The organism is Acinetobacter sp. AR_0276 (genome assembly GCF_003000705.1).
In the GTDB taxonomy this organism is placed as follows: Bacteria; Pseudomonadota; Gammaproteobacteria; order Pseudomonadales; family Moraxellaceae; genus Acinetobacter; species Acinetobacter nosocomialis.
On the sequence record NZ_PSQO01000004.1, the window covers coordinates 3,340,900 to 3,398,570 of the forward strand.

Annotated in this window: 57 protein-coding genes (2 of these 57 only partly in view); 33 read left to right on the plus strand and 24 right to left on the minus strand. The window is 39.8% G+C overall.

Annotation, left to right across the window (positions count from 1 at the left end; all coding sequences use genetic code 11):
• The 13 genes from paaA to CSB87_RS17000 form a co-directional block, all read left to right on the plus strand.
• Nucleotides 1–566: the 3' portion of a 1,2-phenylacetyl-CoA epoxidase subunit PaaA gene (gene paaA / locus CSB87_RS16940; protein ID WP_004887791.1), read on the plus strand. The gene continues 373 nt to the left of window position 1, outside the view; 566 of the gene's 939 nt are visible here — the last part of the coding sequence; its start codon lies off the left edge, out of view; it ends in the stop codon at nucleotides 564–566.
• A 32-nt stretch (nucleotides 567–598) separates the two neighbouring features.
• On the plus strand, nucleotides 599–889 hold the full coding sequence (paaB, locus tag CSB87_RS16945) for a 1,2-phenylacetyl-CoA epoxidase subunit PaaB (protein WP_000389648.1): 291 nt from the start codon (nucleotides 599–601) through the stop codon (nucleotides 887–889).
• Nucleotides 890–901: 12 nt separating this feature from the next.
• Nucleotides 902–1,657, plus strand: coding sequence for a 1,2-phenylacetyl-CoA epoxidase subunit PaaC (paaC, locus tag CSB87_RS16950; RefSeq protein WP_004709493.1), 756 nt, complete (start codon nucleotides 902–904; stop codon nucleotides 1,655–1,657).
• Nucleotides 1,658–1,673: 16 nt separating this feature from the next.
• Nucleotides 1,674–2,174 carry a 1,2-phenylacetyl-CoA epoxidase subunit PaaD gene (gene paaD, locus CSB87_RS16955; protein ID WP_001177938.1) on the plus strand — a complete coding sequence of 167 codons (501 nt, stop codon included), beginning with the start codon at nucleotides 1,674–1,676 and terminating at the stop codon, nucleotides 2,172–2,174.
• Between the two features lie 23 nt (nucleotides 2,175–2,197).
• Complete coding sequence (gene paaE / locus CSB87_RS16960; RefSeq protein WP_004887788.1) at nucleotides 2,198–3,259, plus strand: 1,2-phenylacetyl-CoA epoxidase subunit PaaE; 1,062 nt, start codon at nucleotides 2,198–2,200, stop codon at nucleotides 3,257–3,259.
• A gap of 8 nt (nucleotides 3,260–3,267) precedes the next feature.
• Complete coding sequence (locus tag CSB87_RS16965; RefSeq protein ID WP_004887787.1) at nucleotides 3,268–4,041, plus strand: enoyl-CoA hydratase-related protein; 774 nt, start codon at nucleotides 3,268–3,270, stop codon at nucleotides 4,039–4,041.
• Complete coding sequence (gene paaG, locus CSB87_RS16970; RefSeq protein WP_004887785.1) at nucleotides 4,041–4,832, plus strand: 2-(1,2-epoxy-1,2-dihydrophenyl)acetyl-CoA isomerase PaaG; 792 nt, start codon at nucleotides 4,041–4,043, stop codon at nucleotides 4,830–4,832. Before CSB87_RS16965 ends, paaG begins: the two co-directional genes overlap by 1 nt.
• A gap of 2 nt (nucleotides 4,833–4,834) precedes the next feature.
• Complete coding sequence (locus tag CSB87_RS16975) at nucleotides 4,835–6,373, plus strand: 3-hydroxyacyl-CoA dehydrogenase (protein WP_004887782.1); 1,539 nt, start codon at nucleotides 4,835–4,837, stop codon at nucleotides 6,371–6,373.
• A gap of 12 nt (nucleotides 6,374–6,385) precedes the next feature.
• Nucleotides 6,386–7,594, plus strand: a complete 1,209-nt coding sequence (gene pcaF, locus CSB87_RS16980; RefSeq protein ID WP_004887781.1) for a 3-oxoadipyl-CoA thiolase — start codon at nucleotides 6,386–6,388, stop codon at nucleotides 7,592–7,594.
• 40 nt (nucleotides 7,595–7,634) lie between these two features.
• Nucleotides 7,635–8,924 carry a phenylacetate--CoA ligase PaaK gene (gene paaK / locus CSB87_RS16985; protein WP_000377865.1) on the plus strand — a complete coding sequence of 430 codons (1,290 nt, stop codon included), beginning with the start codon at nucleotides 7,635–7,637 and terminating at the stop codon, nucleotides 8,922–8,924.
• A 53-nt stretch (nucleotides 8,925–8,977) separates the two neighbouring features.
• On the plus strand, nucleotides 8,978–9,943 hold the full coding sequence (locus CSB87_RS16990) for a PaaX family transcriptional regulator C-terminal domain-containing protein (RefSeq protein ID WP_004887779.1): 966 nt from the start codon (nucleotides 8,978–8,980) through the stop codon (nucleotides 9,941–9,943).
• On the plus strand, nucleotides 9,930–10,535 hold the full coding sequence (locus CSB87_RS16995; protein ID WP_004887777.1) for a DapH/DapD/GlmU-related protein: 606 nt from the start codon (nucleotides 9,930–9,932) through the stop codon (nucleotides 10,533–10,535). Before CSB87_RS16990 ends, CSB87_RS16995 begins: the two co-directional genes overlap by 14 nt.
• Nucleotides 10,536–10,612: 77 nt before the next feature.
• Nucleotides 10,613–10,996: a PaaI family thioesterase gene (locus CSB87_RS17000; RefSeq protein WP_004887775.1), complete on the plus strand. Its 384-nt coding sequence runs from the start codon at nucleotides 10,613–10,615 to the stop codon at nucleotides 10,994–10,996.
• Nucleotides 10,997–11,023: 27 nt separating this feature from the next.
• Here CSB87_RS17000 and CSB87_RS20200 read toward each other — a convergent pair whose 3' ends face one another.
• Nucleotides 11,024–11,446 carry a hypothetical protein gene (locus tag CSB87_RS20200; protein WP_004887773.1) on the minus strand — a complete coding sequence of 141 codons (423 nt, stop codon included), beginning with the start codon at nucleotides 11,444–11,446 and terminating at the stop codon, nucleotides 11,024–11,026.
• A 63-nt stretch (nucleotides 11,447–11,509) separates the two neighbouring features.
• Entirely contained in the window at nucleotides 11,510–12,091 is a 582-nt protein-coding gene (locus CSB87_RS17010) for a histidine phosphatase family protein (protein ID WP_004887771.1), read from the minus strand.
• Between the two features lie 253 nt (nucleotides 12,092–12,344).
• Here CSB87_RS17010 and CSB87_RS17015 point away from each other — a divergent pair, with 253 nt between their 5' ends.
• Nucleotides 12,345–12,974, plus strand: coding sequence for a hypothetical protein (locus tag CSB87_RS17015; RefSeq protein ID WP_004887769.1), 630 nt, complete (start codon nucleotides 12,345–12,347; stop codon nucleotides 12,972–12,974).
• Nucleotides 12,975–13,113: 139 nt separating this feature from the next.
• Here the strand turns inward: CSB87_RS17015 and CSB87_RS17020 are convergent, their stop codons facing one another.
• The 4 genes from CSB87_RS17020 to CSB87_RS17035 form a co-directional block, all read right to left on the minus strand.
• Complete coding sequence (locus CSB87_RS17020; RefSeq protein ID WP_004887767.1) at nucleotides 13,114–13,560, minus strand: hypothetical protein; 447 nt, start codon at nucleotides 13,558–13,560, stop codon at nucleotides 13,114–13,116.
• A 144-nt stretch (nucleotides 13,561–13,704) separates the two neighbouring features.
• Nucleotides 13,705–14,211: a hypothetical protein gene (locus CSB87_RS19900; protein WP_004887766.1), complete on the minus strand. Its 507-nt coding sequence runs from the start codon at nucleotides 14,209–14,211 to the stop codon at nucleotides 13,705–13,707.
• A gap of 358 nt (nucleotides 14,212–14,569) precedes the next feature.
• Entirely contained in the window at nucleotides 14,570–15,412 is an 843-nt protein-coding gene (locus CSB87_RS17030) for an IS3 family transposase (RefSeq protein ID WP_125305425.1), read from the minus strand.
• A gap of 32 nt (nucleotides 15,413–15,444) precedes the next feature.
• On the minus strand, nucleotides 15,445–15,954 hold the full coding sequence (locus CSB87_RS17035; protein WP_004886316.1) for a helix-turn-helix domain-containing protein: 510 nt from the start codon (nucleotides 15,952–15,954) through the stop codon (nucleotides 15,445–15,447).
• Nucleotides 15,955–16,366: 412 nt separating this feature from the next.
• On the opposite strand from CSB87_RS17035, the gene CSB87_RS17040 reads away from it, so the two are divergent.
• Together CSB87_RS17040 and CSB87_RS17045 are read left to right on the plus strand one after the other, a co-directional pair.
• A complete protein-coding gene (locus tag CSB87_RS17040; RefSeq protein WP_004887764.1) occupies nucleotides 16,367–16,951 on the plus strand; it encodes a TetR/AcrR family transcriptional regulator in 585 nt (194 codons plus the stop codon).
• Nucleotides 16,952–17,186: 235 nt separating this feature from the next.
• Nucleotides 17,187–18,527: an aspartate aminotransferase family protein gene (locus CSB87_RS17045; protein ID WP_004887762.1), complete on the plus strand. Its 1,341-nt coding sequence runs from the start codon at nucleotides 17,187–17,189 to the stop codon at nucleotides 18,525–18,527.
• A gap of 153 nt (nucleotides 18,528–18,680) precedes the next feature.
• On the opposite strand, the gene CSB87_RS17050 is transcribed toward CSB87_RS17045, so the two are convergent.
• The 3 genes from CSB87_RS17050 to CSB87_RS17060 form a co-directional block, all read right to left on the minus strand.
• The gene (locus CSB87_RS17050; RefSeq protein ID WP_106105149.1) at nucleotides 18,681–19,715 is read right to left on the minus strand and encodes an AraC family transcriptional regulator; all 1,035 of its coding nucleotides are present in this window, start codon (nucleotides 19,713–19,715) and stop codon (nucleotides 18,681–18,683) included.
• Between the two features lie 308 nt (nucleotides 19,716–20,023).
• The gene (locus CSB87_RS17055; protein WP_004887757.1) at nucleotides 20,024–21,349 is read right to left on the minus strand and encodes a hypothetical protein; all 1,326 of its coding nucleotides are present in this window, start codon (nucleotides 21,347–21,349) and stop codon (nucleotides 20,024–20,026) included.
• Between the two features lie 74 nt (nucleotides 21,350–21,423).
• Nucleotides 21,424–22,425, minus strand: coding sequence for a phosphotransferase enzyme family protein (locus tag CSB87_RS17060; RefSeq protein ID WP_004887756.1), 1,002 nt, complete (start codon nucleotides 22,423–22,425; stop codon nucleotides 21,424–21,426).
• Between the two features lie 180 nt (nucleotides 22,426–22,605).
• Between CSB87_RS17060 and eat the strand changes: the two genes are divergently transcribed.
• Nucleotides 22,606–24,021, plus strand: a complete 1,416-nt coding sequence (gene eat, locus CSB87_RS17065) for an ethanolamine permease (protein WP_004887755.1) — start codon at nucleotides 22,606–22,608, stop codon at nucleotides 24,019–24,021.
• Between the two features lie 53 nt (nucleotides 24,022–24,074).
• On the opposite strand, the gene CSB87_RS17070 is transcribed toward eat, so the two are convergent.
• Complete coding sequence (locus CSB87_RS17070; protein WP_004887754.1) at nucleotides 24,075–24,962, minus strand: LysR family transcriptional regulator; 888 nt, start codon at nucleotides 24,960–24,962, stop codon at nucleotides 24,075–24,077.
• 106 nt (nucleotides 24,963–25,068) lie between these two features.
• Here CSB87_RS17070 and CSB87_RS17075 point away from each other — a divergent pair, with 106 nt between their 5' ends.
• Entirely contained in the window at nucleotides 25,069–25,989 is a 921-nt protein-coding gene (locus tag CSB87_RS17075) for an alpha/beta hydrolase (protein ID WP_004887753.1), read from the plus strand.
• Nucleotides 25,990–26,013: 24 nt separating this feature from the next.
• Nucleotides 26,014–26,928, plus strand: coding sequence for an alpha/beta hydrolase (locus CSB87_RS17080; protein ID WP_004887752.1), 915 nt, complete (start codon nucleotides 26,014–26,016; stop codon nucleotides 26,926–26,928).
• 268 nt (nucleotides 26,929–27,196) lie between these two features.
• Here the strand turns inward: CSB87_RS17080 and CSB87_RS17085 are convergent, their stop codons facing one another.
• The 3 genes from CSB87_RS17085 to CSB87_RS17095 all read right to left on the minus strand — a co-directional run bounded on the left by CSB87_RS17085 (nucleotide 27,197) and on the right by CSB87_RS17095 (nucleotide 29,025).
• A complete protein-coding gene (locus CSB87_RS17085) occupies nucleotides 27,197–27,511 on the minus strand; it encodes a hypothetical protein (protein ID WP_228155270.1) in 315 nt (104 codons plus the stop codon).
• Between the two features lie 35 nt (nucleotides 27,512–27,546).
• Nucleotides 27,547–27,897, minus strand: coding sequence for a hypothetical protein (locus CSB87_RS17090; protein ID WP_004887750.1), 351 nt, complete (start codon nucleotides 27,895–27,897; stop codon nucleotides 27,547–27,549).
• A gap of 216 nt (nucleotides 27,898–28,113) precedes the next feature.
• A complete protein-coding gene (locus tag CSB87_RS17095) occupies nucleotides 28,114–29,025 on the minus strand; it encodes a LysR substrate-binding domain-containing protein (RefSeq protein WP_004887749.1) in 912 nt (303 codons plus the stop codon).
• Between the two features lie 98 nt (nucleotides 29,026–29,123).
• Here CSB87_RS17095 and CSB87_RS17100 point away from each other — a divergent pair, with 98 nt between their 5' ends.
• Complete coding sequence (locus tag CSB87_RS17100; protein ID WP_004887748.1) at nucleotides 29,124–29,720, plus strand: NAD(P)H-dependent oxidoreductase; 597 nt, start codon at nucleotides 29,124–29,126, stop codon at nucleotides 29,718–29,720.
• A gap of 56 nt (nucleotides 29,721–29,776) precedes the next feature.
• Here the strand turns inward: CSB87_RS17100 and pobR are convergent, their stop codons facing one another.
• Entirely contained in the window at nucleotides 29,777–30,592 is an 816-nt protein-coding gene (gene pobR, locus CSB87_RS17105) for an IclR family transcriptional regulator PobR (protein ID WP_004887747.1), read from the minus strand.
• A gap of 141 nt (nucleotides 30,593–30,733) precedes the next feature.
• Between pobR and pobA the strand changes: the two genes are divergently transcribed.
• The 8 genes from pobA (at nucleotide 30,734) to phnX (ending at nucleotide 40,223) form a co-directional block, all read left to right on the plus strand.
• Entirely contained in the window at nucleotides 30,734–31,948 is a 1,215-nt protein-coding gene (pobA, locus tag CSB87_RS17110; protein WP_004887745.1) for a 4-hydroxybenzoate 3-monooxygenase, read from the plus strand.
• A 175-nt stretch (nucleotides 31,949–32,123) separates the two neighbouring features.
• The gene (locus CSB87_RS17115) at nucleotides 32,124–32,846 is read left to right on the plus strand and encodes a UTRA domain-containing protein (RefSeq protein ID WP_006581454.1); all 723 of its coding nucleotides are present in this window, start codon (nucleotides 32,124–32,126) and stop codon (nucleotides 32,844–32,846) included.
• A 91-nt stretch (nucleotides 32,847–32,937) separates the two neighbouring features.
• Nucleotides 32,938–33,975 carry a putative 2-aminoethylphosphonate ABC transporter substrate-binding protein gene (locus CSB87_RS17120; RefSeq protein WP_004887740.1) on the plus strand — a complete coding sequence of 346 codons (1,038 nt, stop codon included), beginning with the start codon at nucleotides 32,938–32,940 and terminating at the stop codon, nucleotides 33,973–33,975.
• Nucleotides 33,976–33,997: 22 nt separating this feature from the next.
• A complete protein-coding gene (locus CSB87_RS17125; protein ID WP_004887738.1) occupies nucleotides 33,998–35,200 on the plus strand; it encodes an ABC transporter ATP-binding protein in 1,203 nt (400 codons plus the stop codon).
• Nucleotides 35,194–36,903, plus strand: a complete 1,710-nt coding sequence (locus CSB87_RS17130) for a putative 2-aminoethylphosphonate ABC transporter permease subunit (RefSeq protein WP_004887735.1) — start codon at nucleotides 35,194–35,196, stop codon at nucleotides 36,901–36,903. Before CSB87_RS17125 ends, CSB87_RS17130 begins: the two co-directional genes overlap by 7 nt.
• A 101-nt stretch (nucleotides 36,904–37,004) precedes the next feature.
• Nucleotides 37,005–38,159 carry a TIGR03364 family FAD-dependent oxidoreductase gene (locus CSB87_RS17135; protein WP_004887733.1) on the plus strand — a complete coding sequence of 385 codons (1,155 nt, stop codon included), beginning with the start codon at nucleotides 37,005–37,007 and terminating at the stop codon, nucleotides 38,157–38,159.
• A 26-nt stretch (nucleotides 38,160–38,185) separates the two neighbouring features.
• Nucleotides 38,186–39,373, plus strand: coding sequence for a 2-aminoethylphosphonate--pyruvate transaminase (phnW, locus tag CSB87_RS17140; protein WP_004887731.1), 1,188 nt, complete (start codon nucleotides 38,186–38,188; stop codon nucleotides 39,371–39,373).
• Between the two features lie 34 nt (nucleotides 39,374–39,407).
• On the plus strand, nucleotides 39,408–40,223 hold the full coding sequence (gene phnX / locus CSB87_RS17145) for a phosphonoacetaldehyde hydrolase (protein ID WP_106105119.1): 816 nt from the start codon (nucleotides 39,408–39,410) through the stop codon (nucleotides 40,221–40,223).
• 222 nt (nucleotides 40,224–40,445) lie between these two features.
• On the opposite strand, the gene CSB87_RS17150 is transcribed toward phnX, so the two are convergent.
• Entirely contained in the window at nucleotides 40,446–41,696 is a 1,251-nt protein-coding gene (locus CSB87_RS17150; RefSeq protein ID WP_006581456.1) for an MFS transporter, read from the minus strand.
• 61 nt (nucleotides 41,697–41,757) lie between these two features.
• Nucleotides 41,758–42,909, minus strand: a complete 1,152-nt coding sequence (locus tag CSB87_RS17155) for an acyl-CoA dehydrogenase family protein (RefSeq protein ID WP_004887725.1) — start codon at nucleotides 42,907–42,909, stop codon at nucleotides 41,758–41,760.
• A 331-nt stretch (nucleotides 42,910–43,240) separates the two neighbouring features.
• Here CSB87_RS17155 and CSB87_RS17160 point away from each other — a divergent pair, with 331 nt between their 5' ends.
• Together CSB87_RS17160 and CSB87_RS17165 are read left to right on the plus strand one after the other, a co-directional pair.
• On the plus strand, nucleotides 43,241–44,458 hold the full coding sequence (locus tag CSB87_RS17160; protein WP_106105120.1) for a CaiB/BaiF CoA transferase family protein: 1,218 nt from the start codon (nucleotides 43,241–43,243) through the stop codon (nucleotides 44,456–44,458).
• A 186-nt stretch (nucleotides 44,459–44,644) separates the two neighbouring features.
• Nucleotides 44,645–45,490 carry an IclR family transcriptional regulator gene (locus tag CSB87_RS17165; RefSeq protein WP_000996083.1) on the plus strand — a complete coding sequence of 282 codons (846 nt, stop codon included), beginning with the start codon at nucleotides 44,645–44,647 and terminating at the stop codon, nucleotides 45,488–45,490.
• A gap of 65 nt (nucleotides 45,491–45,555) precedes the next feature.
• On the opposite strand, the gene CSB87_RS17170 is transcribed toward CSB87_RS17165, so the two are convergent.
• A complete protein-coding gene (locus tag CSB87_RS17170; RefSeq protein ID WP_004887722.1) occupies nucleotides 45,556–46,365 on the minus strand; it encodes an enoyl-CoA hydratase in 810 nt (269 codons plus the stop codon).
• Between the two features lie 284 nt (nucleotides 46,366–46,649).
• On the opposite strand from CSB87_RS17170, the gene CSB87_RS17175 reads away from it, so the two are divergent.
• Nucleotides 46,650–47,621 carry an NAD(P)H-dependent flavin oxidoreductase gene (locus tag CSB87_RS17175; RefSeq protein WP_004887720.1) on the plus strand — a complete coding sequence of 324 codons (972 nt, stop codon included), beginning with the start codon at nucleotides 46,650–46,652 and terminating at the stop codon, nucleotides 47,619–47,621.
• Between the two features lie 122 nt (nucleotides 47,622–47,743).
• Here the strand turns inward: CSB87_RS17175 and CSB87_RS17180 are convergent, their stop codons facing one another.
• The 7 genes from CSB87_RS17180 to CSB87_RS17210 all read right to left on the minus strand — a co-directional run bounded on the left by CSB87_RS17180 (nucleotide 47,744) and on the right by CSB87_RS17210 (nucleotide 55,147).
• On the minus strand, nucleotides 47,744–48,337 hold the full coding sequence (locus CSB87_RS17180) for an RDD family protein (protein ID WP_004887718.1): 594 nt from the start codon (nucleotides 48,335–48,337) through the stop codon (nucleotides 47,744–47,746).
• A gap of 236 nt (nucleotides 48,338–48,573) precedes the next feature.
• Nucleotides 48,574–49,746, minus strand: coding sequence for an MFS transporter (locus tag CSB87_RS17185; RefSeq protein WP_009501077.1), 1,173 nt, complete (start codon nucleotides 49,744–49,746; stop codon nucleotides 48,574–48,576).
• A 64-nt stretch (nucleotides 49,747–49,810) separates the two neighbouring features.
• Nucleotides 49,811–50,653 (minus strand): IclR family transcriptional regulator, encoded by an 843-nt coding sequence (locus CSB87_RS17190; protein WP_000081482.1) that lies wholly within the window; start codon nucleotides 50,651–50,653, stop codon nucleotides 49,811–49,813.
• 109 nt (nucleotides 50,654–50,762) lie between these two features.
• Nucleotides 50,763–51,968, minus strand: coding sequence for a 3-oxoadipyl-CoA thiolase (locus CSB87_RS17195; protein WP_000930801.1), 1,206 nt, complete (start codon nucleotides 51,966–51,968; stop codon nucleotides 50,763–50,765).
• 14 nt (nucleotides 51,969–51,982) lie between these two features.
• Nucleotides 51,983–53,506, minus strand: a complete 1,524-nt coding sequence (locus CSB87_RS17200) for a 3-hydroxyacyl-CoA dehydrogenase (RefSeq protein WP_004887715.1) — start codon at nucleotides 53,504–53,506, stop codon at nucleotides 51,983–51,985.
• Nucleotides 53,507–53,567: 61 nt separating this feature from the next.
• Nucleotides 53,568–54,329 (minus strand): SDR family oxidoreductase, encoded by a 762-nt coding sequence (locus CSB87_RS17205; RefSeq protein ID WP_002048283.1) that lies wholly within the window; start codon nucleotides 54,327–54,329, stop codon nucleotides 53,568–53,570.
• Nucleotides 54,330–54,358: 29 nt separating this feature from the next.
• Entirely contained in the window at nucleotides 54,359–55,147 is a 789-nt protein-coding gene (locus CSB87_RS17210) for an enoyl-CoA hydratase (protein ID WP_004887713.1), read from the minus strand.
• Between the two features lie 312 nt (nucleotides 55,148–55,459).
• On the opposite strand from CSB87_RS17210, the gene CSB87_RS17215 reads away from it, so the two are divergent.
• Complete coding sequence (locus CSB87_RS17215; RefSeq protein WP_000617392.1) at nucleotides 55,460–56,614, plus strand: acyl-CoA dehydrogenase family protein; 1,155 nt, start codon at nucleotides 55,460–55,462, stop codon at nucleotides 56,612–56,614.
• Between the two features lie 58 nt (nucleotides 56,615–56,672).
• On the plus strand, nucleotides 56,673–57,671 hold the 5' portion of the coding sequence (locus tag CSB87_RS17220; protein WP_009501086.1) for an MFS transporter. The gene runs 285 nt beyond the window's last position; the window shows 999 of its 1,284 coding nt (coding positions 1–999); it begins with the start codon at nucleotides 56,673–56,675; the stop codon falls past the right edge of the window.

The window sequence follows — 57,671 nt, forward strand, 5'->3', positions numbered from 1 at the left end:
TTGTCGATGGGGCAGCCATTGTGAACCAGGTTGCGCTTTGCCGTACTTCGTATGGGCCATATGCACGTGCGATGGTACGTATTTGTAAAGAAGAAAGTTTCCACCAACGCCAAGGTTTTGAAGCCATGATGGCTTTGGCAAACGGTACACCGGAACAAAAACAGATGGCACAAGATGCGGTAAATCGTTATTGGTGGCCAGCACTCATGATGTTTGGTCCAAGTGATGAACACTCTCCAAACAGCGCACAAAGCATGGCGTGGAAAATCAAACGTTTTAGTAACGATGAGTTACGTCAAAAGTTTGTCGATAACACCGTACCACAAGTGTTGCAACTTGGCTTGGAAGTACCAGACCCAGATTTAAAGTTCAATGAAGAAACTGGTCACTACGAGTTTGGCGAGATTGACTGGCATGAATTTAATGAAGTGATTGCCGGACGTGGACCATGTAATCACGAGCGTATCGAAGCACGCCGTAAAGCATGGGAAAACGGCAAATGGGTTCGTGATGCAGCAGTGGTCTATGCGAAAAAACAGCAGCTTGAAGCGAACAAAGTGGCTTAACAAGATTTATGGAAAAATTTGAGGAAATAAAAATGGAAGATAAAAACAACTGGTCGCTCTACGAAGTATTTGTACGTAGTAAACAAGGCTTAAGCCACCGTCATGTAGGCAGCTTAAGAGCACCTGATGATGAAATCGCACTACAGCATGCCCGTGATGTTTACACGCGCCGTAATGAAGGAATTAGCATTTGGGTGGTTCGTTCAGAACTGATTAAGTCATCACAGCCAGATGAAAAAGCTGAATTTTTCGATCCTTCTTTAGACAAGGTTTATCGTCATCCGACTTTTTACCATATCCCAGACGGCATTGAGCACATGTAAGGGGAATGGCAAATGAATCATTCAGTTTTATCTAAATTCTTATTACATATTGGTGATAGTCAACTGGTTTTATCTCAGCGTTTGGCTGAATGGTGCGGGCATGCACCTGAGCTAGAAATTGATATTGCCTTAGCAAATATCGGCTTGGACTTATTGGGTCAGGCAAGAAACTTTCTGACTTTGGCTGGTCAATACGATGAAGCTAAACGTGATGAAGACCAACTTGCGTATTTCCGTACTGAACGTGAGTTTTTAAACCTATTGTTGTGTGAACAACCGAATGGCGATTTTGCTCAAACGATTGTGCGCCAGTGGTTGATGGACCATTACCATTTTCATTTATTTACGGCTTTAGCGCAAAGCTCACTTCCTGAATTAAGTGCGCTTGCTGTGAAATCTTTAAAAGAAGTGAAGTATCACATCCGTTTTTCGACAAGCTGGATGGAACGTTTAAGTTTAAGCACAGATGAAGCACATCAACGTGTGCAAGACGGATTAAATAATTTATGGCGTTTTACCGCTGAATTATTTGAACTGAGTGCAGACGAACAAGCATTGGTTGCAGAAGGCGTGATTCCAGATTTTTCAAATGAAAAAGAACAATGGAACCAAACCATTGCAGATGAGCTTAAGCGCTTTGAATTAAATGTTGCTGTAAACGGTGCTTATCGCCGTGGTGCGAAACAAGGATTGCATACCGAGCATTTAGGTTATTTGTTGGCTGAAATGCAATGTATTCAAAGAACTTATCCGGGCATGACCTGGTAAGACAAGGAGGTGAGCCATGCAAATGATTCGTCATTGCATCGACCAATGTTGGGATGTTCTACAAACGGTAAGTGACCCTGAAATTCCGGTTTTATCGGTTGTCGATTTAGGCATGATCCGCGGTGTAGAGATTAACGATCAACAAGAAATTATTGTTCGTCTAACTCCGACATATAGCGGATGCCCAGCAACAGATATGCTTAAAGCACAAATTGTTGAGGCATTTACCGCAGAAGCTTTGACACCGGTCAAAGTCATGGTCGATTTATCAGAAGCATGGACCACGGACTGGATGTCTGAAGCAGGGAAAAAGAAACTGCAAGTTTATGGCATTGCACCACCTGAAGGGTTGGCGCATCAGTGTGGAACTCACGTTCATTTAAATGATGGTGTTGAGTGCCCACGTTGTAAAAGCCGACATACCCGACTGTTAACAGAGTTTAGTTCCACCGCCTGTAAAGCACTTTATAAATGTCAGGACTGTCTTGAGCCTTTTGATTACTTCAAATGTATTTAAGTCTTTAGATAAGGAAATCAGCCATGAGCCAATTTGTACCATTAAAAGTAAAAAGTATTACGCCGCAAACCGATCAGGCAATTTGTATTGCATTTGACGTTGTACCTGAACAACAAGAACAATTTCATTTTCAACCGGGGCAACATCTAACCATTCGCCATTTAACCGAAGCGGGTGAAATCCGCCGTTGTTATTCAATTTGTAGCTATGCGGGCAAAGAAGACATCAGTATTGCGGTTAAAAAGATTGATCAGGGTCAATTTTCAAACTGGGCAAATGACCATTTAAAAGTGGGCGATGTGCTTGAAGTGATGCCACCACAAGGCGTGTTTTTTCAAAAAGCAGCCAAGATGGGCGGACAAAACTATTTAGGCGTTGCTGCGGGTAGTGGTATCACGCCAATTTTATCAATTATTAAACAAGTTTTATTTGAACAACCTGAAGCTAATTTTACCTTGCTCTATGGCAATCGTTCATGGAAACAAACCATGTTTGCCGAGCAAATTATGGATTTGAAGGATCAGTTTAAAGAACGCTTTCAACTCATCAATATTTTTTCTCGTGAGTTCAACGATAGTGAGCTAATGAACGGTCGTATTGATGCAGAAAAGCTTAAACAGCTTTTTGATTTTGAAGTGCTTGAAACAAACTTTGACCATGTGTTTGCCTGCGGCCCAGACGAAATGATGAATGCCGTAGAAAATACTTTACCAAAATTTGGTATTGCCAAAGAGCGCATTCACACCGAACGTTTCCATACAGGACAAGCGCGTAAACGTAGTGTTGAAGCGGATGCAAACCGTAAAGAAGAAAAAGTAAACATCATTTTAGATGGCCGTGAACTGATTGTTTCTGTGGCTCAAGATGATGAAAGTATTCTTGATGCGGCTTTACGTGCAGGTGCCGACTTACCGTATGCATGTAAAGGGGGGGTGTGCGCGACCTGTCGCTGTAAGGTACTTTCAGGCGAAGTCGACATGTTCCTTAACTATAGTCTTGAAGAAGATGAAGTTGAAAAGGGCTATGTGCTGAGCTGCCAGACCTTACCAAAAGGCTCAAATGTTCGCTTGAGTTTTGATGAATAGAGGCTGTCATGCAAGAGTTGATCAAAGCCAGTACAGCTGCTGACGGTGTTTTGTTATTAACCTTAAACCGTCCGGAAAAAAGAAATGCTTTAAACAATGCAACATTGCAGTGTTTGTGCGAGTTGCTTGAAGAAGCTGAACATAATGCTCAAGTCAAAGCAGTGGTTTTAACGGGTAAGGCTCAGTGTTTTGCGGCTGGAGCAGATCTTAGTGAGCTAGCTGCAATGGACGCGGTGTCTTTGCAACTCGATATTCGCCCGAAGCTTTGGCAGAAAATTGATGCGTTTAGTAAGCCACTGATTAGTGCAGTCAATGGCTATGCCTTAGGCGCTGGGTTCGAGTTGGTTTTGCATTCAGATATGGTCGTTTGCGGTGAAAATGCTCGTTTTGCTTTACCTGAAATTACCTTAGGGATGTTGCCGGGTGCCGGCGGAACACAGCGTTTAGCTCGCTTGGTTGGACAACAACTCACCATGCGCTGGGCTATGACAGGGGAAATGATTTCGGCAAAACAGGCAGAGCAACATGGCATTTGCAGTCAAGTGGTGCCGACTGAATTAACCGTTGAATATGCGGTTCAACTGGCAGCCAAAATTGCCAAACAAGCGCCTTTAGCGATTCGTGTGATTAAACAATCAATTAAAAGTATTCATGAAACAACGTTAAGTCAGGGACTCAAGTTTGAACGTCAAAACTTTGTCTGGCTGGCGGCTACAAAAGATCGAAACGAAGGGATTAATGCTTTCTTTGAGAAAAGAAAGCCAGTGTTTAGAGGTGAGTGATGGACTATCAAAATATTATTGCTGAAGAAAAAAATGGTGTTGGCTACCTAACATTTAACCGCCCAAAAGCACTGAATAGCTTTAATGTTGATATGCACCGTGAAGTGGCTGAGGTTTTAAACCAATGGACCAAAAATCCGGATGTTCGCTGTGTGGTGATTAGTGGCGAAGGTCGCGGCTTTTGTGCAGGGCAAGATTTAGGTGATCGCGTAGTTGACCCAAACGCTGAAGCTCCAGATTTAGGATATTCCATTGAAACTTACTATAACCCGCTCATTAAAATGATTGTAAATATGCCAAAGCCTGTGATTTGCGCCGTAAATGGCGTGGCAGCAGGTGCAGGGGCAAATATTGCACTGGCGTGTGACTTGGTGATTGCAGCTAAATCGGCAAACTTCGTACAAGCATTTTGTCGCTTAGGTTTGGTTCCAGACTCTGCGGGTACATGGTTTTTACCACGTGCTGTAGGCCATGCACGTGCGATGGGATTGGCTTTGTTAGGTGACAAGCTCCCAGCAGAAACTGCAAAAGAATGGGGCATGATTTGGGATGTGGTTGAAGACGCTGAGCTTAAAGCAAAAGTGACTGAACTGGCGGAGCGTTTAGCGAAACAGCCTACTTTTGGTCTATCTCTCATTAAAAAAGCGATTCATCAATCAAGCAATAACACCTTTGATGAGCAAATGCTGTTAGAGCGAGATTTACAACGTATTGCGGGTCGTTCCGAAGATTATCGTGAAGGGGTACAAGCCTTTATGAATAAACGTGAACCAAATTTTAAAGGGCGCTAAGCATGACAGATTTAGACTTATCTCGTGCCCGAATTGCCGTCATTGGTTCTGGCACCATGGGCATCGGCATTGCCCAGTTAGCCATCGTTAATGGGCACTCGACCGTTTTATATGATCTGGACGCTCAAAAAGCGCAACAAGCCGTTCACGGCTTAGGGCAGACATTTAAAAAGCTGGTTGAAAAGAGCAAGCTCACACAACAGCAAGCGGATGAAGCTTTAGCGCGTTTAACGGTGGTCAATCAAATTGAAGCTTTAAGTGAGGCTGACTTAGTCATTGAAGCAGTGGTTGAGAAAAAAGAAGTTAAACAGTCTTTATTTAAGCAACTCGCTGAGATTTGTAGTGCGCAAACCATTTTTGCAAGCAATACATCTTCAATTTCGGTGACTGCAATTTCGGCGGGCATTGCTCACCCTGAGCGCATAGTGGGTTTACACTTTTTTAACCCTGCACCAGTTATGAAACTGGTTGAAATTGTACAAGGCTTAAAAACCCCAAACAGCTTATGTTTGGCTTTAAAAAACTTGATGTTGAATTGGAAAAAAATTCCGGTACTCACCAAGTCGACCCCTGGGTTTATTGTTAACCGAATTGCACGTCCGTTTTATGCAGAAGGCTTTAGAGCACTGCAAGAACAAGTCACTAGCTACGACCAGCTAGATTATGCTTTGAAGCAATGCGGCGGTTTTGCGATGGGGCCGTGTGAACTTACCGACCTCATTGGGCAAGATGTTAACTTTTCGGTGACGCAAAGCGTTTACCAAGAGTTTTTTTACGAGCCACGCTACCGTCCAAGCCTCATTCAAAAAGAATTAGTCGATGCAGGTGCTTGGGGCCGTAAATCAAAACAGGGCTTTTATACCTATAACGAAAAAAATCAGTACGAGACATTTCAGCCTCAAGCTGTGGTTGCCAAACCAATTGATGCCCATGTAGAGCTAAAAGGGACTTGGTCTCAGCTACCTGCTTTTTTAACGCGTTTAGGTTTAAAAAGCGGATCTGCGAGTGACGACAATATCCTTCAAATTGATGATATCGACTTGCGTTTAAGCCAAGGTGAGTCAGCCAATATTCATTACCTAAGCCGTAAAGTGGTTTTAATGGACTGGCATCATGATTTTGAGCACGCAGAGGCTTTAGTACTCAGTCATAACGAGCTTTGTGAAGCAAGTGATCTGGCTAAAGTTGAGGCTTACTTTGCACAGTTTGGTATGAGTGTGATGTGGATTAAAGACCATCCGGCACTGTTAACTTTACGCACCATCGCTTTACTCATTAATGAAGCCTGCGAAGCAAGTTTACATGGTGTTGCGAGTCTGGAAGATATTGATAATGCCATGAAATATGGAGTGAATTATCCTAAGGGTCCTTACCAGTGGTTGACACAAATGGGCGGTGCTTATGTGCTCCAAACCTTAAATAACTTATATGCACTGTATGGAGAGGAAAAATATCGCGCGAGTATCTACCTCAAGCAATATGTAGCAAAAACTCAAAACATTGCTACTCAATATTCACGTGATATGACCGAATTTGCATAATCAGGAGTCAACATGGAAGACGTTTTAATTTGTGATTTTATTCGTACCCCAATTGGACGATATGCAGGTGCCCTAAGTGCAGTACGTGCAGATGATTTAGCTGCATTGCCCATCAAATATTTAAAAGATAAACACCCGAACCTACCGTGGAATACGGTAGACGAAGTATTTTTAGGATGTGCTAACCAAGCAGGTGAAGACAACCGTAACGTTGCACGTATGGCAACACTGTTAGCAGGCTTACCTGATACAGTGCCAGCGATGACAGTCAATCGCCTGTGCGCCTCTGGCTTAGATGCAGTAGGCCTTGCAGCACGCTCAATTAAGGCAGGTGAAGCACAGTTTGTGTTGGCGGGTGGCGTTGAGTCAATGAGTCGTGCGCCATTTGTACAAGCTAAACCAACAGAAGCGTTTAGCCGTACACCTGAAATTTATGACACCACCATTGGCTGGCGCTTTGTAAATAAGCAACTCAAAGCGCAATACGGCACAGACAGCATGCCTGAAACTGCCGAAAATGTAGCTGAAAAATATCAAATTAGTCGTGAAGACCAAGATGCGTTTGCATTGCGTAGCCAACAAAAAACGGCTGCTGCCCAACAAAACGGTTTCTTTAACGACGAGATTTTGCCTGTCGAGATTGTAGACCGTAAGAAAAACGTGAACGTTGTTAATCGCGATGAACATCCGCGTGAAACGACACTTGAAGCACTCGCAAAACTAAAAGCGCCGTTTAAAAAAGAAGGTGGCTCGGTGACTGCCGGAAATGCCTCTGGTGTAAATGACGGAGCAGCCTGTGTGTTAATTGCCAACCGTGAATTTGCAAATGCACATGGTTTAAAACCTTTAGCGCGCGTGATTGGCATTGCAAGTTCGGGGGTTGAACCCAAATATATGGGTATAGGTCCTGTTCCGGCTGTGCAGAAAATTTTAAAGCAAACAGGTTTAACGCTAGATCAGATGGATGTGATTGAACTGAATGAAGCATTCGCAGCCCAATCTTTGGCTTGTATGCGTGAACTCGGTCTAAAAGATGATGATGAACGCGTTAACCCAAATGGTGGTGCGATTGCATTAGGGCATCCGCTAGGTATGAGCGGTACACGCTTAGTGATTACGGCAACACGTGAGCTAAAAAAACGAGGTGGACGCTATGCACTTTGCACGATGTGTGTGGGTGTGGGACAAGGCGTTGCACTGATTTTGGAAAATTTAAATTAATTTAGACGGTTTTAAAAATTACATAATGAGGAGATAGGCGATGGACAGCCTTACAACGGATAATGTTGAACAATTAACACTTGCAGAGCTTAGAGAACTGCAAACTAAACGGTTAAAACAAACCCTGACTTTTGTATATGAAAATAGTCCGGTCTATAAGAAAAAGTTCGATGAAGCAGGTGTACATCCTGATGACTTCGTCACTTTAGACGATCTGGCGAAGTTTCCATTTACCACCAAACAGGATTTAAGAGACAACTATCCGTTTGGGATGTTTGCCGTACCACAAGAGCAAATTGTACGTTTACATGCATCATCGGGTACAACGGGTAAACCGACCGTGGTGGGTTATACCCAAAAAGATATTAATACGTGGTCGGACATTGTTGCGCGTTGCTTACGCATGGCAGGTTTAACCGCGAAAGATATGGTTCAGGTGGCTTATGGCTATGGACTATTTACAGGTGGTTTAGGTGCACATTATGGTGCCGAGCGTTTAGGTGCAACAGTTATTCCAATGTCTGGCGGGCAAACTGAAAAGCAAGTTCAGCTTATTCAAGACTTTAAACCGACTGCAATTATGGTTACGCCATCGTATTGCGTGAGTATTATTGAAAAGCTTGAACAGCAATTTGGAACTGCACGTAATACGTCTTTAAAAGTGGGTATTTTTGGTGCCGAGCCGTGGACCAACGAACTGCGCCGTGAAATTGAAGAACGCTTAAATATTAAAGCACTCGATATTTATGGTTTGTCTGAGGTGATGGGTCCGGGCGTTGCAATGCAGTGTTTAGGTGAGGGCGAGGGACTAACCATTTGGGAAGATCATTTCTACCCAGAAATTATTAACCCTGAAACGGGTGAAGTCTGTAAAGATGGCGAACTTGGCGAGCTAGTCTTTACCACCATTACCAAAGAAGGCTTACCGATTATTCGTTACCGTACCCGTGATTTGACCCGCTTGCTACCGGGTGAAAATCTAGCGATGCGCAAAATGGATAAAATTGTGGGTCGTAGTGACGACATGCTGATTATTCGCGGCGTGAACGTTTTCCCGACTCAGATTGAAGAGCAAATTTTGCAAGTTCCACATTTAGTTCCAAATTATGAAATTTTGGTGACTAAAAAAGGCCATATGGATACTTTGCATATTCGTACAGAGATGTGTCATAACTGTACTATACAGGCCAATCAACTTGCTCAGGAGTTGATGAAACGCATTAAAACCATGATTGGGATTAGCGTTACTGTAGAAGTTGTGACAGAAGCGACCTTACCTCGTTCGGAAGGTAAGGCAAAGCGGGTAATCGATATGCGTCAGATTGCTTAACATCAAGATCATTCAGGGTATAGAATCTATACCCTGAAACTAAACGCCAAGACATGAGTATGAGTGCAAAAATACAGCAAATAATTGATTCTGTTGTAAAGAATGAAACCTTAAGTGGAACTTCGCTTATTTCGACAATTTTTGGAGATTCAGTACTTCATAGAGGTGGAAACATTAGTCTTGCAAGCCTGATTCAGTTATTAGAGCTATTTGGTTTTAATGACCGCGCTGTAAGAACCTCTGTTTTTCGTTTAGTTAAAAATGATTGGTTATGTTCGGACAAAATCGGTAGAACCAGTTTTTATCGCATTACCGATTCGAGCCGTTCGACTTATTTGCAAGCCGAACAACGTATTTATAACGACCAGATGAAAGAGTGGGATCATTATTGGGACCTTATTCTGATGTCTAGCCTCGACACTGAAAATAAAGCGTTGTTAAAGAAAGAACTCGAATGGTTAGGATTTGCCAATATTTCTACAAACCTAATGGCTTATCCGGGTTGTAACCGTATTGAATTGCAACGCTTGTTGGTTGACTTAAATATGAGTGAGCAAGTGGTGGTGTTTAAAGCCGAAACCTTGCAGCTTTTTAATAATTCGGTCGATACCATTGGTCGTATGCTCAGAACCAACTGGCCCATCGATGAATTACGCCAAAGATATTTACAGTTTCTCGATATTTTTAGAGAAATTGGCGTGTTGCTGATGCAGGAAAACGAACAACTCGAACCGGTTCAGGCCTTTCAAATTCGAACTTTGCTGATTCATTACTATCGACGGATTTTATTGAAAGACCCAGCACTACCGCTTGAGTTGTTGCCAACTGACTGGCCCGCGATTGGTGCACGAACTTTATCAATGAATATTTATAAAAAAGTATTTGAACCTGCCGATGAATACTTCTTGTCTGTTGCCGCAACAGCAGAAGGACCAATGCCAAATGCCACAGCACATTATTGGCGCCGTTTCGGAGGTTTGGTGGCAACAAATGAGAGGTTAAATCATGCCTTGTTATAGTATTGACGGTGTTATTCCCGTGGTCAGCCCAGAGGCTTTTGTACACCCAACTGCTGTTTTAATTGGTGATGTGATTATTGAAGCGGGCGTATATGTAGGGCCATTTGCCTCATTGCGTGCCGATTTTGGCCGTATTCATATTAAGCAAAATGCCAATATACAAGATAGCTGCACCGTACATGGCTTTCCACAAAGCGTGACTTTAGTTGAGGAAATGGGGCACATTGGGCATGGCACAACTTTACATGGCTGCCGCATTGGTAAAAATGTTTTGGTCGGCATGAACAGCGTAATTTTGGACTATGCCGAAATTGGTGAAAACACCATTATTGGTGCAAATAGTCTGGTCAAAACCAAAGATATAATTCCGGCAAATGTTTTGGCAATGGGTAGTCCTGCCAAGGTTGCACGTGATTTATCAGAACAAGAAAAAAAGTGGAAAACCCGCGGTACGCAAGAATACATTGAGCTTGCACAGCGATGCCTAAATTCAATGCAAGAAGTTCAGCCTCTAACTTCAGAGTTGGATGACCGCCTAACCTATAAGGACTTTAGTTCTTCAAACTATCAGATTAAACAAGATAGCGTTTAACGGCTCTTAACAAGTCGATTTCAATATAGATAGATTCATAACACTTAAGGAATACTCGCACGAGTAGGGAGACGTTTGTGCAAAATATGGAAACTACTGCGGTTGATCAATTCGCAGAACTATTGGGTGTACAAGTGCTGCATCGCAGTTTTGATGAAGCGCGTTGCAAGCTTAATGTGAAAGACGAGCACATGAATGCATTGGGCGGCGTACATGGTGGGATCATATTTTCATTAGCTGATATTGCTTTTGCGATGGCTTGTAATGCAGGGGATGCGCCATATACTGGCCTACAGGCTGATATTCGCTATATGAGCGGTGCGAAAGATAGGGTGTTATTTGCAACGGCAACCAAGGTCGGTAGTAGTAAAAAATTTGCGCATTATGAAGTGGTAATCACAGACGGTTTAAATAATAGAGTCGCTTTATTTACATCTACGTGTTACAGGCTTGCGCCGTGATATGCCTTAGATCTAGAACAAAACTTATCAGGTACTCAACTTGTAACCAAAGTGATTAAGACATACGTTAATTCCGTTAAGTGAATAGTCCGTACAGCCTTTATGAATGCACTTGTTTTCTGAAAAGCCTTCATGAGCTAAAACAACTAAGAATTGCTTAATACTGTTTATTCGATTTTGGCTTAAGGTTTGGTTCACATTTGAAAGTTTAATTCCAAAAATAGGTGCTGTTGGTGTATCTGGATAACACTCGAAATACCATGCTTGCTCGCACTCAGAGCAGACATAATAAAACTCACTATAATCAAATTTTGGATGAGTTTCTTCGCATGGAGCCTCTTGAATGATGTAGTGAGGAAACCTATGTTTCATTTCATAATTATGGCTGAAAATATTTGAAAAGCTGTCAGGGCATACAAAAAAATCACCGACATTTTGACATTCACACATAGATTTTTTTCTTTAACGTTTTTCCTAAAAAAACTAAAGGTAGCTTATACGAAATTTATCAGTTCAATAAGTAAAAACCTGAGTATTTCTAATTGGTTGATTAACCAAGTTGTATCTAAACTGCTGCATTAAATCTTTTGAAAGTGGTTGAGGTTGTTGTATCTGCATCATCAAAAGCTGTAAAAACTGTCCGTGGCTAAAAACAGCCAAATTCTTTTGGACATAATTTTCAGTCAATGCCTTTAACTTCTCATGGAAAGCTTGAACTCGTATATATAGATCTTCAAAAGATTCTGCATCATCGGCATCTTTATGCTGATAATCCATTTTCTCCCAGTAAGCATTTACCCAAGCTTTACGATCATCCATATTGGTATTGGCACATTTACGCTCTGACAAATAGCTAAACTCATGCAAATGCTCATCTACTTCAAAATTGAGATTATATTTTTCTAAGAGTGGAAGGGCGGTTTGATGTGTACGCAAATATTGAGACACAATCACATGATCAATCACGGGTAGTTTTGAACACAGTACTTGAGCTTGTTTATGCCCATGTTCACTTAAAGCAATTGAAGCATGTGAAAGGGTCTTACCATTAATATTGGCTTCACTTTCAGCATGTCGGATTAGAAAAATACTCATGTTAATTCCGTTGAACTCTATAGATTGCTGGGTTTAATCTAAAGATTACTATTCTTAAAAATTGAGATAAGGAAATTTTTTTAATGTGAACTTTGTTAGAAAGTAAAAAACTGAAAAACATTTTTTAATTATATTTGCATTTTTCTATTAATTTCATTGAACTTACAACACGGATCAGTCATTACTGGGTTGGATAAACTGTAAACATTTCTATAAAATCTAGCACAGCTATTAGAATATTTAGTACTTAAAAATGAAGAAAATTTTTATAACTACTTTCTTAGTGATAGTACTGCTTTTGGGCTACTATGTTGCTATGGTAGGAGTATTAAAAGGTTGGATGAATAATTTCTGCCAAAGAAAATATTGCTTGGAGTTTTTATCATTAGGTGATTATTTATCAATTTTGATCGCAGTAATTGGCCTAGTGTTTGTCGTACAATCACTAGATGCTTGGAAAGAACAAGATAAATTTTTAAATGCAAGAAATATATGTAATCAGCTTATAAAATTTCAGGATTTATGCGAATTCGATCTCATATTATTAATTCAAGAGAAACAAAATGAAATAAATCAATTAGCTTCTTTAGAAGAACAGAGGAAATTTTTAAAAAACACTTTTTTTGAATTGGGATTATTTCAAATAAATCAAGAGCTAGATGAAAGGTTAAGACAATCTAATTGTTTGTATAAAAGTGAATTAAATGAGATTTATAAAGTATTAAATCAATGTTTGAATAAAATGTTTACGAATATAGAAAATGAAAAAAGAAGTTTTCATAATATTGATAGTTTTTTAAATCGAGCTATTCGTGATGATATTAAAGAAGTTAATAATAAATTAATGCAAATAACTCAGAAATTAAATAAAAAGATAAATTAGGTTTATATCAAATTAACAAATGATTCCTAGTCTAAAAAATAGCCTCCCGTAGTTGTTTTTTATTTCCCCTTTTAAACCCTCACTTAAAAATAATGCACTCATTCTTGACTGCAAAAGGGGAGATCTTATTTTTATGTTTTTAGCATTTGCTATTTTTTGCTAAAACTAATTCCTGACTTTCATTGTAAAAAGTTAAGGTATAGCTTTTTAAAGTTTTCCCATTTGAACTGATAAAAAATTTGCCTGAGACTGGAACTTTCCATTCAGAGTCGACATTACTTGCCAAGCCAATCCATGCGTGTCCATTAAAAGTAAATACTCGTTCATTTTCTATATGAAAGTCTTCAAAATAAATGGCATCACACCAAAATTTGTCGGCATTATCAAAGTCTTTTTTAGAGAATTTCCAACAACTTAAAATTGAAAAGTTACTTTCAAACCATTCATCTTTGTAGTTGAGGTGAATATAGTTATGAATGGCCTCGGCTGTAAGTTTCTCTAATTGTAGAACCCTTCGTTGAATACGTCTTTTACTCGAATAAATGAACTTTGTGTGTTTTTCTTCTTGGTATTCATTTCTTTCCATAGTTTTAGATATGATCTATTGGCTTGAATAAAGTTAGTATATTAAACCTAGTATAAAACATCTGAGTACATTTATATTGAAAAGTTTTTCTCAGATAGAATTTTTTATACTTCAGATAACGTCGATTGTGTTAAATAGAAGAATTTATGATTCTAAATGAATGTGTAAAAAGTAAAATTTTCCCTTATTTTCCCAAAAAAATTGATAATTTGGGCCGCCTTCATCAGGACTATTAGGGACAATTTTAGAACAACCTAAGATTTCATAACTATTTGTAGTATTTTCAAAATTTAAAGTACATAAGTATTCTTTCAAGAGTTTGGCACTTAAGCTCGCTGGAGATTCTTTTAAAATCATATCTAATTGATTTATTAGACCATTAGCTTGTATTACTAATTCTTCGATGGATATTTCTTTAAACTCTGTATTAACAATCCATTCTCTAAATGAATAGTCTGCTCTTGTCTCTTTATTCAGAATACATGCAAGTAACTCATTAAAATTGTCTTCATAGTAAAACAAATCCAAGCAAAAAAATTGAATATAGCTTGCTTGTTCAGTATGAATATACAAATGTAAAAAATCATCTCCATAGTAAATAGGATCTTTTACTTCTGTTATCTTACTTATTTGGAAGTCTAATTTTTTCATACTGAATAATTTAGATTATTTAAAATCAACATAATATACCTTATACGTAATCTTTCTAGCTCAAATAAAACATTCCATCTTAAGGCTGTTTTTATTTCCCCACTTAACAATAACCCACTAATTATTTAGCCTTACTTTTCTAATGATTTAATTTAAAACAAATGGCATTTTGTGTGCTTGACTGTAAAAGGGTTGGGCACTATTCTTTGCCTGCTGGCCACATTGCCAGACGGTCGTCGCGGACCGTGGTGAAAGATCACATCAGAGTTATACCGTCTGAGGGATACTCTTATGTGTAAACTCCTCGTCTCCTCCCGTAGCGGTAGGATGATCTGACCCCATAAAGTTGGACAGTTAGTTAAGCAGTTTTTATAAACTGGTTTCTATATTGTACCGGGGATAAACCTTGTAGCTTCACCTTGATTCTCTCATGATTATAATAATGAATGTATTCTCGTATCGTTTTCTCTAATTCATCAATTGATTGAAATTTTTCTCCATGAAAGCATTCCGATTTTAATATTCCAAAGAAGCTTTCTATTACAGCATTATCTAAGCAATTTCCTTTACGAGACATACTTTGAATTAAACCATGTTGCTTTAATTGCTGTTGGTAATGAGCCATTTGATATTGCCATCCTTGATCTGAATGGAGAATTGGTTTCTCATGTCGCTTAAGTTTAGCTAAGGCATGAATGAGCATATCTTTCACTAACTCATAATTGAGTTTACGTTGGATCCGGAAAGTAATAATTTCCCCATTAAACAAATCTATAATTGGTGATAGATAAAGTTTTTCACCGTTAACATTAAATTCCGTCACATCAGTTGCCCATTTCTGGTTGGGATGGTTCGCTTTAAATTGCCGTTGCATAATGTTATCAGCCACCGTCCCGACACAACCACTTTTATATGAGCGATATTTCAATGCTCTGATACGTGATTTAAGTCCCATGGTTTTCATAAGGCGATATACACATTTATGGTTGATTATTATTCCTGTACTTTTCAGGGCAAGAGTAATTCTACGATAGCCATAGCATCCCTTATGCTTGTGATATATGGACTTAATCTGCTGTTTTAACTCAGTATATTTGTCATTAGAGCGTACAGCTTTCATGTGATAGAAATAAGTACTACGAGCAATCTTTGCAATACTGAGTAAGAGTTTTAATGGATAAATTTGCCTTAATTCTGAAATAACCTGAACAGTGTCTGCAGTACAAAGTGTATTTAAGTACGTTGCTTCAGTTTTAAGGCTTTTAGCTTTTTTAAAAAGGCAACCTCTGCTCGTAAAGCAGTCACTTCATCAATGAGCTCCTGTTGAGATTTATCTTTGTCTTCTTTTATAGGTTTAGTTATTTTGGTTTTATGTTGTTTAACCATATTGGTATAAATCCTCGTAGTATTAAACCCGGCAATCCCTTCTTTATGATACTGAGCGAGCCACCTTCTTAAAATTGACGTCCCGCTCAGATTTAACCGTCTTCTAACTTCTCTTACCGGTATCTTATCAAGAAGCATTTGTACAGCCTTGATTTTAAATTCGGAAGAGTAGTAGGTTTTTTTAGTTTTAACATTCAGGCCATCTTCACCTTGTGCCTTATAGTTTTCAATCCATAAGCGGATGGTTTGGAGATCAACATTAAATTCTTGTGAAAGGATTTTATATCCTTTACTTCCATCTAAATAAGCTTGAATGACTTTTAATTTTAACTCTTTTGAATGCTTCGGAATTGGCATAGGGCACACCTCATAAGTTTAAAAAGTCTAACTTATGGGGTGCAGTTCAGGACGGGAGAGGGACACCTTCGGGTGTGCTGGTTATCTTTCCCAGTCCGCGAACCCTTTCTCGTTCTGCCACCCTAATTTTAATGTTTTGGCAGAACTCCCAATAAAAAAGGAGTTGGCTTTGCACATCCATTATTTCTTGGCTATCAATGCCAAAAGCTATAACGACACAGCTTAAAAATTAAAGCAGCTTGATTGCCTTTAGGGTTTTCAGGCTTAAAGTCATTTTTACTTAAAACTTAGCAACAACAAACTTGAGATGTGCCAAGCACCGTCTTACGGCTTTGCTGTGCCTTTTTTCTCCCAAAAGTGGCACAGGCTTTTTTCTCTTTTAGAAACAACAAGAATTTATAACGGAAAAATTATGCGAAATTTAGAAATCTCTTCCAAAAAATTACAGGTTATTCAAACTGCAATCCAACTCTTTACCACTCGCGGCTTTCACACCGTAGGTGTAGACCTGATTGCTAAACAATCCCAAATCACCAAATCTACGTTTTATAAATATTTTGGCTCAAAAGAACGCTTAGTTGAAATGTGCATCGCCTTTCAAAAAAGCCTGCTCAGAGAGAAAGTGCTCGCTATTATTTACTCAAGCCGTTATTACGCGTCAAAAGATAAACTCAAAGAAATTATTGTATTACATACTAATTTAAACAGCCTCTATAACCTTTTACTAAAAGCTATTTTTGAAATAAAACTACTTCACCCGCAGGCTTACCGTATGGCGGTTGAGTACCGAAAGTGGCTGCGCCATGAAATTTTTGACCTGATTTTTAGCGGAGAAATCCACGAGCCACAATTCGATGCCAACATGGTGGTAAACCTGATAGACGGTTTATTGCTACAAGTTTTAGGCTCGAACAGTTTGGATGAACGAGATGTGGTGTTGGATTGTTTTCTAAATTCTTTTGCTAGAAATTTTAGCCCACGATTACGGGAAGCATAAGCCCTAATGATAAATAGCGATTAGATGAGCTTTGAGCATTGCAATATCAGACCAATAAGTTGACTTCAAAACGTGGCTTAAGTGGTCTGAGGTCAAGTTTTTTTAAAGATACTTAAGCAATATGGTTTGCGTAACTTCAATCAAATACTGAAATATTTCGAATCAGCATATGAGTTGCCTAAGTGAGTCATCGTCTCGTGCAAAAGTATGCTGAATATAAATAGAGGAGTCATTCATGGGTACGCGTTCAACCATTATGGATACCAATAGCTTTCGTCCAGAACATGCTGCTGATCTGGACCATGCTACCCGCAAACTGACCGATAAAAGAAATAAAATTTTAGGTGAATCCTATCGCTTGTTTTATCGTAATCCCGTGCATCTGGTGAAAGGACAGGGGCAATATTTATGGGATGCAGCAGGTCATCAATATCTGGATGTTTACAACAACGTTGCCAGTATTGGTCATTGTCATCCTGCCGTGATTGAAGCGGTAAATGAGCAAATGAAAATGCTCAATACCCATACTCGCTATTTACATGAAAATATTTTGGATTATACCGAAGAACTTTTACAGACCACTCCCGATGAAATTGACCGTGCCATGTATATGTGTACTGGTTCGGAGGCGAATGATTTAGCGATTCGTATTGCACGTGAATATAGCGGCGGTACAGGAATCATTGTGTCTCAAGAGTCGTATCATGGAACCAGTAGCTTAACCTCAGGATGCTCTCCAGCGCTTGGAACTGAGCAACCTTTAGATGCTACAACTCGTCTAGTTCCGGCACCTGATTATTATCGAATTCAAACTGATGATTTAGGCACATGGTTTGCACAGCAGATCCAGCAACAAATTGACGATATGAACGCAAAAGGGATCAAGTTTGCAGGTTTTTTAGCGGACTCAATATTCTCTTCTGACGGTGTGATGCCTAATCCTGTTGGGTTCTTACAAAAAGCGGTTGATGTTGTGCATGCCAATGGCGGTATCTTTATTGCTGACGAAGTACAACCGGGTTTCGCACGCACTGGCGATTCGTTCTGGGGCTTTGGTCGACACAATGTTGTGCCTGATATCATTACCACAGGTAAACCAATGGGTAACGGAGTTCCAGTGTCAGGGCTTTTAGCCAAGAGTGAAGTTCTTGCTGCTTTTAGCGATAAAATTCCATATTTTAATACCTTTGGTGGTAATCCTGTTTCTATGGCAGCGGCACAGGCGGTACTTAAAGTCATTCAGGAAGAAGAATTACAAACCCATAGCAAATATGTGGGGGGGCTACTTCTAAAAGAACTCACTAAACTTATGGATAAACATGAGATGGTCGGTGATGTCCGTGGCGCTGGTCTATTTATAGGATTTGAACTGGTTAAAGATAGAGCCACAAAAGAGCCGAATAAAGCATTGGCTTTGAATCTTATTGAGGAACTCAGAAATACTCATCGAGTTTTAACCTCAGTTGCAGGTCCTTATGGCAACGTATTAAAACTGCGCCCACCTTTGGCTTTCCAAATAAAAGATATCGATTGGTTAGTCGGTGCTTTGGATCAAGCCTTAACAAAATTAAAGTAAGTCGCTTAAATATAAAACATACCCTTCAAGTTGGATGTTAAATCTAATTTGAGGGGTATTTTGTTGTTCAATTATTTTATTCGTCTTTAGAAGTTATCTCGAATTGCGTAAATAATAAAAAGGCCTTTATTCAAGGCCTGTATTTGCAAGGTTTTAGTGTCTTAATTGACGTGGTGTAACACCAAACCAGCGCTTAAATGCACGAGATAAAGCACTTACTTCTGAGTAACCTAGCAGGAATGCCATTTCTGAAATTGGAATATTTTTCTGTTTAATATAATGTTCAGCCAATTCACAACGGACCTGATCGACTAAATGGGTAAAGGTGAGTCCTTCATTTTTTAAACGGCGGGTAAGGGTGCAACTCGTTAAACCAATATCATGAGCGATTTTTTCAAGGTTTGGTTCACCTTCACTCAGTTCAAGTTGGATGTGAGAACGAACCTGATCTGCAAGACTTTGACTTTGAGAAGAGCGATTGAGTAACAACAGCGTATCTAAAATTACTGTTAATAAAATAGAATCACGCCCCGGCATAGTATGCTGGACGTCTTTTTTTGAAATGATGATGGAGTTAAAAGGCTGATCAAAATAAACAGGCGCGTTAAATAATTTACTATGTTCTTGCCAGAATTCAGGTCGAGTATGCTCAAAGTGAATCGCGCGAGGTGAATAATGAGGACCCATCACTTCACGAATCACATTCATAAACATGCCCATGGTCAGTTCTGCATCTTGGCGGCGAGTTAAAATTGCGCCGTGTTGAACCTGATAATCTATGCGCCAGCTATCTCCCAAATCGACCATTCGATTAAGGGTATCTTTCTGATGCAAATAAAAATTATTGGTCATGTTCATGAGTGCAGACTCTAATGTGTTTGAACAAAGACCAATGTACCCAATGAGCCCTAATGATTTCGGTTGAAACTGTTGACCATAATGCAGGCCAAAATTATCACAACCAGAAACCAGCGCTGCTTGTTCTAGCACCTTGCAATAATTGGGTAGTTGTAAGCTTAGAGTTGGGCTGATTAAAAGTTCAGGATTAATACCACAAATACCTAAAACGCGATCAACATCGGCACCTTTTTGACAAATAAACTCGCTTAATCCAGAGGCAGCTGCAGACAATACACCTTGATTACACATATTTGAGTCGACAAGATGAGCTGGGTTGAGATGTAACATGTCAAGTCTCATGATATTTATTCCTAACTATTCTTATATTAAGCAAAAGCCATACCAGTTTTTGCTTACGTCCATGATTTTGTGTTGTTAAAAGTTTTTATAAAATAATGACTTATGTGTTGCTGTTTTAAGTTTCAGGCTTGATTCTTTAAGAAGAGATCAAGAGTTGTATTTTAGGTTGGGTAGCGAACTAAAAGAAGGCAGAAAATGCATTAGAGATAGGCAAACAGGGCAGAACTAAAACAAGAAATTAAGCGGCTTCTCATGCATACAACATGTATTGTAGGCATGAGAAAATAAGTGAAATACTAATTTTTTGTAGTTTTCGCCGTTTGCGCACCATAACTTAAACTAGCCATTGAGGGTCTAAATTGACCTGTGTTGGCATCGCGGCCCTGTAGTAAGAACTTAGTATTGGCTTGACCGTAGCTCTGCACAGCTTGCTGAGAAAACTTGCCGATATCAGAACTTGGACTGCGCAATCGATTAATAATTAGTACCTTCTGAGTCGCCGCAAAATCTTGCATCATATTTTGATCGCCTTCACTGTCACCCGCGATAAAAATTGGCCCGTAACCATATTTAGAGACTAAAAAACGCTGGATGGTTGCAGTTTTGCCTTTACCTTGAGTTTGCGCATAGCCATGACGAAACTCGGGTAAAATTCGGTTTTGTGCATCTCGTTCCAACTCCATGGCATAGGCATTTTTTTCATTAATGTTATAGCCGATCTCTGGATTAGAAATAATTTCCTTAATCACATCAATAAAAGATGCCGAGCATACATAGACATCAATGCCATTGTCCTGAAAGGCCTTAAATAGATTTTGCATTTCACGGTATGGCCTTAAACCATTTTCCCAAGTGGTTTTCACAACGCCTGCTTGGCCCGAAAGTGCTACGGGAGAAGCCCATGCCACAGGTCCAATCGGTTGCTGCATTTGCCAAGCCACCGTTGCTTTTACCAAATTACGGACTTCTTGTTCGGTAAGCCCAGTAAATAAATAAGTGACCCATGGATATGCAACTTCATGATCAAAGGTGTCTCCAATTGCCGCATATAGATATCTCATTTTAGTAATGAAATCGAGATAATGCGGATCTTGTTTAATTTGATCCAGACTTTGCTTACCTTTGAGACCGCTATAGTGGTGATAAAGCCATGTGTAGCTCGCAATAATATCTGGGGCAATTTTATCAATATTGACGGCTTGGCCTTGCTGGTTATTGTAGGCCGCTTCAAAGTTTTGCGAGCTAATTCCTTTACGAATAATCTGATTAAGCTGTTCTGGCGTGACATTAAACGCTAAGTGTTCAAGCTGATAAATTAAAGTTGCTTCTTCGATGTCTAAAAATACCGAGGTATTGTCAAAGTCAGTGACAATATACGGGCGTTTTTCAGGGTTATAGTTCGGGCTATCTTTTCCATAGCTAGCAATTAATTGATTAAGTTGGTCAAAGTTAAAAGCGTCCCATTGACCTTTTTGAATATATTCCTTTTGGGGAATAGTGACTGCGGGAGATGTGCTTTGTAGAGGGTTGTAGTTACATGCGCTTAGAGCAATCATGCTTGCCAGACTACTGGTGAGTAATAGTGCTTTGGCAACTTTGCTCAGTTGATGGGTAGCTTGCATAAACCCTTCCTTTAAATTCTATAAAATTTAAAAACTAAAAATTGAAAATGAAGAAAAGCGATCTAAATCACTTTTCAAAGTCCGACAGGCATTTGTCCGTTTAGATATTTTTTGCAGAGACGCACAGTTTCATTGGACCATTGGTCTCCAAGACTTTGAGCCATTTCTGTTTGTGCGTGAGAACCATTCCAAGCCATCATTTGAATGCGGCGTTGCATAATAAAAGTCGGGATCATTTCATATTCTTCAGACTGAATATGACCTACGCGCTCGTAGCCTTTTAACCAGTAATCAACCCAATGAGGTGCATTTGCATAGTGTTCATTGAAGCTAATCGCAGCAGCAAGGTCATGCATAAACCAGCTCATTCCGCAGTCATCAAAATCGATCACGCCGATACGTTCTTGTTGTAGTAATAGATTGGTTAAACGCAAATCGGCATGAATCAGGCCATAGCGTTCTTGGGTTTTGCCAAAGAAATTTAAATCTTTCGAAATCTGTGTAATGGCTTCTTCAATCACGCCGTGATCTTGTGGTCTTAAATGAGGGGCATTTTTCCAATTTCCCCAGTGTCCATCTGCACCGACCATGGTTTCATGATTCCACACAATACGTTGAAAGTTTTCAGGCGCTTGCCATGTCTTACTATGTACGTGCAACTTTGCGGTAATTTGTCCTAATTGCTCAAATGCAGTGGGGTCAACTTCAACAGTCGGCATATCGCCCTCAACCCAGTTGAAAAGTACCGCATAACGATAAATATCATTCGATAGCTTTAAAGTGATGACGCGCTCACCCGATTGATCTGCAATCGCAACAGGAACTTGGATTCCACTCGCATTTAAAGCATCTAACCATTCAAGCTCACTTTGTATATCGAGTTTGCTGTGATAGTTCGGACGGTGAATTCGAAGTGCATATCGGGCAGATCCAGTCGAAACTTGATAGGTTGCATTTTCAGACTGACACAGTAGTTTGACCTGTCCTTGATAGTCTGATGGATATTGCTTAATTGCTTGTTCTGCCAGTATTTGTAATTGAACTTGGCTTAAAAATTCATTTTGTTCTACAGACATAACCCATCTCCTCAATTTAATTTTTAAACACGTTTCGTGTTGAGATGCCGTCGATCTTATAAAAGAAAAAATGAATCAACTTGACTTCAAGTGGTCGGGGAGATGTTTTGCTGTCAAGTTTTATGAATATCTTTTGCGCAACTATTGGTGGTGTAAATTTAGTCGATAAGGCATACGACAATGAAAGAGTCAGAATTAAGCGTAGATGTTGGTGCTTTACAACAGGACGCAGAGTATTTTGCAAAACGTCAGTTAAAAAAGGGGGCAGTAGGTTGGTTACTTTTAGTGGGGTTGGGTGTTTCTTACGTCATTTCGGGTGACTTTGCAGGTTGGAATTTTGGACTGGCACAAGGCGGCTGGGGGGGACTCTTTATTGCAACAGTCATCGTCGCGTTTATGTATCTTTGCATGAGCTTTGTGATGTCTGAGATGTCAACAATGTTGCCCACTGCTGGTGGTGGCTATAGTTTTGCCCGCGTTGCATTTGGTCCTTTTGGAGGCTACCTCACAGGAACTGCGATTTTAATTGAATATGCAATTGCACCTGCTGCCATTGCCGTATTTATTGGGTCATATTGCCAATCACTCTTTGGAGTTGGCGGCTGGGCTGTTTATTTAATTTGCTATTTAGTTTTTATGGGTATTCATCTGAAAGGTGCAGGTGAAGCGCTGAAAATCATGTTTGGAATTACCGCCGTTGCTTCTATTGCACTGGTTGTATTCATTGTTGCGATGCTTCCACATTTTGACAGTGCTCGTTTGTTTGATATTCCAGTCAGTTCTCATGCAGGTGCGAGTCGCTTTTTACCGTTTGGCTATATGGGAATATGGGCCGCAGTACCTTATGCAATCTGGTTTTTTCTTGCAGTTGAAGGAGTGCCACTGGCAGCCGAAGAAGCAAAAGATCCAGTACGTTCATTGCCACGAGGCTTGATTGGTTCAATGCTGATATTGGCATCGTTTGCACTTCTAATATTATTTTTAGGAGCAGGCGCAGCGGGTTCAAATGCATTAAAAAATTCGGGAGCACCTTTAGTTGATGCGCTCATTGCGGTGTATGGTCAGCACACATGGTTGGCAAGCTTTGTTAACTTTGTAGGTCTTGCTGGACTTGTCGCAAGTTTCTTCTCAATTATTTATGCATATTCACGTCAGATCTTTGCATTGTCACGTGCGGGATATTTACCAAAAAACTTATCGCTTACCAATGAAAATAAAGCGCCATATTGGGCCATTATTATTCCGGGCATTATTGGCTTTTTACTCTCTTTAACAGGTGAGGGTGACCTGCTCATTTTAATGGCAGTATTCGGCGCAACCATTTCTTATGTGTTGATGATGCTCTCACATATCAAATTACGTTTGTCTCGCCCTGAATTACCACGCCCTTATAAAACGCCTGGAGGAATATGGACGTCTTGTATCGCCTTGATTCTTGCTGCTGTTGCTGTAGTGGCAGGGTTAATGGTGAATCCAAAAGTTTGGTTATTGGCCGCGCTGATTTATGTCGGATTTATACTTTATTACTTGTTATATAGCCGTCACCATTTAGTGAAAGGTACGCCTGAACAAGAGTTCGCCATGATTGATGACTGAGTTTGAGTGCATTAAAAATAAAGAGGCTTCGGCCTCTTTTTAGCTTTTATAAGTTATATCTCACTCAACGTATCTTTAACAATTTTAAAGGCAGGGGACATTAAGCGACGGCTCGTATAAAACAAATAAAAAGGTGGCAAGGTAACAGCGTGTTGGTCTAATAAACTTACTAATTTTTTTTCTTCTAAAGCTGGTTTCACTAGAAAGTAGGGCAAATAAGCTACTGCGCAACCATCAAGTACAGCATCAAGCATTTCATCTAAACTGGTCATGACCAGTTGAACGGGGCCTCTAAAAAATACACTTTTATTTTTATCTTTAAACTCCCATGCCATTAAAGAGTTATCAGTTAAAAGACGGATATAAATACCTTTGTGCTTTTTTAGATCGTCTACAGATTGTGGTGTTCCGTACTTTTCTAAATATTCAGGTGAAGCGACCAATCGGAAGGGAATTTCTTTACTAATCGGAACCGCAATTAAATCTTTTTCTACCAAGTTTCCAACACGTACTCCAGCATCATATCCTTCTTTTGCAATATCAATTCGTCTGTTTTCTGAAGTCAGTTCCAAAGATATATCGGGATATTGTTTTACAAGCTTTTTAAGCTTTGGCCATAAATAATACTTAATGGTAAATGCATCGGCAGAAATACGCACATGACCACTTGGCAGGTCTTTCATCGAGCTAATTTGTTCTATGCCTAAGTCAATATTTTCAATGTTTTGACCGACGAGCTCTATAAGGCGCGAACCTGCTTCTGTAAGGGTGAGACTACGGGTAGAACGGTTTAATAGCTTTATCCCTAATTGTGCTTCAAGATTATTAATACTCTGGCTTACAGCCGATTGGGTCACGCCCATATATGCCGCAGCTTTCGTAAAATTTTTAGTTTTTACTACTTCAGAAAATGTTTTTAAATCATTCAGATTAATTTTCATGATTCATAAGTTCTACTAATAGTTACGATCAGATTATAGCATTTAATCAGAATAATATTTGCTTGTTACTATGTTTTTCATGAAGTTCAACACAGGTGAGTCAACAATGAAAAACGTAAAAATTAAAGCACCTTATTGGGAAATCGCAGCAAATCTCTATTTCCCAGAAAATTTTGATGAAAGTATTCAATACCCAGCAATTATTAGTGGACACCCAATCGGAAGCTGTAAAGAACAAACCTCTGGAAATGTATATGGTGCAGCATTAGCAAAAGCTGGCTTTATTGTGATTGCATTTGATGCAAGTTTTCAGGGTGAAAGTGGCGGTGAACCACGTTCAATAGAAAATCCGGTACTTCGTGTAGAAGACTTCCGTTTAGTGACGGATTATTTGATGACGCTGAACTATGTCGATGAAAACCGAATTGGCGTATTAGGAATTTGCGGGGGCGGTGGTTACGCACTCAATGTTGCAATGACCGAAAAACGGATTAAGGCGGTTGCTACAGTAGACGCTATAAATTTTGGTCGCTTGTCGAGAGAAGGCTTTAGCAACTGGAATCCTTTAGAGAAACTAGAGCTTATTGCAAAACAACGTACTGCCGAAGCTCGCGGAGAAACAAGAAGAATCGATGATTTGCTGCCAAGTTCTGTTGAAGAAGCCAAATCGGCTGGAATAACAGATATTGATGTACTAGAAGCAACAGACTATTACAAAACCGATCGTGGCTATCAACCAAATGGTGTTGCTAAAACATTATTTTCACATTCGGCTGTGGCAATTGGTTGGGATGCATTTCACTTAGCTGAAGTATTACTTACACAGCCTTTATTGCTGATTACAGGTGATAAGGTCGGTGGTTTTGGTTCATATCGAGACAGTTTGGAAATCTATGGTCGAGCACGTTCACAAAATAAAGAGCTTGTGATTGTAGAAGGTTGGTCTCACTACGATTTATATGACAAGCCTGAACCCGTGGCACAAGCATTAGCAAAACTCATCCCATTTTTTCAAAAAAATATCTAAGTTAAGCCTATAAAGGAGCTAGCCATGAATACAGTTAAATTTCAAAATTCAAATGGTCAAGATATTACTATTGCAGCAAATATTCACTATCCATCAAACTTTGATGAAACACAAAAGTACGTAGCAATTGTTGTTGCTCATCCGGGTGGAGGCGTAAAAGAGCAGACCGCAGGTTTGTATGCGTCCAAGCTCGCTGAACAAGGTTTTATTGCAATTGCATTTGATGCAAGTTTTCAGGGCGAAAGTACAGGTTTACCTCGCCAGTTAGAAAATCCTTACATTCGTACAGAAGACATTAGTGCCGTGATTGATTACTTAACCACCTTAAGTTATGTCGATCAAAACCGTATTGGGGCAATGGGTATTTGTGCGGGCGGTGGATATGCCGCAAATGCAGCAATCAATGACCGCCGTATTAAAGCAGTAGGTACGGTAAGTGCAGTGAATATTGGTTCAATGTTCAGAAATGGTTGGGAAAACACAGTTAAAGATGCAGATGCTATTCCATATATCCAAGCGGGTTCAGATGCGCGTACAGCAGATGCAAATAGTGGAAATGTTGCAACCATTCCGCTTGCACCTTTAAAAGAAGAAGATGCACCGAATGAAGAGCTTCGTCAGGCGTGGGAATATTACCATACGCCAAGAGCTGAGCACCCTAACTCACCAGGGGTTGCAACAGCCCGTAGCTTAACTCAAATTATTACTTACGATGCTTATAACAAAGCTGAAGCTTTCTTAACTCAACCATTAATTGCAATTGCTGGAAGTGTTGCATGTAGTAAATGGATGAGTGAAGACCTAATTCAGCGTGCTGCAAGTCAGGATAAAACTTTACATATTATTGAAGGTTCAAACCACATGGAGTTATATGACATTCCTAAATATGTAAATGAAGCTTCGAACGTACTTGCTGATTTCTTTAAAATGAAATTATAAAATTAACATTATTTATTTAATAGAAGCCCGTTAATGGGCTTTTATTATTTAAACAGGAAAAGTTGTTGGAGCGTTTTCTAAAAGTTTTGGTTTGCGTAAGTAGCCATTGCGACAAGTTAATGCGTATATGGCAACTTTGGGGTAAAGCGATAGGCATCTATGGTTGCAGCCAAGTGCTAATTAATTACAGAGCCGCCACATGGGTTCATTTTTACCACTGCTACAGAGAGTAAGAAGGTGTAGGCGTTAACGGGGCGGCTTAAGGGAATTAAGGATTGATCTTGCCACGTCGTGCATCCACGACATAATTGCCATCCACACAATTAATTGATATCAGATTACCACTCTCATCAACATAGTCAGCATTTAAAACCGAACTACATGGATGTTGTTGCAGTCTCAGCGCACTAGCCACAGCCTCTAATATTTCGGTCTGAGTTGCAGCACGCTCGGTTGGCATCTTTGGCATTTCAGCTATTTGATTGGCATTAAAATAAACATTTTGCGTAAAACCGAGTAATTGACCAAGTAAGGCTTGAGACAATTCTTGTTGGGTCTGCGCATTAACATTGCTCCTCAGCATTGCTGAAACAAACCCAAATAGGCAAATGCGTGATTTCATTTACCTTTAACCTCACCTGTTAGAGGCAATACTTGATAGCTTTCCCCGCCAGCACACTTCACCGATATTTTTGAACCATTGGCATCTAGTGCACGAGCGTCAACCACACTATTGCAGTTTTTACCACGAACTCGAACACCAGCCGCCACACCATTATAAAGTTCAGCTTTCGTCAACGGATGTCCTTTAGGAAATTGAGGCATATCCGCTGCTTTTTTTATACCTGTAAATGCATTGTATACAAAAGCTCTCAAGCCCAAGTGAGTTGCATCCATAGGGGCTTCCTCGGCGTGAGCAGCAGAGACCAATAACAAACCTGTAAGCAATGCGATAACGTTATATTTCATATAAGTAATTCTTGTAAAGTGAGTCGAGCGAATACTCACATAAACGTTTTTTAGTGTCAAGAAAGTTGACCGTTGCTTTATTATTTTTCTTCTAATAAAAGAATAACTTAACAGTTATCTTAAGTGCGCTGCATAGTGAAGAGGTACGGTTGAAAATTTGATTGAGAAGACGAGGCTTATTAAAGCTTAATTCCTTATGTTAAGGCCTCTTTTATTTTAAGCTTGTTTGTTCAGTTCAGACGGTAAATGCTGCGCTAAATAATCAATTGCAAGACGGGTTTTGAGTGGCATAAAGGGTAGCGTAGGCCACACCAAATGAATCGGAAAAGCAATGCTCGACATGGTTTCTAATACTTGTACGAGCGTACCGTCCTGTAATTCATTTTGAATGAGCCAATCGGGTAGCCAAGCGATACCTCCTCCAGCAAGCGCTGCATTTTTAATGGCTTGTAAGTCATTTAAAAGAAGTTTTGCTTTGGGCTTAATAAATAAAGGCTCGCTATTTTCCTTTTGAAGTTGCCACTTTTTTATTTGACCAAAATGCGGATCGGCAATTGTGGTGTGGATGTCTAAGTCTTCAATATGTTCTAGGGAACCTGCTTTATTTAAATAGTCAGGTGAGGCGCAAAGTAGCATTCGATGCTGACCAATCGGTTTGGCAACGAGCTGAGTGGTATCAGGCAGTGCCCCGATTCTTATACACAAATCAAAACCTTCTTCGACCAAGTCTACAGTTCGATCATTAAATGAAATTTCTAACTGTAAGTCCGCATGTTGCTGAGCAAATTTAACAATGAGCGGGGCAGCAAAGAGTTGCCCAAAAAGTACAGGCACAGACATTCTTAATCGACCAGTTGCATTAATTTTCCCTTGGTCTAATAAAGCCGCTGCATTTTGTATTTCACTTAACGCTCGGCGGCTATGTTCATAAAACAAAGCACCTTCGTCAGTCATGCTGAGTGAACGTGTTGTTCTTTTAAATAGAACTACACCAAGCTGTTCTTCAAGCCGAGCAATATTTTTACTTATGGCTGAGCGAGTTAAATGTAATTGCTCGGCAGCCTTTACAAAACTTCCAGCTTCAACCACAGTCACAAATATAGATATTGCACTTAGTTCATGTTGCATGATTGTTGCCTAAAAGGAACCAATGACAAGAAATAATATCACCACTGTTGAATTTATTGTGGGGTTACTATGGCTTCATCAAAAATATGGAGACAGTCATGGCTAAAATATTGGTATTAAAATCCAGCATTATGGGTGAGGGTTCACAAACCAATCGCTTAATTGATGTAATGCTTGAACACCGTAAAGATCAAGGTTTGCAAGATGACATCACCATACGCAATTTAGCTGAAATGAACCTGCCTGTATTAGATCTGGAAATTTTTCAGGCGCTGCGTGGTGCGGAAAATAACAATCAAGACATTCAGCAAATCGTTGCTTTATCTGATGAATTAATTGCTGAGTTAAAAAGTGCTGATTTATTGGTGATAGGCGCACCAATGTACAACTTAAATGTGCCTACTCAACTCAAAAACTGGTTTGATTTAGTGGCACGAGCAAGACAAACATTCCGCTACACCGAAACTTACCCGCAAGGTTTGGTTGAAGGGGTAAAAGCGGTGGTGGTAAGCAGTCGGGGCGGCATTCATGTTGGCCAAGAAACTGAGGCAGTCACGCCTTATCTCAAGGCAGTGTTAGGGTTAATGGGCATTCATGATGTTGAATTTATTTATGCAGAAGGCTTAGACATGCAAGCTTATCGCAGCAATGCATTAGATCTGGCAAGCCAGCAAGTTAAAGAATTCACTATTTAAAATTATGGGTTGAAACTCTTGTACCTCTAATTGATAACAAGAGTTTCTAAGTCTATTTAAATCACATTTCTCAGTTCATTTGCCGTGTTGCGCAGCAATGGCAAAATTTGCTGAACCAAATAATCTTCTTGTACACGGTTAGTTTGAGACATGCAGTTAAGCGCTGCTATGGCTTGACCTTGGGCGTTAAATACGGGCACTGCAATCGCAATTACGCCAAGCTCATGTTCTTCTTTGGAAAGACAATAATCCGATAATGAAATACCCTTAAGCACTTCAAAAAACTTTGATTCATCTACTATGGTAAATGGTGTTAAGCGCTTTAAACCGTAAGTTTTTACCCACGTATGTTGAGCTTCTTCGGGTAGTGCTGCCAGCAATACTTTACCCGTAGAAGTGGCATGGGCAGGGAGTCGGTTTCCTAAATGCATACCATAAGGGCTGACACGTAAATTATCTTGCTGTGGTAAATAACTACGGGCAATCGGCACCACTTCGTTATCGTCTAACACCACAATTGAAAAAGTAAGAGATGTCTGTGCACACAAAAGATTTAAAAATGATTGAGCAACTTTAGGCAAGTGGGCAGAGCTTAGATAAGAACTCGAAAAGCGCAGCACGCGATGAGTAAGCCAAAAGTAATGTTCATCGGTTTCTAAATAGCCTAAGTATTTTAAAGTTTTTAGGTAACGCCTTGCCGCTGTACGGCTAATACCGGTTCGCTCGGCTACTTGAGTGACATTAAGCCGTTGCCGATCTGTTCCAAAAGCTTCCAGTAAAGCCAAACCTTTTGCTAACCCTGCAATGTAGTCATCTTGACGTATTTTCTCATGCGAGTTCGGGTGCTCTAGAAAAGCATCGAGAGAAGGCATCCTTTCATTCCTGTTATTTTGATTGTTTCTGTCCGATATTCGGACAAACTAAATGATAAACGGTTATTTTCGTCTTGGATACATAGTGAACAAAACTTAAAGCCAGTAATTTAAAAGTCAGGATGAAACAAGGATGAAGTTATGGATATTTTAAAGACACAGGTTGCAATTATTGGTTCTGGCCCAGCAGGGTTATTGCTTGGGCAACTCCTATATAAAGCTGGCATCGATCATATTATTGTTGAGCAACGTAGTGCTGAATATGTGGCTTCACGGATTCGTGCAGGAATTTTAGAGCAAGTTTCGGTCGACTTACTCAAACAAGCAGGCGTTGACCAAAACTTAAAAGATAAAGGATTACCGCATTCGGGTATTGAAATCTTAACCAATGGTGAAAAGCATCGGGTTGATTTGGCAGCACTTACAGGTGGTAAACAAGTAACTGTATATGGCCAGACCGAAGTCACCAAAGATTTAATGACTGCGCGTGAAGCAGCACAGCTCACTTCATTTTATGAAGCTCAAAATGTACAGGTAAAAGATTTCTACACTGAACCAAAAGTTGAGTTTGAGTATCAAGGTAAAGCTTTTCAAATTCAGTGTGACTTTATAGCAGGGTGTGATGGTTACCACGGTGTCTGCCGTGCCAGCGTGCCAGAAGACAAAATTAAGACCTTTGAAAAAGTTTATCCGTTTGGTTGGTTAGGGGTGTTGGCCGATGTCCCGCCTGTAGCCGATGAACTCATTTACGTACAGTCTGAACGTGGATTTGCTTTATGTAGTATGCGTTCAGAAACGCGTAGCCGTTATTATTTACAAGTCCCTTTAACAGATCACGTCGAAGACTGGTCGGATGAAAAATTTTGGGATGAGTTAAAAAACCGCCTAGACCCTGAAAGCCGTGAAAAGTTAGTCACAGGACCTTCTATTGAAAAAAGTATTGCGCCGTTACGTAGCTTTGTGACCGAGCCAATGCGTTTCGGAAAACTATTTTTAGCAGGAGATACCGCTCATATTGTTCCACCGACTGGAGCAAAAGGCTTAAATCTCGCTGCATCTGATATTGCTTATTTATCAAGCGCACTCATTGAATATTATGCCGAAGGTTCCGAACAAGGGATAAATGAATACTCAGAAAAATGCCTACAACGCGTATGGAAAGCAGAGCGTTTTTCTTGGTGGATGACTCATTTATTGCATCGTTTTGAAACTGAAAGTGAGTTTGACCACAAGATTAAACAAGCCGAGTTGAGCTATGTACTTGGTTCGATTGCGGGTAAAACCACATTGGCTGAAAACTATGTTGGGTTGCCTTATGAAATTAAGCAAATAGATCGTTTTAAGCACGCAAGCTAAAGGCTAAGTAAAAATAAAAAGGGCATGAAAATGCTCTTTTTTTATATAAAAATTTAAGTAGGACGTAATAGCTTAAGAGATTGTTTTGCTTAAAATATCAGCATTAATAAAAGCTTTTGTCACATTTTTTCAGTATATTGCTATTAATTTCTTTATTTATAAATTCTAAGTTTGTATGGAACAGGACCAAGCACGCATACCTAAATATATTCCTATTCGCGATGCAATTGCCCATGATATTGAATCTGGCGTATTAGAAGCCCACGCAAAACTCCCATCAGAAAGAGTGCTTTCTGAACAGTTTCAAACCACTCGTGTGGCTGCACGTGAAGCTTTACTGGCTTTGGAAACCGATGGTTTGATTTATCGATTAGATCGCCGTGGTTGGTATGTTCGTTCTCCTCGTATTATTTATCATCCGCAATCGACAAAAAACTTTAATCAGTTTGTGATTGAACAAGGCTATGAACCTTCTACAGAAGTAATTTCGAGTGAACTGACTCAGGCTACTTCTTGGGATGCCAAGCATTTAAAAGTTGAAAAAGGGCATCCGATTTATTCAGTTTGGCGACGTCGTTGTATTAATGGTCGCCCTGTTTTAGTTGAACATTTACGTGTAAATGCCGAACTTTTCCCCGAGTTTTTAAATCATGATCTCAAGCAATCCATTACGTTACTGATGGCAAATCAATATAACTGCCATATCACCAGAGCTGACATTAACCTGTATCCAACTGCTTTATCTGAACAACAGGCTAAAGCACTGCATGTGAATGTTGGGGCACTGGGTTTATATATTTGCCGTAGCAACAGAAATGAAGAAGGCGTGATTACCGATGTTGACCAAGAATATTGGCTACATGATGTTTTAGATTTACATTTCGAAGCGCGAGCGTAAAAATACAATCTGGTTTAAACCAGATTAATTAAACTGTCATATAAACCTGTTGAAATACGATCATCAAATAATTGCATTCGATGGTTTGCAGATGAAACAGTACGTTCAACAGACAATTAAACTCGGCACTGCATCAGTTTTAGGTGTAGTGGTCGCTATTCAAATGGGATGTTCATCAGCAACATCAAAACAATCAGAAGAAATTACAGTCTATACGGCAGTGGAAGCCGACCAGCTTAAGCAATACCAAGAGGAATTACATAAAGCCTATCCTGAACTCAAAGTAAAATGGGTACGTGATTCAACAGGTGTAATCACGGCTAAACTTTTGGCAGAGCAGAAAAACCCACAAGCGGATGTGGTTTTTGGTGTGGCTTTAACCAGTTTGCTGGTCATGGAAAAAAAGGACATGCTTGAGCCTTTTAAACCAGAAGGCATCCAAAATTTAAAACCGGAATTTGTAAGCCAAAAACCTGTACCGACTTGGACGGGTATGGATGCATGGGAATCTGCAATTTGTGTCAATAAAGTCGAATTAGAAAAGCGTAAGCTACCAATTCCAAAAACTTGGAAAGATTTAACCAACCCAATTTATAAAAACTTAATTGTGATGCCAAACCCAGCCTCAAGTGGTACAGGCTATTTAGATGTCACGGCTTGGATGCAGATTTGGGGCGAAAAGCAGGCATGGGACTATATGCAGGCTTTAGATAAAAACATTTCACAATATCCTCACTCGGGTTCAAAACCTTGCAAGATGGCAGCACAAGGTGAAATTCCAATTGGTGTTTCTTTTGGTTATCCGGCATTTAAGTTAAAAGCAGAAGGTGCACCTTTAGAAGTGGTTTATCCAACTGAAGGTTTAGGCTGGGAAATGGAAGCTTCAGCAATTGTGAAAGGGACCAAAAAATTAAGTAGCGCACAAAAATTTATAAATTGGTCGGTAAGCAAAGCGGCAAATGAAGCTTATGCACATAACTTTTCAATGGTGGCTTATAAAGGCATTGAAAATACGACCATGAGTTTCCCAAAAAATCTTCCTCAAATGCTCGTAAAAAATGATTTTTATTGGGCGGCCGAGCAGCGTGAACGTATTTTGGCTGAATGGTCAAAGCGCTTTGAAAAGTGATCTTTTAGATAAGGGCCTCATTATGCAAATTCCTTCGTCATTGCAATCATCGCTGCTAGGTCAAAACCCAAAAGGCGAGTTAGCAGGGCATTTACTGTCGTCATTAACGACCTATAAATATCCTGAACACGGCCCGTCGGTTTTAGAAGTGGTGGATATCCAAAAAAAGTTCCAACACTTTCAGGCCTTAACGCATATTAATTTAGACCTGAAAGCTGGCGAGTTCGTGAGCTTTTTGGGGCCTTCAGGGTGCGGTAAAACTACATTATTACGGATAATTGCGGGTCTAGAAAAACCTGATTATGGAAAAGTCATAAAAAAGGGCGTAGACATTACGTTGCTCAGTGCTGAAAAGCGTCACTGCGGTATTGTGTTTCAGAACTATGCATTATTTCCAAACTTAAACGTTGAAGAAAATATTGCTTTCGGCTTAGACAAAAAGAAGTGGGATAAAGCACAGCGTAGTCAACGAGTTCAGCAGTTATTAGAGCTGATTGAATTACCAGATATTGCAAAAAAATACCCAAATCAATTGTCGGGCGGGCAGCAGCAACGTGTTGCGCTTGCTCGGGCAATTGCACCGAAGCCTGATATTTTACTGCTAGATGAACCATTGTCTGCACTTGATGCTCAGGTACGTCTAAACCTAAGACAGAAGATTCGTTCGATTCAATCACAGCTTAATTTGCCAACCATTATGGTCACACACGACCAAGAAGAAGCTTTAAGCATTTCTGACCGTGTTGTAGTCATGAATCATGGCGTCATTGAGCAAATTGATACGCCGCACAATATTTATTACAAGCCACAAACCCAATTCGTTGCAAAGTTTATTGGCACCATGAACTTTTTGGCAGCCACTTGTTCGGTCGTTAATCAGCTCGAGGTTTTGGGTTTTATTCCTCTGAATTTGGAACAGCAAAAACTTAAAGCAGGGCAAAGCTACAACATTGGTTTTAGACCCGAAGCTGTCGAGTTGGTTGATGATTTTGGTAGTGATAAAGAGTCGTTGTATTTGCCGGTTAAAGTATTAAGCACTGAATTTTTAGGTGCGAAACGTCGTTTGTTTTGCACTATTCATATTGATGGAATTGAGCAAGCAAAACACCTTTTGCAAATTGAAATTGAAAATACCAAGTTCAAATCTTTGCAAGAACTCATGTTTATAAAAGTGCCTAATCAGCTCATTCATGTCTTTGACGAACAAGGGTACGCACTATGTTAAATGAAGCTGCTTCAGCGGTTTTAAAAACACAGCCGCGTCGAAAAACTGAATATTCATTAAGATCAAATATTGCTTTAGCAAGCGTTGCAATTGCTTTGACTTTAGTGATTATTGCTCCTTTAATGATGCTGTTTGAAACTGCATTTTTTGATGAAAATCAAAATTTTGTTGGTCTTGAAAACTTCTATAATTATTTTGCAAGCCCAGCTTTACTCAGCTCTGTATTTAACTCGGTGTGGGTTGCTTGTGCTGCCACTGTCATTACAGTATTTCTTGCCAGTATTTATGCTTTTGCACTCACCAATGTGAATATAAAAGGCAAAGGCTTCTTTAAATTGGTTGCTTTCTTACCGATTTTAGCACCGTCACTTTTGCCTTCTTTGGCATTGGTTTATTTGTTTGGTAAGCAAGGTGTGTTTAAACCTTTGCTGGGCGATATACAAATTTATGGTCCAATCGGCATTTTAATCAGTTACTGCTTTTGGCTATTTCCGGCAATTTTAATGTTGATGATGGTGTCTTTTCGCAGTGTCGATCAGCGTTTAATTGAGGCATCTTTGTCACTGGGTAAAAATATCTGGAAGACGCATTACCATGTCACACTACCTGCAATTCGCTATGGCCTTATTAGCGCAAGTTTGGTGGCTTTTATTTATGTATTAACCGATTTTGGAATTCCGAAAGTCATTGGCGGTTCATTTAACATGATGGCGCTTGATGTCTATAAACAGATTATTGGTCAGCAAAACGTGAGTATGGGTGCGGTAATTTCCATCCTGTTATTGCTACCAGCAGTGTTCGTCTTTATTTTCGATCGTATTCAAAGCAAACGTCATGCACGGTTTCAAGCCTTTCAGGCTAAACCTTATGTTTCAGCATCGAATAAAAAACTTGAAGTTGTTCTGAGCCTATTTTGTGGGTTGGTTTCAGGGGCGATTTTACTGATTATCTTTACGGCAGTGCTGGCTTCATTCATTCAGTCTTGGCCTTATGATTTGTCTTTGACCTTAGCGCATTACAGTTTTGAATATGTCGATGGTGGCGGTTGGGCAGCGTACTTTAACTCGATTCGCATGGCACTCTTTAGTACGGTTTTTGGAACAGCACTGATTTTTATGGTGGCACTATTAACCGAACGTTTTAAGGCACATCAATTCATTAAAAACTATGTGCAAGCTTTGGTTTTATTACCACTTGCTGTGCCGGGGCTGGTTCTAGGTATTGCTTATATTTTGTTTTTTAACCAGCAGAGTAATCCGTTAAATGTGCTGTATGGAACCATGACCATTTTGGTGATTTCAACCATCGTGCATTATTACACTGTGCCACACCTCACTTTAACCAATGCCATTAAACAAATTCCGCTACAGCTCGACCAAGCAGCAGAAACTTTAGGTACATCGAAGTGGAAAACCTTTTGGAAAGTGTATTTGCCTATGTGTTTTCCAGCGCTATGCGATGTATCGGTCTATATTTTTGTGAATGCCATGACCACTGTGTCAGCTGCGATTTTCCTTTATTCACCAGACACCAGTTTAGCTGCGGTAGCTGTTTTAAATATGGATGATGCAGGAGATACCGTTGCTGCTGTTGCTATGAGCATTTTGATTTTAACCACCTCATGTGTTGTAAAACTCATTCACTGGTTATTTACCAGAAAAATTATGGCAAGAAGTCAGCAATGGCGTGAAAGCACTCACTAAGTTTTAGCTAAACACAATTTTTATTTAACTGACTGAAATTGAATGCTTTGTTCAACAAGGCAAGGGTTTATTCATCCTAAATTTCGCAAATTGGAAGTCTTATGAATCACGCACAGTTTGATTTAATTGTTGTCGGAGCCGGTATTTTAGGTTTGTCCGCTGCCATACAAGCGCAAGAACAAGGCTTAAAAGTTTGTATGTTCGAGAAAAATGCCAAACCTGTGGGTGCAACTCGTCGTAATTTCGGCATGGTCGGAACTTCGACATTAACCCATCCAGAGCAACAGTGGCGAAAGTACGCTCTTGAAACGCGTTGTTTTTATCAACGCATTCAGGCTGAAACCGATATTTCATTTGAGCAAAGACAAGGTGTCTATCTCGCCAATACGTCACTTGAATGGCGAGTTTTAAATGAGTTTGTCGAGCGTGCAAATCATTATCAAATTCCAGTTCATTTGCTAAACCATGATGAACTGGTCACCCAATTTTCTTATTTAAATCCTTCGCAGCATTTTCAAGGCGGTTTGGTTTTTGGGGAAGATTATTCGGTCGAACCACATGTGATTGGGCAGCGACTGTTGGCATATGCCGAAAGAAAAGGTGTAGAGATTTATACCAATGCCTGTGTTGTTCAAACTCAATATCAGCAGGAAAGTTGTCAGGTTCGTTTGGCAAGTGGTGAGACTTATCGAGCAAATAAAGTTTTGATCTGTCACGGTGAAATCATCGATGTTTTATATCCAGATCTCTTACAAAGCTTGAACCTGAAACGTTGTGGTTTACAAATGGCGCTGACGCAACCATTTCAACAAAAATTAAATGCTTCTCTTTATTCAGGCTTATCTATCTCACGTTATCCGGCTTTTGAAATTTGCCCAAGTCATTCTGAGTTGGTTAAAGCGTCACAGCAGGGATTCATTAAAGAATTTGGTATCCATATTCTGATTAAACAAAACGAATTTGGTGAACTGATCGTGGGCGATAGTCACGAATACCATCCGATTAATGAAGCGCCCCAGTTTGAGCAGCGTGAAGAGATTAATGAGTTTATCCAAGCTTACTGTCACGAAAAATTAGGGCTGACTTTACCTCCAATTCAAAAACGCTGGAATGGTTATTACCTGACTCATGAACATGAGTTGGCCTGTGTTACTGAAGCTGAAAAAAATATCTTTCTGGTGAGTGGGATTGCCGGCAAAGGCATGACCACAGGGGCTGGGTTTATGAAAGAAATATTAGAACAAAATATTTATTAGTTTGTCATCTGGTTTAAACCAGATTAATGTATATTGAAATGAACGCAAAAGAAATGAGTAACATTATGAACATGCAACCCCAACTCGATATGGATTTAGAGAACAAGTATTTGCTTCTCACTCCAGGGCCATTATCAACATCGGCAACAGTACGCCGTGCCATGCAAAAAGACTGGTGTACTTGGGACCAAGAATACAACTCGCTGGTACAAGATATCCGCTCTCGTCTAGTCAACTTGGCAACCAGCCAACCTGAAAAATATACGGCTGTGTTAATGCAAGGCAGTGGAAGTTTTGCGGTTGAGTCTGTGCTTGGTTCAGCTATTTCGCGTGATGGCAAAATCTTGATCATTAATAACGGTGCATATGGTGCACGTATGGTGCAAATGGCGCGTTGCTTAAATATTGAAGTTGTAGAGCTGAACTATTTAGAAACTCAAACACCAGATTTACAAGAAATTGAGCGCGTTTTACACGATAAAACCATTAGCCATGTTGCGTGTGTACACTGTGAAACCACCACAGGAATTTTAAATCCGATTCAAGACATTGGCCGTTTGGTGAAAGCAGCAGGAAAAATCTGGATTGTGGATGCCATGAGTTCATTCGGTGGTGTGCCTATGGATATTGCCGAGCTTGAAATTGATTTCCTGATTTCAAGTGCAAATAAATGCATTCAAGGTGTTCCGGGCTTTGGTTTTATTTTGGCAAAACGTGATTGCCTAGAGGCATGTAAAGGTTTGGCACGTTCGGTTAGTCTCGACTTGTATGACCAGTGGAACACGATGGAGCAGCATAACGGTAAATGGCGTTTTACCTCGCCAACCCATGTAGTACGTGCATTTTATCAAGCATTACTTGAGCTTGAAGCCGAAGGTGGAGTCGCTGCACGTTATCAACGTTATTTACAAAACCAGCAAACCTTATCTAAAGGTATGCAACAACTGGGCTTTGAATTGGTGCTCGGTAAAGAGTGCCCACAATCACCCATTATTACTACTTTTCTTTACCCAACAGCCGAGACATTTAGCTTCCAGTCATTTTATGAAGCTTTGAAAAAATCAGGTTATGTGATTTATCCGGGTAAAGTCACCGACCTCAACTGCTTCCGTATTGGCAATATTGGCGAAGTTTATATTCATGACATTGAAGGACTTCTTGCTGCAATTGCGAGTTATTGCAAAAACCTCCTCAATCAAGCTGTAACAGCATAATTGTTTAAATCATTTGCATTAAAGGAATTACACCATGACGACCAACAATACACAAATTCAGGCTGTTGTTTTTGACTGGGCTGGTACAACTGTAGATTTTGGCTCACGCGCACCAATTTTAGCTTTTATGGCTTTATTTAAAGACAATAAAGTTGAAATTACGGTTGAAGAAGCTCGTGCACCATTGGGTTTAGAAAAACGTGATCATATTGCAGCAGTTTTAAAAATGCCGCGTGTAGCAGCGGCATGGCAGGAAGTATATGGGAAGCCTGCAACTGAAGCAGATATTGACCGTTTATATAAAGACTTTATTCCATATCAATTAAATTCTATTCCGAAATGTTCTGCTTTAATTCCGGGGGCATTGGAAACGTTTGAAAATATTAAAAAGCGTGGTGCAAAAATTGGCAGTAACACGGGCTATGCATCTATGATGATTGGTCGTTTGGTTAAAGATGCTGCCGATCAGGGCTATCGACCGGACTGTATCGTTACGGCAAGTGACGTAAAATTTGGCCGTCCATATCCTGAAATGCTATGGAAGAACTTAATTCAACTCGACGTATCCGACATCAAAACTGTTGTAAAAGTAGATGATACCGTGGTGGGCATTGATGAAGGTTTAAATGCCGGATGTTGGACAGTAGGACTTGCGATTAGTGGCAATGAAGTCGGTTTAAGCTATGAAGAGTGGAGCGCGTTATCGGCTGATGAACAGATTGTACTAAAAGATAAGGCATACCAAAAAATGAATGCATCGGGCGCTCACTATGTGATTGATAGTGTCGCCGACTTACCAAATGTACTCGATGATATTGAACGCCGTTTGGGGCAGGGTGAACGACCTTAAACAGAGTTTAGGTCTATATATTTTTAAGCTTAGCTCCCTTGGGAGCTAAGCTTACCTAAAAAATTAAAATGAAGAGTAATAAACTCTACATACGTGGAAATAAGGAGTAACTTTGAAACGTCAATTCCTTATTTCCTGCTAACCATCTAAAACATATGTTTAGATAGTTAGTACCATCAATCCTATAGGTACAGGACCTATAGGATTTTTTGATGGATCTCTTTACGACTTTTGTGGGTCGTATATTTTTTCTTTAATGAATAAGGCTGGTATCACACCACAAATTAGGTAGGCAGCACCCATCACGACAAAACCTAAACCAATAGACCCGCCGGATGCCAAGAAACCAATCGTTGCAGGGGCTAATGCAGCGCCTAAACGTCCGACGTTATAAGCACCGCCAATGGCTGTACCGCGAATGGCAGTCGCAAAACTTTCGGTCATATAGGTTGCATTTACGCCATAAGGGATGCCGTATAGAAAACCAAAGGTCACCAGTAAATATAAAATGTTGCTTGGCGAGTTATAAAAAACAATCAGAGGTAGGAAAATAGCAGTGCCGATTGCACCAAAGGCATAAGTAAAACGACGCCCTAATTTATCGGCCATCATACCCGCAAGAACTTTACCTAAAATCATGGCGGTATATGTACCTACCATATAGGCGGTCATTTCCTTAAATTTCATACCGAGTTCACTTTCAAGGTATGACGGCATCCAGTTATTTACGCCATAATAGCCAAACTGTAAAAAGCCTGCCGTTAACGCCCATAAGATAAACATATTGCGGTTTCGTTTATCTTGGAAAATAAGCTTAAATGCCGAAGTTTTCGAGGCGTTTTGAGCCACAACTGGTTGTTGTAGTCGAGACTTTTGCCATGCTTCTGGTTCAGGTACAAGCACATGCATGAGAACAGCAATAATGACGGGAATAATCGCAACATAAAACAGCATGCGCCAGCCATGATCAGGAATAATCCAGCCTGCAAGTAAGGTCGCAACAATATAGCCAACGGTCCAGCCAGCTTGTAAAGTGCCAAGTACTGTTGTGCGGAAACGTGTTGGGACATACTCGGCCATGAGAGTATTACAGGCGATATAAAGTGAACCCAAGCCAAGAGATGCAAAAAATCTTAAAATACCAAACTGAAGAAAGCTGTGGGTAAAACCTAAGCCACAGGTAAGAAGTGAGAAAATTAAAATAGAAATAACCACAATGCGCACGCGACCAAATTTATCGCATGCCCATCCCCCAAAAATGCCACCAACAGCCATACCTGCTAATGTAAAACTGCCAAGCATACCTGCTTGTACTGAACTTAATCCAAAATCTGCCTTAATACTATTTAAGCTATAAGACAGCAGCATCAAATCTGCACCATCTACCAACAGTGCCAGAAATGCAAAAATAAATGCTATTTTCCACGTATGAGGCTGTATACGAGAAAGACCTTCTTTGTAATTTGTAGCCATAATCCATTACCTACATTTGATAAAAAGCACTTCAAGTCGTTTTGAAGTGCTTTAAATTTGATTAAGACGCAGCGCGAATCATATTTCGGGCAATAATCACTTGTTGAATTTGAGTGGTCCCTTCATAGAGACGGAACAGACGAACATCTCGATAAAAACGTTCAATGGCATATTCACTGATGTAACCCGCACCACCATGAATTTGTACGCAGCGATCAGCAACGCGGCCACACATTTCGGTTGCAAACATTTTTGCGCAAGAAGCTTCCGTGCTAACGTTTTGTCCCGCATCGCGTAGGCGGGCAGCGTCTAAGACCATACATTTAGCTGCATAAATTTCAGCTTTTGAATCGGCAAGCATGGCTTGAATGAGTTGGAACTCGGCAATTGGTTGTCCAAATTGCTTGCGTTCGATGGCGTAATTTAAAGAGTCGTCTAGCATTCGAGTTGCTGCACCGACACTCAAGGCAGCAATATGCAAACGGCCTTTATCGAGTACTTTCATGGCCGTTTTAAAACCAACACCTTCAACACCACCAATGAGTGCTGAGGCAGGAATACGACAATTTTCAAAAATAACGTCACAGGTATGGGCGCCTTTTTGTCCCATCTTTTTATCGCGTTTGCCAAGAGAAATGCCCGGAGTTTGGCTATCCACAATAAAAGCAGAAATGCCACCAGCGCCTTTAATATCAGAGTTTGTACGTGCCATGACTGTAAATACGCCAGCATGTGGCGCATTGGTAATAAAGCGTTTGGTACCATTTAAAATATAAAACTCACCATCTTTTACTGCGGTGGTTTTTAAAGATGCCGCATCAGAACCTGCGTCAGGTTCGGTTAAGCAAAAAGAACTGATCACTTCACCACGAGCTAGACGCGGTAAGAAAAATGATTTTTGTGCTTCGGTCCCATCAATAATCAAACCACTTGAGCCAATGCCATTATTGGTCCCAATAAGAGAGCGAAAAGCAGGAGAGGTACGACCTAATTCAAAAGCGACATAGACCTCTTCTTCCATCGTTAGGCCAAGACCTTCGTATTCTTCAGGAATGGTTAAACCAAATAAGCCGAGAGCTTTCATTTGCTCAACAATCTCTTGAGGAATTTCATCCGTTTCAGCGACTTCATTCTCATGAGAAATTAAGACACCTTCAACAAATTGTCGAATCATATCAACAAGTTGATTTAAGGTTTCCTGATCTCGAATCATAGTCTCGTCCTTTTACTCTATGCAAAAAACATCAATGTGATGTTCGTAAAATCACCAATATTTGAAGTGATAGTAATCAAAGGATGAGCGCAAAACAATATATTTTGAAAATTAATTTCGCAATGCGATACTTTGTTATTGTTTTATCTTTGGCTAATTTATTGATTTATTTAAGCTATATTTTCTTATAAAAAATCATCATTTTTAGTGGAAAATTAAAGTTTGATTTTTAAAAAGAGCCGTGTATATTAAAAATATATATCGCTATGCGAAATTTTAAATGGATAAGTTTTCCTATAGGAAATGAATCACAAATTATAGTGGGATGAAGATGGGTGCTTTAAATGGAATTCGGGTGCTTGACTTAAGTCGGGTATTGGCTGGGTCTTGGTGTGGACAGATTCTTGCCGATTTAGGCGCAGAAGTAATCAAGATTGAACGGCCGAAAGTTGGTGACGATACTCGTTCTTGGGGACCACCTTGGATGAAAGATGACTCAGGTCAAGACACTCAAGAAGCCGCTTATTATCAGTCAACTAACCGCAATAAATTATCGGTTGCCATCGACATTGCCAATCCTGAAGGCCAAGAATTGATTAAAGCACTTATTCAAGACACCGATGTCGTGATTGAAAACTACAAAGCGGGTTCTTTGAAAAAGTACGGTTTGGACTACGAGTCTTTATCTGCAATTAACCCTAAACTGGTGTATTGCTCAATTACAGGTTTTGGTCAAACTGGTCCCAGAGCAGAAGAACCCGGTTATGACTTTATTATTCAGGGTATGGGCGGACTCATGTCGGTCACTGGTGAGCGTGATGATTTGCCGGGCGGAGGACCACAAAAAGTAGGCGTTGCATTTTCTGACTTAGCCACAGGACTTTATTCTACGATTGCCATACAGGCTGCTTTACTCAACCGCCATGTGACAGGTTTGGGCCAATACATTGATATGGCTTTGCTTGATGTTCAAATTGCCACAATGGCAAATCAGGGAATGAACTATCTTTCATCGGGTAATATCCCTAAACGTTATGGCAATGCACACGCTAATATTGTGCCTTATCAAGTATTCAAAGCCTCTGACCGTGACTTCATTATTGCATGTGGAAATGACACTCAGTTTATTCAACTCTGTCGAAGTATTGGTTTACCCGATTTACCAAATGATGCGCGTTTTGCCCGAAATGCAGACCGAATCAAGCATCGCAATGAAATTATCGGAATTTTACAAACTCACTTTTTAACAAAAACAGCAGATGAATGGGTAGACGCAATCTATGCGGCTAAAGTTCCGGTCGGTGTCATTAATAACTTGGAACAAGCTTTCCAAGAACCACAAGTGATAGCCCGAGAAATGTTAGTCGAGATGAACCATCCTCAACGTAAAAAATTGAAGATAATTGGCTCACCAATCAAACTTTCTAGAACTCCTGTTGAATACAAAACAGCACCTCCACTGTTGGGTGAACATACGCAGGCGATTTTAGGGCGAGTAGTATCTACAGAAAAGTTAGCAGAGCTTAAAGAAAAGGGCGTAATTGGATAAGTAACTTAAAAGCGAAAGGTTAAAATGATATTTAAAATCAGAAAATAAAATATTTAATCTTTCGCTTTAATGAGTTAAATGAAGTTATTTTATAAATGCAGACTTGGACGTTTGCTCTTTTGCTATTTATAGAAAAAATAGATTATAATTTTCGCAGTGCGAAACAAAATATGGATTGGTATGACAATGAACGATGCAGTTGATGCAGAACAGACAGAAAAACTACTCGCGCCTTTAAGGCATGAATTATTACATCCGATTGAAGACATGCAGGATGAAAATGATCGCCAATTTATTACTGCATTAGCACGTGGTTTAGAACTATTACGTTGTTTTACGCCTAAGCATCAGCATTTGGGCAACCAAGAGCTTGCTCAGATGACTGGTTTGCCAAAACCGACCATTACTCGCCTGACACATACCTTGTCGCGTTTGGGTTATATCAAACAAGTGCCAAACTCAAGCAAATTCCAGCTTTCAGTTGGTGTTCTTGCTTTTGGTTATTCCATGCTCTCTAACGTATCGATTCGCTCTATTGCTCATCCATATATGAAAAATTTGGCAGACTATGCTGGTGCTGCTGTAGCAATGGCAACACGCGATCGACTGAATATGATTTATCTTGATGTCGTTCAAGGTAAAGGCAATATGACCATGCGCCGTCAAGTCGGAACCTATTTACCGATTCACTTAAGTTCAATGGGGCGTGCATGTTTAGCTGCCATGCCAGAAGATGAAAGAGAGTTCTTGCTTAATGCCATTCGTAACAAGCACAAAGAAGACTGGATCAAAATTAACCGTGATCTAGACAAAGCCTTTAAAGACTACCAAGATTTTGGATACTGTTTTTCAATTGGCGAATGGCATAAAGACGTTAACTCGGTTGCGGTTCCACTCATTCATGAACAACATGGTTTGCTGGTATTTAACTGTGGTGGTCCAAGCTTTATTATGAACCGTGAAAAACTCGAAGAAGATATTGCACCGCGTCTTTTACACATGGTGAATAATATTCGTACCGAGATTAGCTAAACGTATTTGATTCATTTATAAAAGCCAGCTTTGTTTTTCAAGGCTGGCTTTTTAGTGTGCGAATTTTAGGCCGTTTGCTTATGGAAGTTCGGTTTTCTTTTTTCTTTGAAAGCATTTAATGCTTCTTTAAATTCGGAACCCTGTAAACAACGCGAGAAAATAGTCGACTCATGATCAATACGATTGAGTAGATCATCGATTGGCATATCTCTTAGTAACTTTTTACTGAGCTGTAAGGCTTGGCTTGGTTTGTGAGCGAGTTTAATGGCTACGTCTTCAACCACTTGATCCAGCTCAGTTACTTCAAATATCTCATTAACCAAACCATAAATTTTTGCTTGATCTGCCGAAAATTTTTCACCTAGTAAAATAAGTTCCGAAGCACGAGCAAAACCCAATAATCTTGGCAAGATGTAACTTGAACCTGCTTCAGGTACAAGTCCCAAATTCACAAAGGGAAACTGAAAAATAGAGTTTTGGCTTGCATACACAAGGTCGCAATGTAGAAGCATAGTGCTGCCAATGCCAATTGCCATACCATTTACTTTAGCAATAATCGGTTTTGGAAACGTTGCTAAGCTTTTTAAAAAAACAATGGAAGCGGGTGGTTCTGAACTGGTGGTATCGCGTTTTTCAAAAGCATTAACGTCATTACCACTCGTAAATGCCGAACCTTCACCAGTAAGTATGACCACATGGACATCTTGATTGGTTGCAGCCTTATCTAATGCCTGACTTAAAGCCGTATACATTTCATAATTAATTGCATTCTTTTTAGTGGGGTTACTCATGGTGAGCGTTAGTATATTTTTATCAAAATGCTCCTGAATTGTACCTGTTTTAAGCTCGCTTTGAGTTACATTGTCCTGTTGCATCATTTATTCCTTTAAATTAACTATTTGAAAAATATATTCTTTCAGTTGGTGAAAGCTCATACTTTTCAGATAACTTGCTGTCTAAAACTTAAACTTATTAAAATGATGCTATCGAAAAATAATTCCGTTATCAATTATTTTGTTTTATATTGTGGTATAAAATTTTGTATTGTGAAATTTTTATCTTAAGTCACTTTAAATGATGACAGGATTTATGCGTAAATAAGCATCTAGCTCTACTAAGGAAATGAGAAGCTAGTTATAGAATGGTGAGTGGAAAGAATATGAAGACCAAAATTACAGAACTATTTGAAATCGAGCATCCAATTATTCAAGGTGGTATGCATTATGTTGGTTTTGCAGAGCTTGCGGCTGCAGTTTCGAACGCGGGTGGGTTAGGTATTATCACTGGTCTGACTCAGCGTACGCCTGAAAATCTGGCAAAAGAAATTGCACGTTGCCGAGAAATGACCGACAAGCCTTTTGGAGTAAATTTAACCTTTTTGCCTACCGTAAATACTCCTGATTATCCGGGTTTTGTAGAAGTAATCATTAAAGGTGGAGTCAAGATTGTAGAAACAGCAGGGCGTAATCCTGAACAGGTCATGCCGTATTTAAAAGCTGCTGGTATTAAAGTAATTCACAAATGTACTTCGGTTCGACATAGCTTAAAAGCGCAGCAAATTGGATGTGATGCAGTTTCTGTAGATGGTTTCGAGTGTGGTGGGCATCCTGGTGAGGATGACGTGCCCAATATGATTTTATTGCCCTTAGCTGCCGATGCGTTAGACATCCCATTTGTTGCCTCAGGTGGTATGGCAGATGGACGCTCACTCGCGGCTGCTTTAGCGATGGGAGCCGATGGAATTAATATGGGAACGCGCTTTATTGCGACTCAGGAAGCTCCCGTACATGCAAATGTGAAACAGGCGATTCTGAATGCAACCGAACGAGATACGCGTTTAATTATGCGTGCTTTGCGAAATACTGAACGTGTCATGAATAATGCGGCCGTAGAAAAAATCGTGGCAAAAGAAAAAGCGCTCGGCGATAGCATTAAATTTGAAGATATTATTGAAGAAGTTGCGGGAGTCTATCCAAAAGTTATGATTGATGGAGATGTTAATGCAGGTGCATGGTCATGCGGTTTAGTGGCAAGCTTGATTCATGATATTCCGACATGCGATGAACTGGTTAGCCGAATTGTCAAAGAGGCAGAAGATATTATTCGCGGACGTTTATTAAGCTTGTTATAAAGTAAAATTATTATCTATATTAATCTTAATAATAGAGCAAGATTTCTTTGTAGTAAGTAATATAGTGATCTAAATTTAATAATAGATTAAATTTAGATCATTATATAGAACACCCTCTTATATTAGTTTTTTGAATATTGTTTTTTAATTACAATAGTTCCAGCAATAAAGTCATGAATAGCTCTTTTTCTCTTATTAAAAAGTAAAACAATAAACTCACTCCAAGTCCATAATTCACTTGCTGAGTTAACTATACTGTACCAAGCTGGATAAAAAAGTAGAATATATTTTGCTTGATCAATTTTCCCTGCATTTAGGTATATTTCAGGATCAGCATAGCTTAATGCGATTAATTCGGATATAACCGTAATAATACAAAAAACAATATCAACTGAAGATCTTAACACAGCTTGTATAAGAGTGATTTTACTACCATCGGGACGTGTAATTTTTATTCCAACCACCATTTTTCCTATCGTTGCACCAAATCGATAGTGAAAGTAAATTATATAAGTAATCGCGAAGAGAGCTGCAATAACTACAGTGATCATTGAAATAATTATAGATATATTTTGAGTAAAATAACCTATTATCATCAAAGGTATCATCACTAGCATATCAATAATGCCAGCACTAAGACGTTTCCAAAAACCAGCATAGACTGTTTCATTATCTATTTTGATTGGTAAGAAAAATATTTCTTTTTTGTTGAACATACACTTAATTATTAAAAATTTAATATTGGTAATGGTATGTTAAATAATTAATCTAAGCAATTTATTATTATTTTTTTGTTGGTTATAAATATTAAAATAAGAAAAATTTACTCGTTTTAAAAAGTGAATATTAAGTTTGTTAGTTGCATTATCAAAGAGGCAGAAGACATTATTCGTGGACGTTTATTAGGGCTTTTATAACGAACTATTAGCCTACTTTGAGATCAGCACAAGTTTTAATTGTGCTGATTTTTTGCATCACGCACACAATAATAAAGACATAGAATGGCAAAAATTAAGCCCAAAATACAGACACCTTTCCATCCGAAGTGTTTCCAAGCGTAGCTTCCCGCCGTTGTGCCTAAAGCGCCGCCAGCAAAGTAACCTGTCATATAAATGGCATTAAACCGTGAACGTAATTCTTGATTAAGTTTAAATACAATACTTTGGTTGGTGACATGTACCGCAGAAAGAGAAGCGTAGAGAATAAGTAAGGCAATAATATAAAAAGCGAAATGGTAGGGTAAAAGTGAAAAAAGTATCCAACTTAAAATCAGCCCAATGCCGCAATAAATCGAAATTTTATGGATATAGCCTTGGTCAATAAATTTGCCTGAGAAATTGGCAACGAAAGTTCCTAACACGCCAACAAAACCGAAAAGGCCAATGGTAAAGTCACTAAAATAATAAGGTGCCGGAGCCAGAAGCAACGACATGGTGGTAAAGGTTAAACTCACACAAGCAAATGTAAAACCACCAATATAAGTTCTGGTTCTTAAACGTGGATTTTGAATAAAAATCTTTGGTAAAGAACGAATGGTTTTTACATAGTTTTCAGATTTGGTGGGTGGGAATAACCCAATATTACGATGCAAAATAATGGCAATGATGAGTAATAGAAAGCCACTAACCAGATAAATAATATTCCACGCAAAAAGTGTAGACATCAGCCCAGAAAGGGAACGGGCGAGTAAAACACCCATCATCAGCCCACTCAGTAAAAAGCCAACAACACGGCCACTTTGTTGAATCGGAACCAGACTTGCAGCAAGCGGTAATAAAAGTTGGGCTGCGCTGGAAAATAAACCGGTAATAACAGTGCCAAGCAGTAAAAGATAAATATTGTGTGAAAAGCCACTAATAATTAATCCGCTTGAAGCTAGTAACATAAAGATAAATAGCAGCTTGCGCTTTTCTAATATGTCACCCAACGGCATTAAAAAGAGTAAGCCACAGGCATAGGTGATTTGGGCTAGAGTGGGCACCCATGCTGTAGTGGTTTCAGTTAAATTTAAGCTTAGACTAATTGAATGAATAAGTGGCTGACTAAAATAATTTCCACCTGTACAAATGCCTGCAGCAATCGCCATTAGAATAATGGTTGGGGTATAGAGTGCGTTTTTCATCATGCCTATCGTCATAATGAAAGTGGAACTTTAATCAACACAACCATAACTGTTTTAAGTACGATTGTTAGTGCGTTTCATTCAAAGCATCTTGAATATTGTGCACCATGTGGATTAAACGTGGTCCAATTTCACCTTCAAGTTTTTCCGGATTTAGATGAAAACTTGGCGCACCACAGTTAAAAACATAAAGACCGTGTTTAGAGCTAACCAAAGGTACAGCCACTGAGTTTACTTCTTTATGCCACTCACCCAAAGACAAACAATATCCATAATCTTGATAATCACGGAAAGCTCGTTCTAATGAGCGTTTGATGGCTGGCCAGTTTTCTGGATTTTTTTGTTTCAATGCATCAAGTAGAAAGTTGCGCTCACGTTCAGGAGTCGCAGCCAAGCATGCTCGTCCCATAGAACTGCTATGCAGTGGTAAAGTCGAACCAATTGGACGGCGCATATTTAAGGCTGTTTCAATTTGCACAACATCGATATACACCATATTTAAGCGATCACGCGTTGCCATCGCTACGGGCGCTTGAACATACTGACTCATCTCTTCCATATATTGATGAGCAATATTACGAATCGAGATGTTAGATAAAGCTGCATATCCTAAGGATAAGACACCAATATCTAATGTGTATTTGGTCGAGTTAGGTAATTGTTTTAAATAACCTAATGACACAAGGGTATTGGTAATACGTGCAATGGTCGGTTTAGGTAAACCTGTCATTTTTGCTAATTCTTGGTTACCAAGCACCTGATTATTTGCAGAAAAGCATCTTAAAAGTTCTAAGCCGCGTGCTAAAGAAGCAATAAACTGCGGGTTATTTTCCCGATGTATATGCGAAATAGGATCTAAACGTATCTCATCAAAATTTATTGGTTTTTCAGTTTCCGTGTTTTGAGACATTCGATCCTCAAATATAATTAAAGCAATAGTTTTGCCATTATATTTCGCTCTGCAAAATAAATCCATTCATCACTGCGCTGTTGTGATGAATGGATATCTGGTTCAATGGTTATGAAACGTTTTCAATCACCATTGCAAGACCTTGGCCTACACCAATACATAGGCTCACCACGGCATATTTCTTCTTACGGCGAATTAACTCGCGCGCTACTGTTAACGCAAGACGAGCACCTGAAGCACCAAGTGGATGACCAACTGCAATTGCACCACCGTTCGGGTTCACACGTGGGTCATTAAAATCAACATTTAAGCCTTTTAAACAAGATAAAACCTGTGAAGCAAAGGCTTCATTAATTTCGATAATATCCATGTCATCTAAAGTAAGGCCAGCACGCGCAACAGCTTTTTTAATCGCTTCGATCGGGCCAGCACCCATAATGCGTGGCTCAATACCGGCTGCCGCAGCGGACAAGATTTTTGCCATTGGTTTTAGGCCATATTTTTGACCTGCCGCTTCTGAACCAATCAAAAGTGCTGCTGCACCATCATTAATACCTGAGGCATTACCCGCAGTAACTACGCCACCTTCAAAGAGTGGTTTTAACTTTGTAAGTGCTTCAACAGTTGAGCTTGGGCGAGGGTGTTCATCTTCAGAAACGAGCTTAGGTGGCAATTTTTTGCCTTGGAAAACCTCAATTGGCGTAATTTCATCGGCAAAGAAACCTTCTTCTTTGGCTTTTTGATATTTGGCTTGTGATTGGGCTGCAAATAAGTCAGCTTGTTCACGGCTAATACCAAACTCGGCTGCAACGTTATCGCCCGTTTCAGGCATTGAATGACCGCCGTACTGCGCAATAATTTTTTTATTTGGAAAGCGAGAGCCAATCGTGGTGTCATAAATTTTTGCATCACGGCTATAAGCGCTTTCCGCTTTACCCATCACAAACGGTGCACGTGACATACTTTCTACACCACCTGCAATATACAGTTCACCCTCACCACAAGTAATAGCGCGTGCTGAGTCAATCACAGCACCTAAACCACTAGCACATAGGCGGTTTACTGTCTGGCCTGGTACAGTGACAGGTAGGCCTGCAAGTAATAGTGCATTTCGTGCCACATTACGACTATCTTCACCCGCTTGGTTGGTGTCGCCTAAAATCACATCTTCAATATCCGCGCCTGGTACACCTGTTTTTTCTAGTAGTTTTTGAATGACAGTTGCGGCCAAATCATCAGGACGAATTGAGGCAAGTTCACCTGCATGACGGCCAAATGGACTACGTAAACCATCATAGATATATGCATTTAACATTGAGAAATTCCTTTTCAAGACTCGTGAGTAAAAGTAAGAGGTAAATGAAGTGCGACACGACGCTGTAACCACGGGCTAGGGCGGTAACGCGGGTCATGGGTAAGTGCTGTTATACGGTTCAGAATAAGTAAGACTTTTTCGCTACCGACTTGATCGCCCCATTCAATTGGTCCAAATGGATAGCCTAAGCCAAGACGTACAGCCGCATTAATATCATCTACTGTGGCAATATTTTGCTGGGCAATATCGCAGCCTAAATTAATGACCATGGCTAAAACACGCTGCGCAACAAAGCCAATACTTTCATTAATCATACTGACCATATTTCCATCTAGATTGAAAATAGAGTGAGCCGCTTGTCGGTATTCAGATTTAGTAATGAGTGATGGCATTAAGGTGCGATGTTTTGCAATGCCATAAAGCATGTCTATCGCAACAGTATGCTTTGGATTAACTCCTAGGCGAGTAGCTGCTTGAGTTGTATCTTCACCATAACAAGCGAGTAAACATAAGCTATCTGTTTGCGGTTCAGAATTGGTGTCTAGGGCAATATTTTGCTGAGTTAAATAATCTTCGAGTTGTTTTTTATCGTCCAAGAAATCGGCAGCGATCCAAACTTTTGGATATTGTGCTAAACGCTCTACCAATTTGGCTGGTTGTTCACCTGTTTTTGAACCGGTTTCATAGTTATAAAAACCTTGATTAACCTTACGTCCAAGTTGCTTGGCATCTAGCATTTGCTTGGTCAGCGGGCTTGGTTTGTAGCGGGCTTCTTCATAGTACTGGTGATAAATCGACTCCATCACAGGATGCGAAACATCAAGGCCAGTTAAATCCATTAATTCAAATGGCCCCATTCTAAAACCAACGCCGTCACGTAAAATTCGGTCAATTTCACTAATATCACAGACATTCTCGTTTAAAATTTTGAGCGCTTCAGTTCCATAAGCACGGCCCGCATGGTTAATAATAAATCCAGGGGTGTCCTTTGCTACAACAGGGCGATGACCAAATGCACGAGACAGATCGTTTAAAGCATCAATAATAAGTGGATCTGTTTTTAAACCACGAATGACTTCAACCACTTTCATGAGTGGAACTGGGTTAAAAAAGTGATAACCCACAACACGCTCAGGCTTCTTGCAATTTGCCGCAATGGCTGTAATAGAGAGAGAAGAAGTGTTTGAGGCTAAAATAGTAGTATCCGAAACAATGTCTTCAAGCTGTTGCATCAAGCTTTGTTTAATATCGAGACGTTCAACAATTGCTTCTACAATGAGGTCACAATTTTTTAAATCTTCAATTTGATGGGCAACAATTAAATGGTTATTTGCCGCTGTTGCTTGCTCAGGCGTAATCTTATTTTTTTCGACTAACTTTTGAAATGTAGCAGCCAGTTTTTCTTTGGCCTGTTCTGCGGCGCCTGCTTTGGCATCATATAAATAAGTGGTATGACCTGACTGCGCAGCAATTTGAGCAATACCACTGCCCATGACACCTACACCAATCACAGCCATGCTTTTAATATCATAAGTCATGTCGATCATCCTGATGATTAATCTATATTTGAAATTAAATGGAAAAATAAGGTTGGGTGATTTAGCTTAAGCATTGTTTATCACCATCAATGGGTAAGATTTGCCCTGAAATTGAGCGACCACTATCTGACGCTAAAAATAGGCATAAATCTGCAATATGCTTTGGATTGACAAAATATTTGAGCGACTGATTTTTCAGTGCGTTTTGAGTCACTTCTTCCAGTGATGTATGGGCTACATCGGCACGGGCCTGTAATACGCGCTGAACCCGATCACCATCTACCGCTCCAGGAAGAATAGCGTTAACCCGAATGTTATCTGCACCGAGTTCCATAGAAAGCGTTTTGGTAAAACCGATCAACCCCCATTTTGAAGTGGAATAGGCCAGTCGATATGGATAGCCTAAGCGGCCGGCAATAGACGACATATTAATAATCACGCCTGCCTGTGCTTGCTTTAAATAGGGAATGGCTAACTGGGTAATTAAAAAAGTGCTATTCAGGTTTAAATTAATAACTGTATTCCAGTCTTCAAAACTTAACTCATCTGCTGCAACGGTCGGGCCTGAGATGCCTGTGTTATTGACTAAAATATCAATACCGCCAAGTTTATGAATGGCTTGACTAAACATGAGTTTAATTTGTTCATGGTCGGCTAAATCACAGGTATATATGTGTAGCTTTGGATAATCTTGTTGAAATTGTTCTAAGCTTTTAGCATTGATATCACAAACAAAAACTTCATCCTGATTGTTTAAAAATGCCTCGGCAATGCATCGTCCTATCCCTGAACCACCTGCACTAATTAATACTTTTCTGGCCATTTTCATTCCTTTGTTATTATGGTTTTAAATTATTTACCTTGATACGACGGCTTACGCTTTTCGATAAAAGCTTGAACGCCTTCATTTTTATCTTCGGTAGAAAATAACAACTGGAATGCTTTTCGTTCTAGAGTTAAGCCTGCATTTAATGGAACATCTTCGCTCATTAGTGCAACTTCTTTAATTTGTTGCATGGCAATAGGAGGCATTTTTGCGAGGCTTTGTGCCATTTGGATTGCAGTTGGAATAGTTTGGTCGTCTTCTGTGACTTGTGAAACAAGACCAATCAAATAAGCTTCTTCGGCTTTCACCATGGCACCTGTCATAATCATGCGCATAGCATGGAATTTACCCACAGCACGGAATAATCGTTGTGTACCACCAGCACCTGGCATTAGACCGACTTTAATTTCCGGCTGGCCAAAGGTTGCGCCTTTACCTGCAATAATAATGTCAGCATGCATTGCAAGTTCGCAGCCACCACCTAATGCATAACCATTTACAGCAGCAATCACGGGTTTAGGGCATTGGGCAATTGCATTCCAATAACGTTCGGTATGACGCAATAACATTTCTGTGGAAGTTGCGGTTGCCATTTCTTTTAAATCTGCACCTGCGGCAAAGACTTCTTCACCACCTGTGAGCACAACCGCATTGATCTCATCGTTAAAACTTAACTCGGTAAAAGCTTGTGCTAGTTGTTTGCGAACTTCACTGTTTAAAGCATTTTTTGCTTCTGGGCGGTTAATTTTAACAACTGCTATTTTTTGAATAGAAAAGTCGACTTCTACGAAATTATTCCCTGTTGACACACTCATTTTTGAATTCCTTGTTTCGCATATCAAAACTATATTCCTTTTATGATGCTTATTTTGGAATTTATTTCAAGTCTTATTTCTCTTAATAGCGTAGGTATCATCTTTTAAAATAGATAAGTTATTGATATTGCGTAATGGTCTAAATTTAAATTTCGTTAAACGAAATTAATTTTCAAAAAAGCTTGAAATTTGTATTTTTGTTCTCGTACTATGAAACACATCCGCACTAAACAAGATTTAAAAGCATGGTATCCAGACCAGCTGGAAATGGCTGATGGATACGATGGAAATATATAAAAAGGGAGATCAAAGATGATCCGTGATGAAGGGATGTTGGAGCAGTTACTTTCAACAATTCGAGATTTTGTAAAAAATGAATTGATCCCTCGTGAAAACGAAGTGGTAGAGAAAGACAAAATTCCAGATGACATTGTGCAGCAAATGCGTGAGCTAGGTTTGTTCGGCCTCACAATTCCCGAAGAATATGGTGGCCTAGGCATCACCATGGAAGAAGAAGTCAGAGTTGCATTTGAACTTGGACAAACTTCACCGGCTTTCCGTTCTTTAATTGGAACCAATAACGGTATTGGCTCAAGTGCAATTTTGATTGATGGTACAGAAGAGCAAAAGCAGAAATATTTACCACGTTACGCAAGTGGCGAAATTATTGGTTCATTTTGTTTAACCGAGCCTGAGTCTGGTTCTGATGCTGCCTCTTTAAAAACCAGTGCGGTAAAAGATGGTGACTTTTATGTGTTAAACGGTACCAAGCGTTTTATTACTAATGCACCCCATGCTGCAACCTTTACCGTAATGGCTCGAACGAATCCTGAAATTAAAGGGTCGGGAGGTATTTCAGCTTTTTTAGTCGAAGCGAATACACCAGGTATTACCTTGGGCAAAATTGACCAAAAAATGGGTCAAAAGGGTTCACACACCTGTGATGTAATTTTTGAAAATTGCCGTGTACCTGCTTCTGCATTGATTGGTGGGGTAGAAGGTGTCGGTTTTAAAACGGCCATGAAAGTGCTGGATAAAGGACGGTTGCACATTGGTGCCTATAGCGTGGGTGTCGCCGAACGCATGTTAAACGACGCATTGCACTATGCGATTGAGCGTAAACAGTTTGGTCAACCTATTGCGAACTTCCAGCTTATTCAAGCCATGCTTGCCGACTCAAAAGCCGAAATATATGCCGCTAAATGTATGGTCTTAGATGCAGCTCGCCGCCGTGATAATGGCGAAAACATTAGTACGGAAGCCTCTTGCGCAAAAATGTTTGCGACCGAAATGTGTGGCCGCGTTGCTGACCGCTGTGTACAGATTCATGGTGGCGCAGGCTATATCAGTGAATATGCCATTGAACGTTTTTATCGTGATGTACGTTTGTTCCGTTTATATGAAGGAACGACGCAAGTTCAACAACTTATTATTGCCAAAAACATGATTAGGGAAGCTACAGCCTAATAAAAAATCAAATGCCATGAGGCATGGGATGCCTCATGTTCCTTCTGAGGATATGGACATGACAACAAAGACTGTTACAGAGAATATGAATAGCACTGAAGCTATTCAAACGCCCAAAAAGATTTGGATTACTGCATTTATATTCGCTTTTTTTACACTTTTATGTGATGGGGCAGATTTAGGTTTTTTGGCATTAAGCCTCACTAGTCTTAAAACAGAATTTCATTTAACTGGTGTGCAAGCTGGAACATTAGGAAGCCTGACTCTATTTGGCTCGGCCGTGGGTGGACTCATTGGTGGTTGGGCATGTGACCGTTTTGGTCGGGTTCGTATTATTGTTTTCTTTATTGCTTATTCTTCAGTTTTAACCTGTGCGCTAGGCTTTACACACTCTTATATGCAATTTGCAGTTTTAAGAACTTTTGGAGCGATGGGTTTAGGTGCACTTTATATTGCCTGTAATATTTTAATGTCAGAAATGGTTCCGACCAAACATCGTTCTACCGTTTTAGCAACGCTGATGACAGGTTATACCTTAGGTTCTTTATTAGCGACATTACTAGCAGGACACATTATTCCTGAACACGGCTGGCGTTTCCTTTACTGGATTGCAATTGCGCCTGTGGTGTTATCAATTTTGATGCACATATGTGTACCTGAACCTGAGTCATGGAAAAAAGCGCGTCAATTAAAAGCGTTAAAAATAGCTCAAAGTAGCCAACCTAAAAAACGTCAAAATCCATATCTTGAGATTTTAAGAGATAAAAAACATGGCACCATGTTTGTACTTTGGATTATTAGTACTGGTGCACTACAGTTTGGTTATTACGGCGTAAGTAACTGGTTACCGGCTTATTTAGAGTCTGATCTAGGCATCAAGTTTAAAGAAATGGCCATGTATATGGTCGGTACTTTCCTGATTATGATGTTCGCCAAAGTAATTGCAGGAATTGTTGCCGATAAATTAGGACGCCGCGCTGTATTCGCTTTTGGAACCATTGGTACAGCCTTATTTATTCCAGTCATTGTTTACTTAAATACACCAACCAACATTTTA

Coding starts and splice junctions, on each gene's coding strand:
- paaB (WP_000389648.1), top strand. CDS start 599: ATGGAAGATAAAAACAACTGGTCGCTCTACGAAGTATTTGTACGTAGT.
- paaC (WP_004709493.1), top strand. CDS start 902: ATGAATCATTCAGTTTTATCTAAATTCTTATTACATATTGGTGATAGT.
- paaD (WP_001177938.1), top strand. CDS start 1,674: ATGCAAATGATTCGTCATTGCATCGACCAATGTTGGGATGTTCTACAA.
- paaE (WP_004887788.1), top strand. CDS start 2,198: ATGAGCCAATTTGTACCATTAAAAGTAAAAAGTATTACGCCGCAAACC.
- CSB87_RS16965 (WP_004887787.1), top strand. CDS start 3,268: ATGCAAGAGTTGATCAAAGCCAGTACAGCTGCTGACGGTGTTTTGTTA.
- paaG (WP_004887785.1), top strand. CDS start 4,041: ATGGACTATCAAAATATTATTGCTGAAGAAAAAAATGGTGTTGGCTAC.
- CSB87_RS16975 (WP_004887782.1), top strand. CDS start 4,835: ATGACAGATTTAGACTTATCTCGTGCCCGAATTGCCGTCATTGGTTCT.
- pcaF (WP_004887781.1), top strand. CDS start 6,386: ATGGAAGACGTTTTAATTTGTGATTTTATTCGTACCCCAATTGGACGA.
- paaK (WP_000377865.1), top strand. CDS start 7,635: ATGGACAGCCTTACAACGGATAATGTTGAACAATTAACACTTGCAGAG.
- CSB87_RS16990 (WP_004887779.1), top strand. CDS start 8,978: ATGAGTATGAGTGCAAAAATACAGCAAATAATTGATTCTGTTGTAAAG.
- CSB87_RS16995 (WP_004887777.1), top strand. CDS start 9,930: ATGCCTTGTTATAGTATTGACGGTGTTATTCCCGTGGTCAGCCCAGAG.
- CSB87_RS20200 (WP_004887773.1), bottom strand. CDS start 11,446: ATGTGTGAATGTCAAAATGTCGGTGATTTTTTTGTATGCCCTGACAGC.
- CSB87_RS17010 (WP_004887771.1), bottom strand. CDS start 12,091: ATGAGTATTTTTCTAATCCGACATGCTGAAAGTGAAGCCAATATTAAT.
- CSB87_RS17015 (WP_004887769.1), top strand. CDS start 12,345: ATGAAGAAAATTTTTATAACTACTTTCTTAGTGATAGTACTGCTTTTG.
- CSB87_RS17020 (WP_004887767.1), bottom strand. CDS start 13,560: ATGGAAAGAAATGAATACCAAGAAGAAAAACACACAAAGTTCATTTAT.
- CSB87_RS19900 (WP_004887766.1), bottom strand. CDS start 14,211: ATGAAAAAATTAGACTTCCAAATAAGTAAGATAACAGAAGTAAAAGAT.
- CSB87_RS17035 (WP_004886316.1), bottom strand. CDS start 15,954: ATGCCAATTCCGAAGCATTCAAAAGAGTTAAAATTAAAAGTCATTCAA.
- CSB87_RS17040 (WP_004887764.1), top strand. CDS start 16,367: ATGCGAAATTTAGAAATCTCTTCCAAAAAATTACAGGTTATTCAAACT.
- CSB87_RS17045 (WP_004887762.1), top strand. CDS start 17,187: ATGGGTACGCGTTCAACCATTATGGATACCAATAGCTTTCGTCCAGAA.
- CSB87_RS17050 (WP_106105149.1), bottom strand. CDS start 19,715: ATGTTACATCTCAACCCAGCTCATCTTGTCGACTCAAATATGTGTAAT.
- CSB87_RS17055 (WP_004887757.1), bottom strand. CDS start 21,349: ATGCAAGCTACCCATCAACTGAGCAAAGTTGCCAAAGCACTATTACTC.
- CSB87_RS17060 (WP_004887756.1), bottom strand. CDS start 22,425: ATGTCTGTAGAACAAAATGAATTTTTAAGCCAAGTTCAATTACAAATA.
- eat (WP_004887755.1), top strand. CDS start 22,606: ATGAAAGAGTCAGAATTAAGCGTAGATGTTGGTGCTTTACAACAGGAC.
- CSB87_RS17070 (WP_004887754.1), bottom strand. CDS start 24,962: ATGAAAATTAATCTGAATGATTTAAAAACATTTTCTGAAGTAGTAAAA.
- CSB87_RS17075 (WP_004887753.1), top strand. CDS start 25,069: ATGAAAAACGTAAAAATTAAAGCACCTTATTGGGAAATCGCAGCAAAT.
- CSB87_RS17080 (WP_004887752.1), top strand. CDS start 26,014: ATGAATACAGTTAAATTTCAAAATTCAAATGGTCAAGATATTACTATT.
- CSB87_RS17085 (WP_228155270.1), bottom strand. CDS start 27,511: ATGCTGAGGAGCAATGTTAATGCGCAGACCCAACAAGAATTGTCTCAA.
- CSB87_RS17090 (WP_004887750.1), bottom strand. CDS start 27,897: ATGAAATATAACGTTATCGCATTGCTTACAGGTTTGTTATTGGTCTCT.
- CSB87_RS17095 (WP_004887749.1), bottom strand. CDS start 29,025: ATGCAACATGAACTAAGTGCAATATCTATATTTGTGACTGTGGTTGAA.
- CSB87_RS17100 (WP_004887748.1), top strand. CDS start 29,124: ATGGCTAAAATATTGGTATTAAAATCCAGCATTATGGGTGAGGGTTCA.
- pobR (WP_004887747.1), bottom strand. CDS start 30,592: ATGCCTTCTCTCGATGCTTTTCTAGAGCACCCGAACTCGCATGAGAAA.
- pobA (WP_004887745.1), top strand. CDS start 30,734: ATGGATATTTTAAAGACACAGGTTGCAATTATTGGTTCTGGCCCAGCA.
- CSB87_RS17115 (WP_006581454.1), top strand. CDS start 32,124: ATGGAACAGGACCAAGCACGCATACCTAAATATATTCCTATTCGCGAT.
- CSB87_RS17120 (WP_004887740.1), top strand. CDS start 32,938: ATGAAACAGTACGTTCAACAGACAATTAAACTCGGCACTGCATCAGTT.
- CSB87_RS17125 (WP_004887738.1), top strand. CDS start 33,998: ATGCAAATTCCTTCGTCATTGCAATCATCGCTGCTAGGTCAAAACCCA.
- CSB87_RS17130 (WP_004887735.1), top strand. CDS start 35,194: ATGTTAAATGAAGCTGCTTCAGCGGTTTTAAAAACACAGCCGCGTCGA.
- CSB87_RS17135 (WP_004887733.1), top strand. CDS start 37,005: ATGAATCACGCACAGTTTGATTTAATTGTTGTCGGAGCCGGTATTTTA.
- phnW (WP_004887731.1), top strand. CDS start 38,186: ATGTATATTGAAATGAACGCAAAAGAAATGAGTAACATTATGAACATG.
- phnX (WP_106105119.1), top strand. CDS start 39,408: ATGACGACCAACAATACACAAATTCAGGCTGTTGTTTTTGACTGGGCT.
- CSB87_RS17150 (WP_006581456.1), bottom strand. CDS start 41,696: ATGGCTACAAATTACAAAGAAGGTCTTTCTCGTATACAGCCTCATACG.
- CSB87_RS17155 (WP_004887725.1), bottom strand. CDS start 42,909: ATGATTCGAGATCAGGAAACCTTAAATCAACTTGTTGATATGATTCGA.
- CSB87_RS17160 (WP_106105120.1), top strand. CDS start 43,241: ATGGGTGCTTTAAATGGAATTCGGGTGCTTGACTTAAGTCGGGTATTG.
- CSB87_RS17165 (WP_000996083.1), top strand. CDS start 44,645: ATGAACGATGCAGTTGATGCAGAACAGACAGAAAAACTACTCGCGCCT.
- CSB87_RS17170 (WP_004887722.1), bottom strand. CDS start 46,365: ATGCAACAGGACAATGTAACTCAAAGCGAGCTTAAAACAGGTACAATT.
- CSB87_RS17175 (WP_004887720.1), top strand. CDS start 46,650: ATGAAGACCAAAATTACAGAACTATTTGAAATCGAGCATCCAATTATT.
- CSB87_RS17180 (WP_004887718.1), bottom strand. CDS start 48,337: ATGTTCAACAAAAAAGAAATATTTTTCTTACCAATCAAAATAGATAAT.
- CSB87_RS17185 (WP_009501077.1), bottom strand. CDS start 49,746: ATGATGAAAAACGCACTCTATACCCCAACCATTATTCTAATGGCGATT.
- CSB87_RS17190 (WP_000081482.1), bottom strand. CDS start 50,653: ATGTCTCAAAACACGGAAACTGAAAAACCAATAAATTTTGATGAGATA.
- CSB87_RS17195 (WP_000930801.1), bottom strand. CDS start 51,968: ATGTTAAATGCATATATCTATGATGGTTTACGTAGTCCATTTGGCCGT.
- CSB87_RS17200 (WP_004887715.1), bottom strand. CDS start 53,506: ATGACTTATGATATTAAAAGCATGGCTGTGATTGGTGTAGGTGTCATG.
- CSB87_RS17205 (WP_002048283.1), bottom strand. CDS start 54,329: ATGGCCAGAAAAGTATTAATTAGTGCAGGTGGTTCAGGGATAGGACGA.
- CSB87_RS17210 (WP_004887713.1), bottom strand. CDS start 55,147: ATGAGTGTGTCAACAGGGAATAATTTCGTAGAAGTCGACTTTTCTATT.
- CSB87_RS17215 (WP_000617392.1), top strand. CDS start 55,460: ATGATCCGTGATGAAGGGATGTTGGAGCAGTTACTTTCAACAATTCGA.